General features: G+C 67.5%; 46 protein-coding genes and 1 pseudogene (1 of these 47 cut by a window edge). 27 read left to right on the top strand and 20 right to left on the bottom strand.

Annotated elements, in window-relative coordinates:
- Positions 1-64: 64 nt before the first annotated feature.
- Together U1H99_RS25860 and U1H99_RS25855 are read right to left on the bottom strand one after the other, a co-directional pair.
- Entirely contained in the window at positions 65-649 is a 585-nt protein-coding gene (locus tag U1H99_RS25860) for an O-methyltransferase (RefSeq protein WP_323144549.1), read from the bottom strand.
- Positions 650-835: 186 nt separating this feature from the next.
- Positions 836-2311: a S41 family peptidase gene (locus tag U1H99_RS25855; RefSeq protein WP_323144548.1), complete on the bottom strand. Its 1476-nt coding sequence runs from the start codon at positions 2309-2311 to the stop codon at positions 836-838.
- Between the two features lie 211 nt (positions 2312-2522).
- Here U1H99_RS25855 and U1H99_RS25850 point away from each other — a divergent pair, with 211 nt between their 5' ends.
- Entirely contained in the window at positions 2523-4190 is a 1668-nt protein-coding gene (locus U1H99_RS25850) for an acid phosphatase (protein WP_323144547.1), read from the top strand.
- 224 nt (positions 4191-4414) lie between these two features.
- Positions 4415-5170 (top strand): DUF4142 domain-containing protein, encoded by a 756-nt coding sequence (locus tag U1H99_RS25845; RefSeq protein ID WP_323144546.1) that lies wholly within the window; start codon positions 4415-4417, stop codon positions 5168-5170.
- A gap of 110 nt (positions 5171-5280) precedes the next feature.
- Here U1H99_RS25845 and U1H99_RS25840 read toward each other — a convergent pair whose 3' ends face one another.
- Together U1H99_RS25840 and U1H99_RS25835 are read right to left on the bottom strand one after the other, a co-directional pair.
- On the bottom strand, positions 5281-5658 hold the full coding sequence (locus U1H99_RS25840) for a c-type cytochrome (RefSeq protein WP_323144545.1): 378 nt from the start codon (positions 5656-5658) through the stop codon (positions 5281-5283).
- Positions 5655-6236 (bottom strand): c-type cytochrome, encoded by a 582-nt coding sequence (locus tag U1H99_RS25835; protein ID WP_323144544.1) that lies wholly within the window; start codon positions 6234-6236, stop codon positions 5655-5657. The genes U1H99_RS25840 and U1H99_RS25835 overlap by 4 nt, the downstream gene beginning before the upstream one ends.
- A gap of 85 nt (positions 6237-6321) precedes the next feature.
- On the opposite strand from U1H99_RS25835, the gene U1H99_RS25830 reads away from it, so the two are divergent.
- The 4 genes from U1H99_RS25830 to U1H99_RS25815 are packed head-to-tail and all read left to right on the top strand — an operon-like array spanning position 6322 to position 10551.
- Complete coding sequence (locus U1H99_RS25830) at positions 6322-6726, top strand: c-type cytochrome (protein WP_323144543.1); 405 nt, start codon at positions 6322-6324, stop codon at positions 6724-6726.
- Positions 6723-7688: a cytochrome c oxidase subunit II gene (locus U1H99_RS25825; RefSeq protein WP_323144542.1), complete on the top strand. Its 966-nt coding sequence runs from the start codon at positions 6723-6725 to the stop codon at positions 7686-7688. The genes U1H99_RS25830 and U1H99_RS25825 overlap by 4 nt, the downstream gene beginning before the upstream one ends.
- A complete protein-coding gene (ctaD, locus tag U1H99_RS25820) occupies positions 7685-10198 on the top strand; it encodes a cytochrome c oxidase subunit I (protein WP_323144541.1) in 2514 nt (837 codons plus the stop codon). Before U1H99_RS25825 ends, ctaD begins: the two co-directional genes overlap by 4 nt.
- A gap of 8 nt (positions 10199-10206) precedes the next feature.
- Entirely contained in the window at positions 10207-10551 is a 345-nt protein-coding gene (locus U1H99_RS25815) for a hypothetical protein (protein ID WP_323144540.1), read from the top strand.
- A gap of 13 nt (positions 10552-10564) precedes the next feature.
- Here the strand turns inward: U1H99_RS25815 and U1H99_RS25810 are convergent, their stop codons facing one another.
- Positions 10565-11902, bottom strand: coding sequence for an MFS transporter (locus tag U1H99_RS25810; RefSeq protein WP_323144539.1), 1338 nt, complete (start codon positions 11900-11902; stop codon positions 10565-10567).
- An 8-nt stretch (positions 11903-11910) separates the two neighbouring features.
- On the bottom strand, positions 11911-12924 hold the full coding sequence (locus U1H99_RS25805; RefSeq protein WP_323144538.1) for a LacI family DNA-binding transcriptional regulator: 1014 nt from the start codon (positions 12922-12924) through the stop codon (positions 11911-11913).
- Positions 12925-13237: 313 nt separating this feature from the next.
- Here U1H99_RS25805 and U1H99_RS25800 point away from each other — a divergent pair, with 313 nt between their 5' ends.
- The 10 genes from U1H99_RS25800 to U1H99_RS25755 all read left to right on the top strand — a co-directional run bounded on the left by U1H99_RS25800 (position 13238) and on the right by U1H99_RS25755 (position 28790).
- Positions 13238-16159, top strand: a complete 2922-nt coding sequence (locus U1H99_RS25800; protein WP_323144537.1) for a TonB-dependent receptor — start codon at positions 13238-13240, stop codon at positions 16157-16159.
- The gene (locus tag U1H99_RS25795) at positions 16159-17463 is read left to right on the top strand and encodes a BNR repeat-containing protein (RefSeq protein ID WP_323144536.1); all 1305 of its coding nucleotides are present in this window, start codon (positions 16159-16161) and stop codon (positions 17461-17463) included. Before U1H99_RS25800 ends, U1H99_RS25795 begins: the two co-directional genes overlap by 1 nt.
- A 13-nt stretch (positions 17464-17476) precedes the next feature.
- Complete coding sequence (locus U1H99_RS25790; RefSeq protein WP_323144535.1) at positions 17477-18622, top strand: glycoside hydrolase family 88/105 protein; 1146 nt, start codon at positions 17477-17479, stop codon at positions 18620-18622.
- Between the two features lie 15 nt (positions 18623-18637).
- On the top strand, positions 18638-21010 hold the full coding sequence (locus U1H99_RS25785; protein ID WP_323144534.1) for a beta-galactosidase: 2373 nt from the start codon (positions 18638-18640) through the stop codon (positions 21008-21010).
- Between the two features lie 14 nt (positions 21011-21024).
- Positions 21025-22290 carry a DUF2264 domain-containing protein gene (locus U1H99_RS25780; RefSeq protein WP_323144533.1) on the top strand — a complete coding sequence of 422 codons (1266 nt, stop codon included), beginning with the start codon at positions 21025-21027 and terminating at the stop codon, positions 22288-22290.
- A gap of 241 nt (positions 22291-22531) precedes the next feature.
- Entirely contained in the window at positions 22532-24016 is a 1485-nt protein-coding gene (locus U1H99_RS25775; RefSeq protein WP_323144532.1) for a SulP family inorganic anion transporter, read from the top strand.
- Positions 24017-24049: 33 nt separating this feature from the next.
- Positions 24050-24613 carry a DNA-3-methyladenine glycosylase I gene (locus U1H99_RS25770; RefSeq protein ID WP_323144531.1) on the top strand — a complete coding sequence of 188 codons (564 nt, stop codon included), beginning with the start codon at positions 24050-24052 and terminating at the stop codon, positions 24611-24613.
- Between the two features lie 10 nt (positions 24614-24623).
- Positions 24624-26315: an FAD-dependent 5-carboxymethylaminomethyl-2-thiouridine(34) oxidoreductase MnmC1 gene (mnmC1, locus tag U1H99_RS25765; RefSeq protein ID WP_323144530.1), complete on the top strand. Its 1692-nt coding sequence runs from the start codon at positions 24624-24626 to the stop codon at positions 26313-26315.
- A gap of 70 nt (positions 26316-26385) precedes the next feature.
- Positions 26386-27093 (top strand): sensor histidine kinase, encoded by a 708-nt coding sequence (locus tag U1H99_RS25760; protein WP_323144529.1) that lies wholly within the window; start codon positions 26386-26388, stop codon positions 27091-27093.
- Entirely contained in the window at positions 27090-28790 is a 1701-nt protein-coding gene (locus U1H99_RS25755; protein WP_323144528.1) for a tetratricopeptide repeat protein, read from the top strand. Before U1H99_RS25760 ends, U1H99_RS25755 begins: the two co-directional genes overlap by 4 nt.
- 24 nt (positions 28791-28814) lie before the next feature.
- Here U1H99_RS25755 and U1H99_RS25750 read toward each other — a convergent pair whose 3' ends face one another.
- On the bottom strand, positions 28815-29537 hold the full coding sequence (locus U1H99_RS25750; protein ID WP_323144527.1) for a PhaM family polyhydroxyalkanoate granule multifunctional regulatory protein: 723 nt from the start codon (positions 29535-29537) through the stop codon (positions 28815-28817).
- A 111-nt stretch (positions 29538-29648) separates the two neighbouring features.
- On the opposite strand from U1H99_RS25750, the gene U1H99_RS25745 reads away from it, so the two are divergent.
- Both U1H99_RS25745 and U1H99_RS25740 read left to right on the top strand, forming a co-directional pair.
- The gene (locus tag U1H99_RS25745; RefSeq protein ID WP_323144526.1) at positions 29649-30839 is read left to right on the top strand and encodes a DUF3108 domain-containing protein; all 1191 of its coding nucleotides are present in this window, start codon (positions 29649-29651) and stop codon (positions 30837-30839) included.
- The gene (locus tag U1H99_RS25740; protein WP_323144525.1) at positions 30836-31603 is read left to right on the top strand and encodes a DUF3108 domain-containing protein; all 768 of its coding nucleotides are present in this window, start codon (positions 30836-30838) and stop codon (positions 31601-31603) included. Before U1H99_RS25745 ends, U1H99_RS25740 begins: the two co-directional genes overlap by 4 nt.
- Positions 31604-31662: 59 nt before the next feature.
- Here the strand turns inward: U1H99_RS25740 and U1H99_RS25735 are convergent, their stop codons facing one another.
- The 3 genes from U1H99_RS25735 to U1H99_RS25725 all read right to left on the bottom strand — a co-directional run bounded on the left by U1H99_RS25735 (position 31663) and on the right by U1H99_RS25725 (position 32945).
- A complete protein-coding gene (locus U1H99_RS25735) occupies positions 31663-31845 on the bottom strand; it encodes a hypothetical protein (protein ID WP_323144524.1) in 183 nt (60 codons plus the stop codon).
- Positions 31846-31904: 59 nt separating this feature from the next.
- Positions 31905-32300: a glutaredoxin family protein gene (locus U1H99_RS25730; RefSeq protein ID WP_323144523.1), complete on the bottom strand. Its 396-nt coding sequence runs from the start codon at positions 32298-32300 to the stop codon at positions 31905-31907.
- Positions 32301-32510: 210 nt separating this feature from the next.
- Positions 32511-32945, bottom strand: a complete 435-nt coding sequence (locus tag U1H99_RS25725; RefSeq protein WP_323144522.1) for a hypothetical protein — start codon at positions 32943-32945, stop codon at positions 32511-32513.
- Positions 32946-33231: 286 nt separating this feature from the next.
- Here U1H99_RS25725 and U1H99_RS25720 point away from each other — a divergent pair, with 286 nt between their 5' ends.
- Genes U1H99_RS25720 through U1H99_RS25710 form a run of 3 tightly spaced genes read left to right on the top strand, consistent with a single transcriptional unit; the run spans position 33232 to position 38226 of the window.
- The gene (locus U1H99_RS25720) at positions 33232-34668 is read left to right on the top strand and encodes a hypothetical protein (protein ID WP_323144521.1); all 1437 of its coding nucleotides are present in this window, start codon (positions 33232-33234) and stop codon (positions 34666-34668) included.
- Positions 34661-35389 (top strand): hypothetical protein, encoded by a 729-nt coding sequence (locus U1H99_RS25715; protein ID WP_323144520.1) that lies wholly within the window; start codon positions 34661-34663, stop codon positions 35387-35389. Before U1H99_RS25720 ends, U1H99_RS25715 begins: the two co-directional genes overlap by 8 nt.
- 8 nt (positions 35390-35397) lie before the next feature.
- Positions 35398-38226, top strand: a complete 2829-nt coding sequence (locus U1H99_RS25710; protein ID WP_323144519.1) for an ATP-binding protein — start codon at positions 35398-35400, stop codon at positions 38224-38226.
- A gap of 92 nt (positions 38227-38318) precedes the next feature.
- Here U1H99_RS25710 and U1H99_RS25705 read toward each other — a convergent pair whose 3' ends face one another.
- The 4 genes from U1H99_RS25705 to U1H99_RS25690 form a co-directional block, all read right to left on the bottom strand.
- Complete coding sequence (locus U1H99_RS25705; protein ID WP_323144518.1) at positions 38319-38918, bottom strand: PEP-CTERM sorting domain-containing protein; 600 nt, start codon at positions 38916-38918, stop codon at positions 38319-38321.
- A 37-nt stretch (positions 38919-38955) separates the two neighbouring features.
- Complete coding sequence (locus tag U1H99_RS25700; protein WP_323144517.1) at positions 38956-39558, bottom strand: PEP-CTERM sorting domain-containing protein; 603 nt, start codon at positions 39556-39558, stop codon at positions 38956-38958.
- 149 nt (positions 39559-39707) lie between these two features.
- Positions 39708-40868, bottom strand: a complete 1161-nt coding sequence (locus U1H99_RS25695) for a threonine aldolase family protein (RefSeq protein ID WP_323144516.1) — start codon at positions 40866-40868, stop codon at positions 39708-39710.
- A 40-nt stretch (positions 40869-40908) separates the two neighbouring features.
- Positions 40909-42855, bottom strand: a complete 1947-nt coding sequence (locus U1H99_RS25690) for a sialate O-acetylesterase (RefSeq protein ID WP_323144515.1) — start codon at positions 42853-42855, stop codon at positions 40909-40911.
- Between the two features lie 137 nt (positions 42856-42992).
- Between U1H99_RS25690 and U1H99_RS25685 the strand changes: the two genes are divergently transcribed.
- The 3 genes and pseudogenes from U1H99_RS25685 to U1H99_RS25675 all read left to right on the top strand — a co-directional run bounded on the left by U1H99_RS25685 (position 42993) and on the right by U1H99_RS25675 (position 45155).
- Positions 42993-43394, top strand: coding sequence for a hypothetical protein (locus U1H99_RS25685; protein WP_323144514.1), 402 nt, complete (start codon positions 42993-42995; stop codon positions 43392-43394).
- 12 nt (positions 43395-43406) lie between these two features.
- Positions 43407-43952, top strand: a pseudogene (locus U1H99_RS25680) (glycoside hydrolase family 3 N-terminal domain-containing protein); the annotation flags it as partial.
- Positions 43953-44084: 132 nt separating this feature from the next.
- Positions 44085-45155 carry a glycoside hydrolase family 3 C-terminal domain-containing protein gene (locus U1H99_RS25675; RefSeq protein WP_323144675.1) on the top strand — a complete coding sequence of 357 codons (1071 nt, stop codon included), beginning with the start codon at positions 44085-44087 and terminating at the stop codon, positions 45153-45155.
- Between the two features lie 3 nt (positions 45156-45158).
- Here the strand turns inward: U1H99_RS25675 and U1H99_RS25670 are convergent, their stop codons facing one another.
- On the bottom strand, positions 45159-45671 hold the full coding sequence (locus tag U1H99_RS25670; protein ID WP_323144513.1) for a CcdC protein domain-containing protein: 513 nt from the start codon (positions 45669-45671) through the stop codon (positions 45159-45161).
- Positions 45668-46186: a CcdC protein domain-containing protein gene (locus tag U1H99_RS25665; protein WP_323144512.1), complete on the bottom strand. Its 519-nt coding sequence runs from the start codon at positions 46184-46186 to the stop codon at positions 45668-45670. The genes U1H99_RS25670 and U1H99_RS25665 overlap by 4 nt, the downstream gene beginning before the upstream one ends.
- A 100-nt stretch (positions 46187-46286) precedes the next feature.
- On the opposite strand from U1H99_RS25665, the gene U1H99_RS25660 reads away from it, so the two are divergent.
- Positions 46287-46457, top strand: coding sequence for a hypothetical protein (locus tag U1H99_RS25660; protein WP_323144511.1), 171 nt, complete (start codon positions 46287-46289; stop codon positions 46455-46457).
- 34 nt (positions 46458-46491) lie between these two features.
- Here U1H99_RS25660 and U1H99_RS25655 read toward each other — a convergent pair whose 3' ends face one another.
- Both U1H99_RS25655 and U1H99_RS25650 read right to left on the bottom strand, forming a co-directional pair.
- Positions 46492-46980 carry a P-loop nucleotide/nucleoside kinase family protein gene (locus tag U1H99_RS25655; RefSeq protein WP_323144510.1) on the bottom strand — a complete coding sequence of 163 codons (489 nt, stop codon included), beginning with the start codon at positions 46978-46980 and terminating at the stop codon, positions 46492-46494.
- Complete coding sequence (locus U1H99_RS25650) at positions 46977-47789, bottom strand: helix-turn-helix transcriptional regulator (protein ID WP_323144509.1); 813 nt, start codon at positions 47787-47789, stop codon at positions 46977-46979. The genes U1H99_RS25655 and U1H99_RS25650 overlap by 4 nt, the downstream gene beginning before the upstream one ends.
- A 94-nt stretch (positions 47790-47883) precedes the next feature.
- Between U1H99_RS25650 and U1H99_RS25645 the strand changes: the two genes are divergently transcribed.
- Positions 47884-48774 carry an SDR family oxidoreductase gene (locus U1H99_RS25645; RefSeq protein WP_323144508.1) on the top strand — a complete coding sequence of 297 codons (891 nt, stop codon included), beginning with the start codon at positions 47884-47886 and terminating at the stop codon, positions 48772-48774.
- Between the two features lie 182 nt (positions 48775-48956).
- Here the strand turns inward: U1H99_RS25645 and U1H99_RS25640 are convergent, their stop codons facing one another.
- Together U1H99_RS25640 and U1H99_RS25635 are read right to left on the bottom strand one after the other, a co-directional pair.
- Positions 48957-53471 carry a translocation/assembly module TamB domain-containing protein gene (locus U1H99_RS25640; protein ID WP_323144507.1) on the bottom strand — a complete coding sequence of 1505 codons (4515 nt, stop codon included), beginning with the start codon at positions 53469-53471 and terminating at the stop codon, positions 48957-48959.
- Positions 53471-55324 carry an autotransporter assembly complex protein TamA gene (locus U1H99_RS25635; RefSeq protein WP_323144506.1) on the bottom strand — a complete coding sequence of 618 codons (1854 nt, stop codon included), beginning with the start codon at positions 55322-55324 and terminating at the stop codon, positions 53471-53473. The genes U1H99_RS25640 and U1H99_RS25635 overlap by 1 nt, the downstream gene beginning before the upstream one ends.
- Before the next feature lie 165 nt (positions 55325-55489).
- Between U1H99_RS25635 and queC the strand changes: the two genes are divergently transcribed.
- On the top strand, positions 55490-56155 hold the 5' portion of the coding sequence (gene queC / locus U1H99_RS25630; RefSeq protein WP_323144505.1) for a 7-cyano-7-deazaguanine synthase QueC. 60 nt of this gene lie beyond the right edge of the window; only the first 666 of its 726 coding nucleotides appear in the window; it begins with the start codon at positions 55490-55492; its stop codon lies beyond the right edge, outside the window.

Raw genomic sequence — 56155 nt, 5'->3', positions numbered from 1 at the left:
CGGCCGCGCGGGTGTGCATCCCCCCTCTTGCGGGCCCTCCCTTGGCGGGCCCCCCCACGAGGGGTCAAGCCTTCACCGCCAGAAACTCCCCTTTACCCACCGGCACCAGGCTGGTGCTGAACCCGCCATCGGCCTGTACCGCCGCCGTGAAATCCGCCATCTCGTGCGCATGCGAGGTGGCATTGTCGACCACCAGCAGGCCGCCGGCGCGCAGCACCCGTTTCAGCTGCGGCCACCAGCCGAGATAGGCGCTGCGCTGCGAATCGAGGAACACCAGGTCGAAGCCGGCGTCGTCCAGCGTTGCCAGCAACGCGCCGGCATCGCCTTCGTGCTGGACGATGCGGCCGGCGAGTCCGGCGCGGGCGAAGTTGGCGCGCGCCAGGTCGATCTTCGTGGGCGACATCTCCACCGTGGTCACCGCGCCGCCGGTGGCACCGGCGGCATCGGCCAGCCACAGCGTCGAATAGCCGTTCGAGGTGCCGATTTCGAGGATGCGGCGGGCTTGCGTGGCTTTCACCAGCAGCGCCAGGAAGGCGCCGGTGTCCGGCGTGATGTTGAGCATGCGGGTGGCGCGGTTGGCGCCGTCGGCGTCGTGGGCGTCGCCGAAGGCGGCCAGTTCGTCGAGCAGGGTCTTGAGGCTGGGGTGCAAGATCGTCTCCTGGTTGAGACCACCATCCTGCCACAACACGCCGTGAATATGGTGCCGGTATCTTTTCCTACCGCCGACGCCGGTAGGGCGGCCGTGCCGCCGTGTCCCCTTCAGGAGACGAGGCCATTGTGACGGCCGAATGTGACATCCGTTTGACGCCGCCGTGACGTGTGCGTGACGCCGGCCTCAGGGCATCCCGGCGCCGCCGGCGCCGCCGGGCTTCAGGTCAGCCGCCAGTTTCTGCAGCAGTCCGGCCAGCGACGGTCCGTGCGCCTGCGCCGGCGCAAGCAGGCCGAGTGCCGCCTGGAGGGCCTTGTCGTCGCGCGTGCCGAAAGTGCGCGTGCTCTCCACCGGTTCGCGGGCGCTTGCCACCGCCTGCGCGCCATCCGCCGGCGGCAGGTGGTTGGCCAGGTCGGCTTCGCGCAGCATCGGCTCGTCGTCCGCGCCGGCGGCCGGGGCCACGACGACGTCGGGCGTCACGCCGCGCGCCTGGATCTCGTGGCCCTTGGGCGTGAAGTAGCGCGCCACCGTGAACTTGATGCCGTCGTCCGCGCCCAGCGGGATCACCGACTGGATCGAGCCCTTGCCGAAGGTGCGGCTGCCGACGATGGTGGCGCGGTGGTTGTCCTGCAGCGCGCCGGCGACCAGTTCCGCGGCCGAGGCCGAGGCGCCGTTGACCAGCACCGTCAGCGGCACGGTGCGGGTCCAGGCGGGCAGGCCGTCCAGCACGTCGGCCTCGCCCTGCTCGCGGTAGTAGCGGGGGTCGACGGTCACGGTGGCGTTGGCGCCGGGCGCGTTGCCGCGCGCGCTGAAGACCACGCTGCCCGGCGCCAGGAAGGCGCCGGCGACGCCGACCGCGGCCGGCACCAGCCCGCCCGGGTCGTTGCGCAGGTCGAGCACCAGGCCGCGTGGCGGCGCCTTGCCGTCGAGCTTCTTCAGCGCCGCCGCCAGGTCGGACCCGGTGGCGCCGCCGAATGCCGAGATGCGGATCCAGGCCAGCCCCGGCGCCGCCATGCGCGCGCTCACGGTGGCGTCGTGCAGCGCCGCGCGCGTGATGCGCAGCGTATGCGGCTTGCCTTCGCGGCCGCTGCCCTGCATCAGGCCCACCGTCACCACGCTGCCCGGCGCGCCGCGCATGCGCCGCCCGACCTCGCTGCTGGACAGGCCGGCCAGCGCAGTGCCGTCGATCGAGGCGATGACGTCGCCGGCACGGATGCCGGCGCGGGCGGCGGGGCTGTCGGCGCCGGTGGATACCACGCGCATGCGGTCGCGGTCGAGCTGGACCTCGATGCCGATGCCGACGTATTCGCCCGAATTCTCGCGGTCGAGGTCGCGCATGTCATCGCTGCTCATGTATTGGGAATGGGCGTCGAGCGAGCCCAGCATGCCGGCGATGGCGCCGTCGAACAGTTTTTTGTCGTCGGCCTGGCCGACGTAGTTACGCTTGATCAGGGCGTAGGCGGCCAGCAGCTTTTCCATTTCCGCCTGCGGCAGGGGCAGGGAACTGGTCACGGTCGCAACTGGCGCCGGTGCCGGCGCCGTGGCCGGAGCGGATGCCGGGGCAGGGATCGATTCGGCGGCCCGTGCCGGCAGCGTGCAGGCCAGTACGGTGGCGACAGCCGCGGCAACGGCGGCGGACGTGCGATGCGGGGTGGGTGTCATGCGTGCTCCTTTTTCCATGCAGGCATTCTCGCGCGCCAAGCTGTTAATCGATGTAAGGCGCAGGTAAATGGAAGTAAAGGTCGCATGTAAATACAAGCCCCGCCCGTCATGCTCGATCGGCAACGCCTGCCGCTGCTACTTGTTCCTTACGGCAAAATGCACCGATAATCATTCCTTTGCGGCGACGCACGCCGTCTTCAGGAGCCATTCCGTGCAAGATCACGACCAAGACCCGGCCAGGCAGGCCGACCAGCCGGCCAGCCCGGCACGCCGCCGCATCTTCCAGGCCGCTGCCGCGGTCGGCCTCGGCACCCAGCTGCCGGCCACCCAGGCAGCCGCGCCGGCCGCCAAGGCACGCAAGCCGGCGGCGGGCTCGCTGGACGCCAAGCTCAAGGCGCACGTCAAGAACGTGGTCGTGATCTACCTGGAAAACCGCAGCTTCAACAACCTGTTCGCCGACTTCCCGGGCCTGGCCCAGCCGCTGTCCGCGGTGCCGGCGGCGGCCACGGCGCAGCGCGACCGCGACGGGACGGTCCTGGGCGAACTGCCGAAAATCTGGGGCGGCATGGTGCCGGCACGCCAGAACATCGGCGGCAAGGATTACCTGATCAAGGAAGACGACATCCAGCACCTGCCGAATGCGCCGTTCAAGCTGATGGACGGTGCTGGCAAGCCGCTACCGGAAGGCCTGGTCACGCGCGACCTGGTGCACGCCTTCTATCACAACCAGATGCAGATCAACGGCGGCAAGAACGACGGCTTCGTGGCCTGGGGCGACAGCGGCGCTCTGGTGATGGGCCATTACGGCGAGACGCGCAAGAACCTGGGCCTGTGGCAGATCGCCAGCGAGTACACGCTTTGCGACAACTTCTTCATGGCGGCCTTCGGCGGTTCCTACCTGAACCACCAGTTCCTGATCAGCGGCCGCGTGCCGGAATACTTCAACGCCAAGGACACCCCGGCCAAGCGCAAGATCGCGGTGCTGGAAGACGGTCCGCAGGGCATGCGCCTGGCGCTGGCGCCGGATTCGCCGAAGTCGGCGCTTGGCGGCAAGCCGAAATTCGTCAACAACGGCGCCATCACGCCGGATGGCTACGCGGTCAACACCATGGCGCCGCCTTACCAGCCGAGCTGGGTGCATCCGGCGCCGGGTGGCGATGCCGCCAGCGCCGATCCGCAGGATCCGTCGGTGCTGCCGCCGCAAGGCTACGACACCATCGGCGACCTGCTGTCGCGCCAGGGCGTCAGCTGGGCCTGGTATGGCGGCGGCTTCCAGGCGGCGCTGGACGGCCGCGGCGAAGGCACGCGCCCGAACTTCCAGTTCCACCACCAGCCCTTCAATTACTTCAAGCAGTTCGCACCGGGCACCGCCGCGCGTGCCGAGCACCTGCGCGACGGCGGCCTGGGCGACAGCCCGATCTCGAACAAGTTCATCGCCGACGCCATCGCCGGCAAGCTGCCGGCCGTCACCTTCTACAAGCCGCAGGGCAACCTCAACCTGCACGCCGGCTATTCCGACATCGAGTCGGGCGACGCCCACGTCGCCAACGTGATCGAGCACCTGAAAAAGTCGCCGCAATGGCAGGACATGGTGGTGGTGATCACCTTCGACGAGAACGGCGGCTGGTGGGACCACGTGGCGCCGCCGAAAGGCGACCGCTGGGGTCCGGGCTCGCGCATCCCGGCGATCGTGGTCTCGCCGTTCGCCAGGAAGGGCGCGGTCGACCACAATTTCTACGACACGACTTCGATCATGCGTTTCATTACGCGCCTGCACGGCCTGCCGCTGCTGGACAGCCTGGCGGCGCGCGACGCCGCCTTTGCGGCACGCGGTGCGCGCGGGCCGGGCGACCTGAGCGCCACGCTCAGCTTCCGCTGAGCCCGGTTCTACGGCATCCCGGAGCGGCCCTCGAGGCCGCTTTTTTGCGTCTTGTGCATTTATTGCATATATAAAGTTGCCTACCGGCTAACGTGCGCTGTGTAGAAACACCCCGCACTACACTCTGCCATGGCCGTTGTCACTCGAACACGTGCTTGCGAGTGGCATAGAGACACGTAGTCGCCAAACGCCAACTTTCATATCCATAGAACCAGGAGAGCAAAATGCAAAAGAACAAAACCTTGAAAGGGCTGCTGGCTGTGTCGGCAGTCGCCGCCATGTTCAGCGCCTTCGGCGTCCAGGCGCAGACCGCCACCACCAGCACCAATCCGAACCAGGCCGGCAAGGTCAGCAAGGATGGCGCAATGGACAACACCAACAGCACCGGCATGGAATCGCGCAATACCGCGTCCGGCATGACCCACAGCGCAGGTAGCGTCAACAACGGCGCCATGCAGAGCGGTTCGACGGCTGCTGCCGGCCAGACCGCCGCCGGCGGCAGCACCGCCGCAACCGGCGCCAAGCTGAGCGCGGCCGACCAGAAGGCCGTGAAGGACATGGCGATGGCCGACATGGCCGAGGTCGAAGGCGGCAAGATGGCCGTCAGCAAGGCCCAGAGCGCCGAAGTGAAAGCCTTCGGCCAGCAAATGGTCGACGACCACGGCCAGGCCCTGGCCAAGGTGCAGGCGCTGGCCCAGGCCCGCGGCGTGACCCTGCCAACCGAGCTGGATGCCAAGCACAAGGCCATGGCGGCGAAGCTGGAAAAAATGAGCGGTGCCGACTTCGACAAGGCCTACATGGCCAATGCCGGCGTCAAGGACCACAAGGAAGTCCACGCCAAGCTGATGAGCGACGCCAAGAAGATCAAGGATCCGGACGTGAAAGCGCTGGCCGACCAGCACATGCCGGTGGTCGAGCAGCACCTGAAGGCCGCCCAGCAGATGGCGTCCACCAAGTCGGGTACCACCTCGGGCAAATAAGCCCCGGGCCGGTTCATCAGTTGTAAAGGGAAAGGCAGCACCCGGTGAGCGACCGGGTGCTGCCTGCTGTCGTTTACGTTGCCGTTTTCTAGTGCTGATCCTTGCGCGGATCAGTCCAGCGTCAGCAGATAGGCGCTGATGTCGCGCGCATCCTTTTCGCTCACGCCCAGGTTCGGCATCGCGGTGGTCGGATCGATCGCCTGCGGGTCGCGGATCCAGTGCATCAGGTTGGCCTGGTTGTTGAGCAGGTTGCCGGCAATGAAGGGGCGCTTGCCCAGGCCTTCGAGCGGACGGCCGACGAAGGTGTCGGAACCGACCACGCCGGGGATCTTGTGGCAGGACTGGCAGGCATACTGGGTCAGCGCCAGCTTGCCCAGGCCGGGGTCGCCGACCACGCCCGGCGGCGGCTTGGGATCGCTGCCGCAGCCGGCCAGCAGGCAGGCCGATGCGGCCAGCATGGCCGCCGCCAGGGGGCGCGGCGCCTTCATCGTGCTTCTCCTTTGGCCGGGTCGCGTGCCTGCGCCTGGTCCTGGGCAGGCGCCATCGCTGTCAGGGTCTTGTAATCGGCCACGGTCATCGCCGGCATCCGGTTCATGAAGGCGACCACCGCCCAGGTGTCGGCGTCGCTCAGGCGGAATTCCCAGGCCGGCATGCCGCTCATCTTGACGCCGTGGCGCGTGATCCAGTACAGCTCGCGCGATTGCCAGCGCATCGCGGCATCGACCAGCGGACCGGGCGCCGGCTGCATGCTCAGGCCATGGATATTCGGGGCGACGCCGGGACCGCCATGGCACTGGGCGCAATTGTCGCGATACACGATGGCGCCGCGCGCGACGTCGGCCGCGCCCAGCGCCGGCACCGTCACCTTGCGCGCGTGATGCTGCACCGAGTAGCGCATCGCCTGTTCCAGCCCCTTGTAGACGATGCCGAGGTGGGACGTGGTGGCGCCGATGTTGTACCAGCCGGCGCGCCAGACGACCAGGCCGGCGGCCGCGCTCAGGGCGCCCGCAACCAGCAGGGTCAGCACGGCGGTCTTGACGATCAAACGGGTGGATGCCTCGGCCATCAAAATATTGTCAAAAAGTATCGTGTAAAAAAGATATAAATACGTCCTGTATTATAGAAGTCATTGCAACATTGTGAATTCAACCGTGCCCAGCCATCTAACACCTTCCGTCTCCCGATACCCTGCCGCGCCGGCGCTGGCCGCGCTTGCCTTCGTCGGCATCGGCCTGGCCGGTTGCAGCGGGCAGACCGACACCCGCCACGTGCGCGGCGGCGACGCCGACACCGGCAAGCGCCTGATGACCCAGTACCAGTGCACCACTTGCCATGTCATTCCCCAGGTGCCGGGACCGAATGGCGATGCCGGACCCTCGCTGGAAAAGGTCGGGCGCCTGAGCTATATCGCCGGCGGCATCCCCAACCAGCCGGACCGCATGGTGGCGTGGCTGCTGGACCCGCCCGCGCTGAAACCCGGCACCCGCATGCCGTCGATGGGCCTGACCGAGCAGGAGGCGCGCCACATGGCGGCTTACCTGTACACACTGCGGTGAGGGCGGGGCAGGGCAGTGCGGCGGACGCGCCGCTGCAATCCGTTTTGCACCACGGCGGCAGCGACGCCGCGGTCATCGGCGAACTCACCTGGGGCATGACCATCGCCGGCACGCTGATCTTCGCGGCCGTGATGCTGTTGCTGGCAATGAGCCTGCGCCATCACGCGCGTCCGCTGCGGCCGGCCGTCTGGATCGTCGGCGCCGGCGTCGCCTTCCCGGTGATCGTCCTCAGCCTGCTGCTGGGCTGGAGTACCTGGCGCAGCGCGCAGCTGCGTCCGCAGACCTCGAACGGCGCGCTGGCGATCTCGGTCACCGGCAAGATGTGGTGGTGGGAAGTGCGCTACCGCCATCCGGCCAGCGGGCGCGAGATCGCCGCCGCCAACGAAATCCACATCCCGGTCGGGCAGAACGTCTACCTCGGCCTGAACGCGGCCGACGTCATCCACAGCCTGTGGATCCCGGCGCTGGCCGGCAAGCGCGACATGATTCCCGGCCGCGTCACCGGCCTGACCCTGCGCGCCGACAAGCCGGGCATCTACCGCGGCCAGTGCGCCGAATACTGCGGCATCCAGCATGCGCGCATGGCGCTGCACGTGGTGGCGCATCCGCAGGCCGAATTCGATGCCTGGCTGGCGGCCCAGGCCCGGCCCGCGGTGCAGCCCACCGACGCTTTCCTCCAGCGCGGCCGCGCCGCCTTCTTCGACCAGCGCTGCCAGGCCTGCCACACGATCCGCGGCGTCGCCGAGGACAACAACCTGGGCCCCGACCTGACCCACGTCGGCAGCCGCGCCTACATCGGCGCCGGCACGCTGCCTATCCACACCAATAAGCGCCAGGACACGCTGGCCGGCTGGGTCGCCGATCCGCAGCGTGCCAAGCCGGGCGTGCTGATGCCGGGCTCGCCCGGCATCGACGCGGAATCGCTGCGCGCGCTGGCCGCTTATCTCGAGGCCTTGAAATGAACACCCGCTTGCCCACCCAGTTGCCCAATCCAGTCCCGCGTCCCGAGGGCGAACGCGAACGCCTGGAAGCCGTCTGGCGCACGCCGAGCGGCTGGCGCTTCTTCTCGTCCGTCAACAACACCAACATCGGTCTGCTGTACATCGGCACCACGCTGCTGTTCTTCGTGCTGGCCGGGATCCTGGGCCTGCTGATCCGCACCCAGCTGGCGGTGCCCGAGAATAGCTTCCTCAGCGCCGGCACCTACAACCAGGTGTTCACCATGCACGGCACGGTGATGATGTTCCTGTTCGCGATTCCGGTGGTGGAAGCGCTCGCGGTCTACCTGCTGCCGAACATGCTGGGCGCGCGCGACCTGCCGTTCCCGCGCCTGTCCGCGTATGCCTACTGGGCCTATGCGATCGGCGGGCTGGCCTTCTTCTGCACCCTGTTCGTCGGCCTGGCCCCGGACGGCGGCTGGTTCATGTACCCGCCGCTCACCGGCACCAAGTATTCGCCGGGGCTGAACGCCGATTTCTGGCTGCTGGGGATCGGCTTCATCGAGATCTCGGCGATCGCCGGCGCGATCGAACTGATCATCGGCATCCTGTTTACGCGCGCACCCGGGATGACGCTGGGCCGCATGCCGGTGTACGCCTGGGCCATGCTGGTGGTGGCCGTGATGATCGTGTTCGCCTTCCCGGCGGTGATCGCCGGCACCGCGCTGCTGGAGATGGAGCGCGCCTTCGACTGGCCCTTCTTCATTCCCGAGCGCGGCGGCGACCCGCTGCTGTGGCAGCACCTGTTCTGGTTCTTCGGCCACCCCGAGGTCTACATCATCTTCCTGCCGGCGGCCGGCATGGTGTCGACCATGATCCCGACCATCGCCGGCACCTCGCTGGTCGGCCGGCGCGCCGTGATCGCCGCCCTGGTCGGCGTCGGCGTGTTCAGCTTCGGGCTGTGGGCGCACCACATGTTCACGGCGGGCCTGGGCGTGCTGGAGATGAGTTTCGTCTCGGCCGCCAGCATGGCGGTGGCGGTGCCGACCGCGATCCAGGTGTTTGCCTGGATCTGCACGCTGTGGAAGGGCAAGGTCCAGCGCGGCGCGCCGACGCTGTTCCTGCTCGGCTTCATGTTCATCTTCGTGCTGGGCGGCCTGACCGGCGTGATGGTGGCGGTGATCCCGTTCGACTGGCAGGTGCACGACACCTATTTCATCGTCGCCCACTTCCACTACGTCCTGATCGGCGGCATGGTGTTCCCGGTGTTCGCGGCCATGTATTACTGGATACCGCTGATCAATGGCAACCGCTTGTCCGAAGCATGGGCCAAGTGGGTGTTCTGGCTGATGTTCGGCGGTTTCAATGTCGCCTTCTTCCCGATGCACATCACCGGCCTGCTGGGCATGCCGCGCCGGGTCTATACCTATGCGCCGGACCTCGGCTGGAACGGCTTGAACATGCTGTCGACGGTCGGCGCCTTCGCCTTCGCGGCGGGCGTGGTGCTGTTCGCGTTCGACGTCGTGCGCACCCTGAAGCGCCGCACCCAGCCGGTCGGCAATCCGTGGAACGCGTCGACGCTGGAATGGCTGACGTCCGAGGATTACGGCAACCGCAGCATCCCGCGCGTGGTGTCGGCCAATCCGCTGTGGGACCAGCCGACCCTGTCGCGCGACGTGGACGAGGGTGCTTACTACCTGCCGCAGACCGCCACCGGCCACCGCGAGACCATCGCCACCAGCCCGGTCGGCGCCGAACCGCGCTACCTGCTGGTGCTGCCCGGCGACAGCTGGCTGCCGCTGATTGCCGCGGCCGGCACCGCCGGCTTCTTCCTGCTGCTGACCATGAAGCTGAACCTGCTGGCCACGCTGTGCGGCATCATGGCGGTGGTCGGCACCATCGCCTGGCTGTGGCAATCCGACCGCGGCGTGCCCGAGACGGCCGCGGACGCCGGCGGCGGCATCGTGCTGCCGGTGGGCGCGCGCGGCACCGCCTCGCATTCGTGGTGGGCCACGATCATCATGCTGGTGGTCGACGCCAGCATCTTCGCCTCGTTCGCCTTTGCCTACCTTCACGTGTCGATGCGCCTGCAGGTGTGCCCGCCGCCCGGCAGTTCGCTGCCCCCGGTGGAGCTGGCCTGGCTGTCGGCAGCCCTGCTGGCGGCCGGCTCGCTGCTGGTGTGGCTGGCCACGCGCGCGCTCGGCCGGCGCCGCCTGCCCTGGATGGTGCTGGCGGCGCTGGCCTGCGCACTGGCGGCCTTCGGCGTCGACGTGTACGGCCTGCGCGCGGCCGACCTGGCGCCGAGCGAGAGCGCCTGGGCCGCGGCGGTCGCCGCGCTGGCGTCCTACCAGGGCCTGCACATCGTGCTGCTGGCGATCATGGCGCCCTACCTGGCGCTGCGCGGCTGGCGCGGCCACCTGACGGCGCGCAGCCGCGCCACCCTCGACAACATCGCGCTGGTCTGGCACTACACGACGCTGCAGGGCATTGCCTGGATGTCGGCGGTGCGCGTGGTGCCGCTGCTGATGGAGTGAGCGTGAACATGACCGTACATCGCGCCAACGAACACTTCTTCCGCCGCCTGCTGGGCGCCATCCTGCCGCTGCTGGTGTGGCTGCTGCACTTCGCCTTCTGCTACGGGCTGGCGGCGGCCCAGTGCACGCCGGCCGCCATGCGCGAGGGCGGGCCGGACCGCACCCTCATGGGCATCGCCACCGTCCTTGCGCTTGCGGTGCTGGCATGGCTGGTGTGGCGCGCGCGTGGCGTGCTGGCGCGTCCCGCCAGGGCCGGCCTGTGGCAATGGGCGGCCTTCATGTTCGCGGCGCTGTCGCTGGTGGCGGTGTCCTGGAACAGCGTGCCGATCCTGCTGGTGCCCGGCTGCGCCTGAGCGCTCGGCCGAATCAGGGCAGGGTGCAGGCGGGTTCCGTGGCCGCGACGGGCGCACGCACCAGCAAGCGTCCCAGGCACCCGAGGCATAATAAGGAGAACAGCGCGGCGCTGGCCAGCGTCAGTCGGTAGTCGTGGCCGGACAGGTCGAGCAGCGGCCCGAGGCTGGTGCCGACCAGGATGTTCGCCAGCGCGACCATGATGTCCTTGCTGGCGTTGTAGCGCACGAATTCGGCGCGCGGGAACACGTCCATCGGCATCGCCGCCGCCGCCGTGAAGTAGGCGCCCGACATCACCACGTGGGCCAGATAAAAGCCGCGGAAGGCGGCGCCGTCGCGCACCAGCAGGCAGCCGCCCAGCGCGATCAGGCTGTACAGCGCCATCATCACGGTTGCCACCCGCACCGCGCCGAAACGGTCGGCCAGCCAGCCGATGCCGAAGGCGCTGGCGATCGAGACGGCGTAGCCGGTGGCGGTCAGCGTGCCGAGTTCCGCCTTGGACAGGCCCAGGCCCAGCGCATAGTTCTGCGAGAAGGTGTTGAAGGGGCTGAAAGTGACGGCGGCCAGCATGAAGGCGCCGAAGGCCCACAGGTGGCGGCGCTGGGTGCAGCATTGCAGCAGCTGGGTGTGTGCCGATGCACGGGGCGCCGGTGCCGGCGCCGGAGTCGGCGCAGGATAGGCGCCTTCGTGCACCATCAGGCACATCAGCGGGATCGACAACCCGAACACCAGCGCGATCGTCAACAGCAGTTCGAACAGCCGGGTATCGGCCAGCGCGAACAGCGACATGTTGAAAAAGATCGCCACGCCCAGGCCGGCGATGCGCAGCACCGCATACAGGCGGCCCAGCAGGCCGTGCGGCACGACATCGTTGACCAGGCCGTTGAACAGGGCAACGGTGGTCATGGCGGCCGCTTCGAACACGGTCCAGAACAGGCAGAAGAAGGCGAGGTCGAGCGCGCGCAGGCCGGGCGACCGCGTGCCCAGCAGCGCGTGGCTCCATGCCGCCAGCGTGGGCGCGGCGGCCACGCACAGCATCGCGCCGGCGCCCAGCGGCGCGCTCACCAATAGATACGGACGGCGCCGTCCCCACCGGCTGCGGCAACGGTCCGAGCGCAGCCCGATGGCCGGCACCAGCAGCAGGCTGATGACGGCGGGGACGGTCGACAGCAGCAGCGCGATACTGGTGTCCGAGGCGCCGACGTTGCGCAGCACGACCAGCCCGATCGGCTGGGCCCAGCGTTCGCGCACGGCGATGCCGAGTTCGCCGACCAGCAGCCAGCCCACCAGCGCCAGCAAGCCCCACACCCCGTAGTGGAGCGTGCCGGCGCGGAAGCGCGTGTCGGTCGCCATGAATGGCGTCAGGCTCGCGCCGGTGCGGTCGAATCGCGCACCACCAGCTCGGTGGCGAAGGGGATGCGCGCCGCGGCCGGCACCCCGCCTTCGATCAGGTCGACCACTTCGCGCACGGCGCGCGCGGCCAGCGCCTCGTAGGGCGGCCGCATCGTGGTCAGGCGCGGGAACACGTAGCTCGCGGTCGGGATGTCGTCGAAGCCGACCACGGAGACGTCGCCCGGCACTTTCAGCCCACGGCTGGCGATGGTGTCAATGGCGCCGAAGGCCATCTCGTCGTTGGCGGCGAAGATGGCGCTGGGCGGCTGGGCCAGGTCGAGCAGCTGGCCGGCGGCCGCGAAGCCGCCCGGCTGGTTGAAGCCGCCCTCGCGTACCAGCGCCGGATCGAAGGCGATGCCGGCGGCCGCCAGGGCATCGGCGTAGCCGCGTTCGCGCTCGAGGCTCTGGCCGGTACGCGACGAGCCGGCGATGAAGCCGATGCGGCGGTGGCCGAGGCCGAGCAAGTGCTCGACCGCGGCGCGCGCGCCGGCGCGGTTTTCCAGCACCAGCGTCGGCAGCGCCAGCTGCCCGGCGTCGAAGCAGACCAGGGCGCAGGACAGCTGCTGGCGCGCGGCCAGGTCGAGGAAGCCGTCGCCGGCGGTCGGCATCACCAGCAGCAGGCCATCGCACAGCTTGGCCAGCGTGCCGCAGGTGACCATGCGCTCGGGACTGTCGAAGCGGTCGGCGTTGAACAGCAACAGGTCGTAATCGAGTTTGCGCGCCTGCTCGCCGATGTGGCGCACCAGTTCGTGCAGCACGACCGGACCGTAGTTGTTCAGGAAGACGCCGATCAACTTGCTTTTATCGCCGCGCATGCGGCGCGCCAGCATGTCCGGCGTGTAGTTCAGCTGGGCGGCGGCGGCCATGATGCGCTCGCGCGCCTCGCTCGACACGTAACCGGTGCCGCGGATGGCGCGCGACGCGGTGATCGGCGAGACGCCGGCCAGCCGCGCGACTTCACTCAGTTTGCTGGCTTTGCGCATGGGTCTATATAAACGATCATCTTGTTGAGTATTTGCGGCGGTTCGACCCGATCCGGGCATGACTTTCGGCGTTTCCGAACCGAATTGTGGTTACGATACCACATCCTTTTCAGCAAAAATCGCGCATTTTTCATACAAATCAGGTGCTTACATATCAACACGATAGCTATGGCAACCTTGTTGAGTCAATACACAACAGGTGGTAACGTAACCATACGGTTGCGCACAGTCTGGTACATGGCAGGCCAGCCCGGCTTCACAGGCTTCATTCCCCCATAACAAGCAGGCACATCGATGCCGCAGAGGAGACAAGATGAGAAAGAAGATCCTGGCCACGGTGCTGCCGCTGGCCATGGCCGCCGCGTATGGCAATCCGGCGCTGGCGCAAACTTCCCCAACCCCGGCAGAAGCGCCCACGGTGGCGCCGACGGCGGGTCCCGAGGCCGCGCCGCAGGACGGCGCCGCCAATCCGGTCGCCACCGGCGATACCGCCAGCAGCAGCGCACCCGTGTCGAACACGGTGGTCATCTCGGGCTTTCGCTCCAGCCTACAAAAAGCGCTGAACCTGAAGCAGCAGGCGATCGGCGTGCGCGATTCGATCGTGGCCGAGGACATCGGCAAGTTCCCGGAATCGAACGTGGCCGAATCGCTGCAGCGGGTGCCGGGCGTGATCCTGAACCGCGACGACAGCTCGGGCGAGGGCCAGCGCATCTCGATCCGCGGCCTGCCGACCGAGTATTCCGTGACCACGCTGAACGGCGCGCCGGTCAACACCACGTCCACCAGCACCATCGGCAGCGCCGCGCGCGGCTTCAACTACGACGTGTTCGCGTCCGAATTATTTGGCAGGGTCGACTTCTACAAGTCTCCCCTGGCGGAACTCAGCGAAGGCGGCATGGGCGGCGTGGTCGATTTGCAGACTCCGCGCCCGTTCGACAGCCCGAAGCGCACCTTGCGCTATGCGCTGACCGGCGCCTACAACACCAGCTCGGAAAAAGCCGACCCGGCCGGCTTCGCGCTGTATTCGAACACCTGGGGCTCGTGGGGCTTCCTGGCCGGCGTAGCGCATTCCAAGGCGGTCAACAACCGCTCCGGCTTCGAAGCCACCGGCGGCTACAACAGCTCGCGCAACGGCAGCATGAGTCCGGTGAAGGGCAACTTCGCCTACACCCTCGACTATGACGACCCGCGCGCCAACCTGTCCGGCTATACCCGCGACCAGATCGACAATGCCTTTCTGCCGCGCATCTACCGCTTCTACGGCTCGCAGAACCGGCGCACCCGCGACGGCCTGGTGACCTCGCTGCAGTTCAAGGAAGGCAACCTGAACCTCAGCCTGGACGGCCTGGCCTCGCAGCTGAAGAACAGCCGCGACGAGCTGTACTACGGCATCCTGATCCGCAACAGCAAGACCACCAACCGCAACGCGCCCGCCGGCCAGTCCGGCCACAGCGGCTTCGTGCCGCTCGACGTGCACATCGACCCGGCCTCGAACCTGCTGACCGGTACCTTTGGCAACACCTCGTACAGCAGCGGCGTGACCTATGGCGAAGATAAAACCAAGTTCGGCTACCTGGCGCTGAACGGGCGCTGGGCGGCGCGTCCCGGCATGGTGGTGACCGGCCAGCTGAGCGCCAACAACAGCGACGCCACCAGCTATTCGGACACGCTGTCGGGCCAGATCTTCGGCGTCAATTCCACCATCGACTACGGTGACGACCACGTCTACCCGTCGATGTCCTCGAACATCGACTACACCAATCCGGCCAACTTCAGCGGCTTCGACGTCACCACCGGCTGGACCCGCGAAACGGACAAAGGCCGCCAGGCGCGCCTGGTGCTGGACTACGACTACGACCTGTTCGCCGGCTGGACCGGCCACCTCAAGACAGGCCTGGTCTACGTCGATACCAGCAAGGGCGTCGAAAAGCGCAACGGCAGCGCCGCCATGAAGGCGAAGATGGTGGGGCTGGGCGATGCCAGCGTGCGCGGCAGCATGGTGTCGACGCTGCCGATCTCGAACCTCGACATGGGCGCCGGCTGGCCGCACCAGTTCGGGACCTTTACGCGCGGCTATGCCTTCGGTACCTATGATCCGCTGGCCTACAACACCGGCGCCGCCTTCACCCCGGCGCAGAGCTTCACCGCGGCCGAGAAGGTATCGACCGGCTTCATCCAGTCCGACTTCAAGGGCGAGGTGCTGGCGCGCGAGCTGCGCCTGAATGCCGGCGTACGCTGGTCGCAGACCGAGCTCGATATCGACAACTTCCAGAAGAACGGCGCCGTCTACGAGCCGAACCACGCCAAGGGCAAGTACAAGAACCTGCTGCCGGCGGTGAGCGCGGCCTACGACCTGACCGATACCCTGATCTGGCGCGCTTCCTACGGCAAGACCATCAGCCGCGCCTCGCTGTCGATCATCGCGGCCCAGACAGTCATTCCGAACATGTTCGACAACAGCGCGACCTCGGGCAACCCGAACCTGAAGCCGCAGCAGTCGAAGAACCTGGATTCGAGCCTGGAGTGGTACTTCAAGCCGGGCAGCCTGCTGTCGGCGGCGCTGTTCCGCAAGGAGCTGACCGACGCCACCGTGTCGACCACGACCCAGACCACCTTCGGCGCCCTCGGCTTGCCCGACACCGCGCTCGGCGCGATCTTCCAGGATGCCAACGGCCGCGTCGACCCGAACCTGCCGATGACGCTGCGCACCTACACCAACGCCGGCAAGCAGACCCTGAAGGGCTACGAGCTGTCTTACCAACAGGACTTCACCTTCCTGCCCGATCCCTTCAAGGGCTTCGGCGCGCTGGCCAGCTACACCCACATCGATCCCTTCAACAGCATGAAGTGGATCACCAATGCGGGCAAGGAAATCGAAGTCAACTCGGTGCCGAAGTACGCCTACAGTTTCACCAGCTACTACGAGCGCGGACCGCTGGCGATGCGCCTCTCGTACAACTACAAGGGCAAGTCGCTGCACGGCGACAATCCGAAGAACAACGGCGATGACCTGATCCGCTGGCGCGGTCCGCGCGGCTACCTGGACGGCACGATCAGCTACAAGCTGACCGAGAACCTGGAGCTGCGCCTCGACGCCCTGAACATCACCAACACGCTGGCCTACGATTACTTCGAGGATGCGACCGGCCGCTACGGCGAGGGCAAGCGCACCCGCATGGACTATGCGAAGTACGACGGGCGCACGATCAAGATCGGCATCCGCGGCAAGCTGTGATGCGGGGGGCTTGTATCGCAGTGGCAGCCGCCTGCCTGCTGGGTGGTTGCGCCGCACAGTCGCCGGTCACGTTCAGCGAGGTAGGGCAGGGCTGGGCCGGCAATTCGGTCAACGTGGCGGTGTTCCGCAAGAACGCGTTGGTGAGCGACGGCAAATTCCAGTACATCGCCTGGTACGATGCGGACGGCCACGTCGTGCTGGGCAAGCGCCGGCTCGGCAGCGATGCATGGACCTTGCAGCGCACCGGCTATCGCGGCAGCCTGACGGATGCCCACAATGCGATCAGCATCATGGTGGACGGCGCCGGCGTGCTGCACATGGCCTGGGACCACCACAACAACGGCCTGCACTATGTCCGCGGCGTGGCGCCGGGCAGCCTGGACCTGCGTGAGGCGAAGATGGTCGGGCGCGACGAGCAATCGGTGTCGTACCCGGAATTCTTCCGCCTGCCGGATGGCGGCCTGCTGTTCCTGTACCGCGACGGCGGCTCGGGGCGCGGCAACCTGGTGCTGAACAGGTATGACGGCGCGGGCGGCTGGCGCCGCGTCGCCGACAACCTGATCAGCGGGGAAGGGCGCCGCAACGCCTACTGGCAGGCTTGCGTCGATGCGCAGGGCACGATTCACGTGTCCTGGGTATGGCGCGAGACGCCGGACGTGGCCAGCAACCACGACATGGCCTATGCCCGCTCGCGCGACGGCGGCGCCAGCTGGGAAGACGCCGACGGCAAACCCTACGCCTTGCCGATCACCGCCGCCAGCGCAAACTATGCGGCGCGCATTCCGCAGAACAGCGAATTGATCAACCAGACCTCGATGGCGGCGGACGGTGCCGGCCATCCCTACATCGCCAGCTACTGGCGCGACCCGGATAGCCGGGTGCCGCAGTACCGCGTGCTGCATCACACCGGCACCGCCTGGCGCCGGCTCGACCTGGATTTCCGCCATACGCCGTTTTCCCTGAGCGGCATGGGCACCAAGGCGATCCCGGTCGCGCGGCCGCAGATCCTGGTCGACCAGACCGGCGCCGATCCGGGCGGGCTGCTGGTATTCCGCGATGCCGAGCGCGGCGAACGGGTGTCGGTGGCGCGCGTGGCCAGTTTTACCCATCCGCGCTGGAGCGTCGCCGACCTGGACAGTGCGGCGGTCGGCGCCTGGGAACCGACCTACGACAGCGAATTATGGCGGCGCCAGGGCGTGCTGCACCTGTTCGTCCAGCCGGTGCGGCAGGTCGACGGCGAAGGCGTGGCCAGCGTGCCGCCTTCCACGGTACGCGTGCTGCAGTGGCAGCCGCCTCAACGATAAGGATTTCACGCAAATGACGAGACGACTCACCCTGAAACTCGCCGTGGCCGGCATCGCCCTTGCCGCCAGCGGCGGCGCCCTGGCCTTGTCCACCGCCCCGGTCTCGCGCGCCCAGGTGCTGGCCGCGCTGGCCCGCGCCAACGGCTACTGGCAGCGCAACAACAAACCCGAGCAATGGCCGTTCTGGGACGTGGCCGCCTACCACACCGGCAACATGGCGGCCTACGCGCTGACCCGCAACGAAGCCTACCGCGCCTATTCCACCGCCTGGGCAGAGCACAACCGCTGGCGCGGCGCCGCTTCCGACGACAAGTCGGCCTGGAAATACACCTACGGCGAAACGCCCGAGCACGTGCTGTTCGGCGACTGGCAGGTCTGCTTCCAGAACTATATCGACCTGTACGAATTCGACGGCCGCAAGGACCCGCGCCGCATCGCCCGCGCGCGCGAGGTGATGGAATACGAAATGAGCACGGCCAACAGCGATTACTGGTGGTGGGCCGACGGCCTGTACATGGTGATGCCGGTGATGACCAAGCTGTACAAGGCCACCGGCGACCGCCGCTACCTCGACAAGCTGCGCGAGTACTTCGCGTATGCGGACAAGCTGATGTACGACGCGGAGGCCGGCCTGTACTACCGCGACGCCAAGTACATCTACCCGAAACACAAGGCGGCCAACGGCGGCAGGGACTTCTGGGCGCGCGGCGACGGCTGGGTGTTCGCCGGACTGGCCAAGGTGCTGGCCGACCTGCCTGCCGACGATCCGGCACGGTCGCTGTTCGTCGAGCGTTTCAAGCGCATGGCGGCCGCCTTGAAGCCGCTGCAGCAGGCGGACGGCTACTGGACCCGCAGCCTGCTCGATCCGGCCCAGGCGCCGGGGCCGGAAAGCAGCGGCACCGCCTTCTTCACCTATGCTTATGCCTGGGGTATCAACAACGGCTACCTCGACAAGGCGGACTACATGCCGGTGGCGCTGCGCGGCTGGCGCTTCCTGAGCGAGGTCGCGCTGCAGGCCGACGGCAAGGTCGGCTACGTCCAGCCGATCGGCGAGCGCGCGATTCCCGGCCAGGTGGTCAACCAGGATTCGACCGCCCCCTTCGGTGTCGGCGCCTTCCTGCTGGCCGCGTCCGAGATGGCGCGCCTGGTCCCACAATAAGCGGATATATATTAGATGACGACAGATTTTCCACGCCGCCGCTTGCTGCGGGGTGCCGCAGCCGTAGTTGCTTCAGTAACGGGTTCCGCGCTGCTGCCGATGAGTGCGACCGTGCTGGCCGCAAGTTCTCACCGCTTCACCATCGGCGACAAGGACTTCCTCCTCGACGGCAAGCCGCTGCAGATCCGCTGCGGCGAAATGCACTTCGCCCGCGTGCCGCGCGAGTACTGGCAGCACCGCCTGAAGCTGATCAAGGCGATGGGCCTGAATACCGTGTGCGCCTACCTGTTCTGGAATTACCACGAGTGGCGCGAAGGAAAATACGACTGGACCGGCCAGCGCGACGCCGCCGAATTCTGCCGCCTCGCGCAGCAGGAAGGCCTGTGGGTGATCCTGCGTCCCGGCCCGTATGCCTGCGCCGAATGGGAGATGGGCGGCCTGCCGTGGTGGCTGCTGAAGCAGCCCGGCGATGCCTTCCTGCGCACCCGCAGCGACGCCTTCATGCAGCCGGCACGGCGCTGGCTGGGCGAAGTCGGACGCGTGCTGGGCGCGCAGCAGGTGACGCACGGCGGGGCTATCCTGATGGTGCAGGTCGAGAACGAGTACGGCTTCTTCGGCAACGACCTGGATTACATGCGCGTGCTGCGCCAGGCCACGCTTTCTGCCGGCTTCGACGTGCCGCTGTTCCAGTGCAATCCGACGAATGCGGTGGCCAAGACCCATATCCCGGAACTGTTCTCGGTGGCGAACTTCGGCACCGACCCGGCCAGCGGCTTCAAGGCATTGACGGCGCTGCAGAAAGGGCCGCTGATGTGCGGCGAATACTACTCGGGCTGGTTCGACACCTGGGGCGCGCCGCACCGCCGCGGCGGCGTCGAAGGGGCAGTCGCCGACATCGCCGCCATGCTGAAGGCGAACGGCTCGTTCAGCCTGTACATGGCGCACGGCGGCACCACCTTCGGCCTGTGGGGCGGCTGCGACCGCCCGTTCCGGCCCGACACCACCAGCTACGACTACGATGCCCCGATCGGCGAAGCCGGCTGGATCGGCGACAAGTTCGACGCCTACCGCAAGGCGATGACGCCCTTCCTGGCGCCCGGGGAGACGCTGCCGGCGCCGCCGCCGCGCATGGCGGTGATGACCATTCCACCGTTTGCGCTGGGGGAATCGGTACCGGTGGCGGCCAGCCTGCCGGCGCGCGCCATCAAGGACGTGTCGCCACGCCCGATCGAGCAGTACGACATCAGCCGCGGCCTGGTGGCCTACCGCGTGACCCTGCCGGCGGGGCCGGCGGGCGTGCTGGAAGCGGCCAGGGTGCGCGACCTGGCCTGGGTCGAGGTCGATGGCAAGCCGGCCGGCACCATGGACACGCGATACCGCCGCTTCAAGGTCGACATCCCGGCGCGCAGCAAACCGGCGGTCGTCGACATCCTGCTGTACACGATCGCGCGCGTGAACTTCGGGATCGAGGTGCACGACCGCAAGGGGCTGCACGGGCCGGTGGTGTTCCGTACCGCCGATGGTGCTGCGCAGCAAGTCGAGAACTGGGAGATCCGCGCGATCGACTTCGATGCCGATGGCGTGCTGCCGGCGCTGTCGTTCAAGCGCGGCCGGTCCAGAGGCGCCGCGTTCTGGCGTGGCGCTTTCGAGGTGGCGCGCACGGCCGATACCTTCCTCGACATGTCGGGCTGGGGCCAGGGTATCGTCTGGATCAACGGCCGCTGCCTCGGCCGCTACTGGAGCATCGGTCCGACCCAGACCATGTACCTGCCGGGGCCGTGGCTGCGGCGCGGCCGCAACGAGGTCGTGGTGCTGGACCTGACCGGCCCGCGCGAGGCGCGCATTGCCGGCCTCGCCGAGCCGATCCTCGACCAGCTGCACCGCGAGCGCGACCTGCCGCGTCCGCCCAGCACGGCGGCGCTGCAGCTGGACGGGGTGAAGCCGGTCATTGACGCCGAATTCGCACCCGGTTCCGGCACCCAGGATGTGCGCTTCGCAGCGCCGGTACGCGGCCGCCAGTTCTGCCTGGAGTCGCTGGACGCCTTCGACGGTAAACAATATGCGGCGGTGGCCGAGCTGGCGCTGCTGGGCACCGACGGCAAGACCATCGAGCAATCCGGCTGGACCATCGCCTACGTGAGCAGCGAGGAAGCGAACAAGGAAGACGGCGGCGCGCTGAATGCGATCAACGGCCAGAACAGCGATTACTGGCACACGGCCTACAGCACGGGAAGTGCGAAACACCCGCACCGCATCGTGATCGACCTCGGCAAGAGCGTCGAGGTGGCCGGCCTGCGCTACACGCCGCGCCAGGGCAAGGACGACGTGACCGGCCGCATCCGGCATTACCGCGCCTACGTGGGCGAGCGGCTGGTGACGGGCAACTAATAACAGGAGACTGGATGAAACGACGACACTTCATGGGATCGCTGATGGCCGGCAGCCTGGCCACGGCCGGTGCCGCCATCGTGGATGCTGCTGCAGCCACCCCGGCCGCATCCGCACCCGGCAACGACCGCGCCTACCTGGTCGGCCTGCTGCAAAAGATGGCCGACCCGGTGCTGACCAACATGGCACGCGGCGAACTGCACAAGAACTTCGCGCTCGAACTCAGTCCGACCTGGGACGGCCGCGACCCGAAAGTCGCCTACCTCGAATGCTTCGGGCGCCTGATCGCCGGCCTCGCGCCCTGGCTGGCGCTGCCCGACGACGCCACGCCCGAAGGCCGCACCCGCGCGCGCCTGCGCCAGGCCGCGCTGCAGAGCTACGTGCACTCGGTCGACCCGGCCAGCCCCGACTACCTGGCCTGGCGCGGCCACGGCCAGGCGCTGGTCGATTCGGCCTACTTCACCAACGCCCTGATGCGCGCCCCGAAAGCCTTGTGGGAGCCGCTCGACGCCACCACCAAGGCGCGTATCGTCGCCGAAATAAAGGGACTGCGCCGCATCGAGCCGCCCTACATCAACTGGATGCTGTTCGCGGCGATGAACGAAGCCTTCCTGCTGTCGATCGGCGAAGAGGCCGACCCGATGCGCACCAACGTCGCCATCCGCAAGATCAACGAGTGGTACGTCGGCGACGGCTGGATCAAGGATGGCGAAGCCTTCCACTTCGATTACTACAGCGCCTTCGTGATGCAGCCGATGCTGCTCGAGATCCTGGAAGTGCTGGAGCAGCACAAGGCGCCGTTCTGGAACGGCAAGCCGGCCGAACTGCGCGCGCAGGCGCTGAAGCGGATGCAGCGCTATGCCGAGCACCTGGAGCGCTTCATCTCGCCGACCGGTTCCTACCCGCCGATCGGCCGCTCGCTGACCTACCGCACCGCCGCCTTCCAGCCGCTGGCGCTGCTTGCCTGGCGCAAGCAGCTGCCGGCCAGCCTGCCGGAAGGGCAGGTGCGGGCGGCGCTGCAGGCCGTGCACCGGGCGGTGTGGAGCGATCCGAGCAATTTTACGAAGGATGGGTACCTGACCATCGGCTTTGTCGGGCACCAGCCGACTTTGGGGGACTGGTATTCGAATAACGGCAGCATGTACATCGCATCCGATAGCTTTTTGGCGCTGGGGCTGCCGGCTACGGATTCGTACTGGACCAGCGCGGCACAGGACTGGACGCAGAAGAAGGCGTTTGCCGGGCAACCCTTCAAGAAGGATTATCCGGTCGATTATTGACGGCGGCCACCCTTGATCCGACAGGCCTGGCCTCGTCTTGTATAATGCTGGCTGCATCAGGGACTCGATCGGGTCCCTGGATTTCTACCCATCTTTCCCATACCCATGTAGCGACAAGCGAACCTCCCAACCGTTCAACACGGCTTCCAATGCGGAGGTTCCCAGGCATGGGCGCGCGCATCGCTTCGGCTTGCGTGCGCATTCAATATTCACCGCACGTACCGATTCCGGATTGTCATCGATGATTAGTAACGCCTTTCGAGAAGAGTGGTTCTCGAACCCACAAAAAAATATCCTTGCCGGCCTCACCACCGCGTTCGCGCTGGTCCCCGAATGCATCGCCTTCGCCCTGGTCGCCCAGCTCAATCCGCTGATGGGGCTGTATGGCGCCTTCATCATCTGCGCGCTGACCGCCATCTTCGGCGGCCGGCCCGGCATGATTTCCGGGGCGGCCGGCTCGATGGCGGTGGTGATCGTCGCCCTGGTCGTCCAGCACGGCGTGCAGTACCTGCTGGCGACGGTGGTCCTGGGCGGTGTCCTGATGGCGGCGTTCGGCCTGCTCCGGCTCGGCAAGTTGATCCGCATGGTGCCGCATCCGGTCATGCTCGGCTTCGTCAACGGCCTGGCGATCATCATCGCGATGGCGCAGCTGGAGCACTTCCGCGAGGCCACGCCGCAGGGCCACCAGTGGCTGCAGGGCACGCCGCTGTGGATCATGTGCGGCCTGGTCGCGCTCACCATGGCCATCGTCTACCTGCTGCCGCGCCTTACCAGGGCGGTGCCGCCGGCGCTGGTTGCCATCCTCGGCGTCGGCCTGCTCGGCTACGGCCTGCACTTGCCGACCCGGACCCTGGGCGACCTGGCGCAGATGGCCGGCGGCCTGCCGGCCCTGCACATCCCGACCGTACCGCTGACGATGGAAACGCTGCGCATCATCCTGCCGTACGCCTCGCTGATGGCAATGGTCGGCCTGCTCGAGACGCTGCTGACCTTCAACCTGACCGACGACATCACCAACACCCGCGGCCAGCCCAACCGCGAATGCATCGCCCTCGGCGCCGCGAACATCGCCGCCGGCCTGTTCGGCGGCATGGGCGGCTGCGCCATGATCGGCCAGACCATGATCAACCTGAGCTCGGGCGGCCGTTCGCGCCTGTCCGGCCTGGTGGCCGGCGTGATGATCCTGCTGTTCGTGCTGTTCCTGTCGCCGCTGATCGCGCATATCCCGCTGGCGGCGCTGGTCGGCGTGATGTTCGTGGTGGCCCAGGAAACCTTTGCCTGGGGTTCGCTGCGCGTGCTCGGCAAGGTGCCGAAGCAGGATGCGATCGTCATCGTCGCCGTGACCGTCATCACCGTGTTCACCGACCTGGCAACCGCCGTCCTGTGCGGCATCGTGATCGCCGCGCTCAGCTTCGCCTGGCAGCATGCGCTGGAGATGCGTACCGAGGTCGACGACAACGAAGCCGGCGTGCGCACCTACCGCCCGCACGGCACCCTGTTCTTCGCGTCGGCGGCGCACTTCCAGGAACTGTTCGCGCCGGCGAGCGACCCGGCGCGGGTCGTCCTCGACTGCCGCCACCTGCACATGGCGGACCATTCGGCCATCGCCGCCATGGAAAGCTTGTACGAGCGTTACGAAAAGGCGGGCAAGCACTTGCAGGTGACGCACCTGTCGCCACGCAGCCAGGCGCTGCTGCGGCGTGCCGGGGTCGACGTCGCCGCCTGACGCAGGATGGCAGCCGAGGTTTATACTTGCACAATGAACCCGACCCGCTGCACCTGGGCCAACATGGCCAATCCACGCTACCTCGCCTACCACGACAATGAGTGGGGCGTGCCCTGCCACGACGAGACCACGCTGTTCGAGATGCTGAACCTCGAAGGCGCGCAGGCGGGGCTGTCGTGGGAGACCATCCTCAACAAGCGCGACAACTACCGCGCCGCCTTCGACGGCTGGGATGCGGCAAAAATCGCCGGCTACGATGACGCCAAGGTGGCCGAACTGCTGGCCAACCCCGGCATCGTGCGCAACCGCCTGAAGGTGGCGGCCGCGATCAACAATGCGCGCGCCTACCTGCGCCTGCGCGAGGAAGGCCTGAGCCTCGACCGTTACCTGTGGTCCTGGGTCGGCCACGCGCCGGTCGTGAACGACTGGCCGGACGGCGATCGTCCGGCCAGGACCGAGCTGTCCGACCGCCTGTCGAAGGACCTGGCGAAACGCGGGTTCAAGTTCGTCGGCTCGACCATCGTGTATGCCTACATGCAGGGGATCGGGATGGTCGACGACCATGATCGCGCCTGCTTCTGCCGCCAGCGGCGTTGACGAGGTGAGCATGGATTACCGCAGCGTATGGCATGGCCGCGAGCGCTGTACCGTCCTCGATGCGGCCCACGACGAAGAGCGCCTGAAGGTCCTGATCGACGTGTGGCGCACCGATCCGCAGCGCTCGCCGCACCTGCACGTGATCGCCTTGTGCGGGCACCTGATGCCCGGTATGCACCGCATGCCGCAGGCCGAGCCGGGTTTGACGGTCGACCTGCTGAGTGTGCCAATGCGTGCGCCCATCGACACGGCGCTGGCCCAGCTCGCGGCGCGCGTCGACCTGTTCCGCCTGCGCGGCCTGGAAGACGCCGGCGAAGGCTTCGCGCGTTCGGTGGCGCGGCTGGCGACGGGCGATGCGCGCCTGGTCGCACAAGGACTCACCGCAGCGCAGATCGCCGCGCTGGAAGGGCAGGGCTTCGTGTTCGACGCCGTCGACGCCAAGACCGGCCCCGATGTGCGCTGCGCGCGCTTCGCCAGCCGCAAGCCGCGGCCGCCCGCGCCGCCGGTGCCGGAGCGGCGCGCGATCGTGCTCGGGGCCGGCATTGCCGGTAGCGCCGCCTGCGAGCGCCTGTGCGCGCGTGGCTGGCAGGTGACCTTGGTCGAGCGCCATGCGCGGCCGGCGATGGAAGCGTCCGGCAACCGCGCCGGCATCTTCATGCCGCTGCTGTCGCGCGACGACAATATCCCGACGCGCCTGACCCGCGCCGCCTACCTGTTCGCGCTGCGTCACTGGGCCAAGCTCGGCGGCGTCGGCACGGCGATCGAGGGCCAGGCCTGCGGCGTGCTGCAGCTGGCGCGCGATGCCGAGCATGCCGCGGTCCAGCGCGCCATCGCGGCCGAGGCAGCTTATCCTGCCGAATTCGCCGAGTGGCTGGAGCAGCCCCAGGCCGAGGCGCTGCTCGGGCTGCCGGCGCCGGATGGCGGCTGGCTGTTCCGCCAGGGCGGCTGGGCGCGGCCCGGCAGCGTCTGCGATGCGCTGCTGGCCGCATGCGGACGGCGCGTCGAGCAGCGTTTCGGCGTCGGCAGCGTCACGGTCGAGCGGGTCGGCGGCCAGTGGGAAGTCAGGGACGCCAGGGGCGAGCTGGTCGCCCACGCGCCGAACCTGATCCTGGCGAATGGCGCCGGTGCAGCGCGCATCCCGCAGGCGGCACGCCTGCCCCTGAGCGCGCTACGCGGCCAGGTCAGCCACGTGCCGGCCGGGATGCTGCCGGCGCTGCCGGTGGTACTGTGCCGCGAAGCCTACCTGACACCCGCGGCGGATGGCATCTGCAGCGCCGGCGCCACCTACGACCTCGATCCGGACCCGGCGCTGTCGCCCGCCAGCCACCAGGAAAACCTGGAACGCCTGCGCGGCTTGCTGTCCGACCCGCATGCGGCCGAGGGTGCGCCGCTGCAGGGGCGCGTCGGGTTCCGCTGCATCGCGCCGGACCGCCTGCCGCTGGTCGGCCGCCTGCCCGATTTCGATGCCGCCGGCAGCACCGAGCGCCTGCGCGACGTGCCGCGCCATCCCGGCCTGTACGCGCTGCTCGGCTATGCCTCGCGCGGCCTGATCTGGGCCGGCCTGGGCGCCGAATTGCTGGCGGCCCAGATCGAGGGCGAGCCGCTGCCGCTGGAGACGACCCTGGTCGATGCGCTCGATCCGGCGCGCTTCGTGTTGCGCGCACGCCGCAATCCACGCGGACCGCAAGCAAACGACGTTTGATTTCCACCGAGAAATCTTGCCAGCCAAAGGTATAATTGGCGTAGAGCAATATTTTACGAATGGGGTGGACATGGACGACACGCCGAACGCGCACGAGCTGTTCCTGTTCCTGGCATCGACCGCGCACGACATGAAGAATTCGATCAGCGTGCTGTCCGGCACGCTGGAGCGCCTGCTCGTGGATGCATCCCCGCGCACCGAATCGGCCTACCCGCAGATGGCGCACATGCTGTACCAGACCAAGCGCCTGAACGACAACCTGATGCAGCTGTTGGCCCTGTACAAGCAGGTCGGCACGCCGGCTTATCCGTTCGACGTGCAGCCGCTCGCGCTGGGGCACCTGGTCGACCAGGTGGTGTCGATCGAACGGGTGCTGCTGCAGTCGCGCGGCATCCAGCTGGAACTCGATTGCGACCCGCAGCTGATCTGGCACCTCGACGAGGACCTGGTGGTCGGCGTGCTGTCGCATGCGGTCAACAACGCGGTCCACTACACCTGCGACCGCGTGCGCCTGGCGATCCGCGAGCAGGACGGCTGGCTCGAACTGCGGGTCGAGGACAATGGCCCGGGCTACCCGCCAGCGCTGCTGAAGGCGGGCGAGATCGCCACCCGCGAGATCGCCGGCGGCGTCAACTTCCTCACCAACAGTGCCGGCCTGGGCCTGTACTTTTCCAGCGAAGTCGCCAAGATGCACCGCCATCGCGGACGCCACGGCACGCTGCGCCTGGAAAACGGCGGCCGGTACGGCGGCGGCTGTTTCATCCTGCGCCTGCCATGAATGCCACGCATCCTGTCGCGACGCCCTTGCTGTCGGTGACGCCGGCCAGCATCGACCAAGTCGACTGGGCCGACAAGCACTACCTGGTGGTCGACGATTTCGTCGGCGTGCGCCAGTTGCTGCGCGAGAGCCTGCGCAGCCTGGGCGCCAAGAACATCGACCAGGCCTCGTCCGGCGGCGAGGCGATGGGGCTGCTGGCGCGGGTCCGCTACGACGTCGTGCTGTGCGACTACAACCTGGGCGACGGCAAGAACGGCCAGCAGGTGCTGGAAGAGGCGCGCGTGCGCAACCTCGTCAATCCGAGCACGGTGTGGCTGATGGTGTCGGCCGAGAAGAGCGTGGAATCGGTGATGGGCGCGGCCGAGCACCAGCCCGACGCCTACCTGATCAAGCCGATCACCGAAGGCGTGCTGTTGAGCCGTCTGAACCGGGTGTGGCACAGGAAGCAGGTATTCCGCCTGATCGACCAGGCCTGCGCCGAGAAGGACTACCTGCGTGCCGCCCGGCTGTGCGACGACCAGATCGCGGTCGACAAGGTGCACGAACTCGACCTGCTGCGCATGAAGGCCAGGCTGATGGAAAGAAGCGGCCAGCCCACGCGCGCGCGCGAAGTCTACGAGCACGTGCTCGAGCAGCGCGAGTACCAGTGGGCGCGCGCCGGCCTGGCCAAGATCCGCCTGGCCAACGGCGAGTTCGAGCAGGCGCGCCAGGCCTTTCAAAGCGTGATCGCGGAGAACCGCTATTACATCGACGCCTACGACCAGCTGGCGTTGTCCTACCAGAACATGGGCAAGCTGGAAGAAGCCTGCGCGATCCTGGAACGGGCGGCCAAACTGTCGCCGAATTCCGTCACGCGCCAGCGCAACCTGGGCCATCTCGCGCTCAAGCTGGGCAACATGCAGATGGCCGAGAAGGCGTTCAGGAAGTGCATCGCCATCGGCGAATACTCGATCATGAAGACGCCGGACGCCTATCTCGGCTTGGCGCGCGTGTGCGGCCAGAAGAACGATCCGAAGGAAGCGCTGCAGTTGCTGCTGCTGGCGCAGCGCGAATTCGTCCACGAGCACGCCGACATCCAGCTGCGCGCCAAGATCACCGAAGGCCTGGTCTACCACGAGAGCGGCGACTACCGGCGTGCGCGCAAGGCCGGCGACGACCTCGACGCCATGCTGAAGGCATCGCCGGCGCGGCCCGACATTCCGACCTGCCTGGAACTAGCGACCCTGCTGTTCGCGGTCGGTGTGAAGGAAGCGCCGGTCGAGCTGCTGCGCTACGTGATCCGCAACAACCACGATAACCCGCTGCTGCTGGACGAAGTCCAGAAAATCTTCGACAAGGCGCGCATGGGCGAGGAGGGCCTGGCCATGATCCGCGCGTCGAAGAAGGAAGCGGCGGACCTGATGAACCAGGGCGTGCTGCTGTGGAAGACCGGCAAGCTGGGCGAAGCGGTGGCCTGGATGCGCGACGCGAGGAAGGCGGTACCGAACAACCAGCGCATCCTGTTCAATGCGGCCCAGGTGATGGTGTCCTGCCTGCAGCAGCAGGGCTACGACGCGGCGCTGGCCGCCGAGGCCTACGAGATCCTGCACCACGTCGACCATTTGCTGCCGGGGCAGCAGCGCTTTGCGCAGTTGATGGAGCAGCTGGCGCAGCTGCAGCCGGCGGTGGAGAAGGGCGGTGTGGCGGCGGTGTCCTAAACCACCGGCGCCGGTGCCGGTGCGTCAGCCCTTGTCCGCCTTCGGTTTGCCGCCGCGCCCCTTGCCATTGCCGGCTTCCGGCGTCGCGTCCGGTGGCGCGGACTGGGCTTGGGGTTGGGACGACGTGGCCGGTTTGCCGGCTTCCTTGCCATCGGACGCGGTGGCCGCGGGCGGCGGCGTCATCGCCGTGGCAACTGCCTGCGTGAACTGATCCTGCAACATGTTCCACCACGCCATTGCGGCTGGCATACCCGTGGCCGCGCCGGCGTCCGCCCCGGATGCGCTCCCCGCCGCTGCGCCAGCGGCGGAAGCCGTGCCCGGCTGGGCCGAGGCGCCGCCTGCACCCGCCGGTTTGGCTGAGCCGGTTGCAGCGCTCGACCCTGTGGGCTGCCCGAAGAAGGACGCGAACGGCGTGTTCGCCATTTTTTCGGCGCTAACGCCCGACTGGCGCATCGCTTCCGCCATCGACGCCCCCATCGATTTCAGGGTAACCAGGGTGCTGCGCTGCACTTCCATTGCCTGGATGGTTCCGTGCAGCATGGTCAGATTCAGGTTCAGCCACGATTCGACCGCCTTCATGTCGGCGATGCGCTTGTCGAGATCCTCGACCGACATGGCCGGGCTGGCCATGCCCCCCATGCCGGACATGCCGGCGCCGGGGATGTTCATCGATCCCCACAGGTTCTTGACGAAGTCCAGCGTGTCCGTGACGCCGGGGATGGTGCCGGATGGCGGTGGTTTCAGCATGGTCTTCTCCTTGGTAGATCGGCCTAGCCTAACAGATAACCAACACCACTCATAGATGCACGTATAGTGCGTTGCAGCAGTGCCGACGGGCTGTCCATCTACACTTGGCGCATGACTTCCGCTAACGTCCTGGCTCGCCACCCGCGCCGTCCGCTCGTCTTCGGCGCGCTGGTGGTGCTGCTGCACCTGCTCGTGTTCGACTGGCTGAGCGGCCAGCTCGGACGGCGGCGCGAGGCACCCGTGCCTGCCCCGCCCGCACCGATGCTGGCGCAATTGATCCAGATAGGGGCGCCGGTGCCGGTGCCGGTGCCAATGCTCGACCTGTCGCCGAAGCTAGCGCCGCCGCCGCTGCCAAGCTTGCCACCCGAACCGGTCGAGATAGCCGATGCGGGCGCCGACCCGGCAGCCGACGCCGCACCCGGTGACGCCCCCGGCAACGGTACTGCCGCGGCAGCGGACAGCAGCGACGCCACCGCGGCTACAGGCGAACTGGAGCGCGCCATACCCACCCCTGCCGACGTACAATCGCAGCCAGTGCCAGTGCCAGTGCCAGCCGATGCCGCCAGGCTGGTCCAAGCACCGCCGGCATCGGCCGCACCCACGCCGGTGCCGGAGCAACGACGCTACCAGGTCGAACTGCCGCCGCCGGCCGACATCACGCTCGACGTCGCCCGCGTCGATGCCGACGGCACCCGCTGGAACGGCGAGGCCCGGCTGTCGTGGCACCGTACCGGGGCCGCCTACCGGATCGACGTCGAGGCCGGCATCCGGATCGTGTTCGCGCGCGTGAACCTGCTGACGCTGGCGAGCGAAGGCACGGTTGGAGACGAGGGATTCGTCCCCATATCGATGACTGAGAAGCGGCGCGGACGGGCGATGACGGCCACGCACTTCAACCGCAAGGAGGGCGTGCTGACGTTTTCGGCTTCGCAAGCCAGGGTGGCGCTGGTACCGGGCACCCAGGATAAGGCGAGCCTGCCGCTGCAGCTGGCGGCGATCGGGCGTGGCGATCCCCGGCAAATGTCGGGCAATATCGATATCCTTGTCGGCGAAGACCGCGACGCAAACGTTTTCAGTTTTACGGTGGCAGGGCAGGAACAGATCGATACCCGTCTCGGACGGCTCCTCACCTGGCACCTGGTGCGGCCGCCCAAGCCCGGGTCCTACCATTCGCGCCTGGAGGTGTGGCTGGCGCCGGGGTACGGCTGGCTGCCGGTCCAGATGCGCAACGTCGAGGCGAGCGGGGCGGTGACTACGCAGACGGCAAGCAATATCGTAATGAAAGAACCAGGAAGTCAATGATCAAAAACACTCTGAAACTGGCCGCAAGCGGCCTGATGCTGGCGGCACTGGCGAACGTACATGCATTCGCGGCGCCCGACGACGATCACCCGGCGGTCAAGCGCGCCGTCGATTTTCCACCCTCGGCCGACCTGACGTATTCGATCTCGGCGCGCCAGCGCGGCTTCAACCTGAATGGCGACGCCACCCTGACCTGGCGCGTCGGCGGCGGCAAGTACAGCATCGGCGCCGAGTCGCGCGTGGCGCTGGTCGGCAAGCTGACCGAGAACCACAGCCAGGGCACGGTCGACAGCTATGGCCTGGCCCCGACCGAGTTCACCGAAAAACGCTTCCGCAAGTCCCAGGAAAGCGCCAGCTTCGAGCGCGACAGCAAGACCATCACCTTCAGCGACGGCAAGCACACCTACCCGATCAAGGGCGGCGAGCAGGACCGCGTCTCGATCTCGTGGCAGTTGTCGGCCGTGGCGCGCGCGGCCAAGGACAAGTTCAAGCCGGGTTCGGAATGGCAGTTCTTCGTGGTCGGCCCGCGCGATGCCGATCCCTGGACCTTCCGCGTGGTCGGTCGCGAAAAAGTCCAGGTCGGCGCCGCCATCGGCACCGTCGATGCCGTCCACGTGCTGCGCGAGCCGCCGCCGGGCTCCAAGGCGCAGACCCTGGACTTGTGGCTGGCGCCCTCGCAGGAATGGTATCCGGTCAAGCTGCGCTTCACCGACAATGACCGCGACTACATCGAGCAGGTGCTGGAGCGGGTCGTCAAGAAGTGATTGCCCAATAAAAAAGGCCCGCGCCAGTGCATTCACTGGCGCGGGCCTTCATTCCTTTGTCAGCCGTAGCACTCTTCCATGCAGGCCGAGAAGGTGGCCATACAGGCGTCCCTGTCGGCAGTGTTGTTGAGACACCAGTTCTTGGCGTTCTGGCAGTGGGCCGCGCACGAATCGGCCAGCACTGGTGCCGAGGCGGCGCCCAGGCCGATTACAAACATCAACAACGCGATCTTGCGGTTCATGCTTTTCTCCTTGAGGTGGGGGGACAACGAACTACTCCTGGTGCGTCACGGCGTGCGGATTACATTGCCGGCGATTTGATTTTGTCCAAGGCGGCATCGATTGCCGCTTGGTTGAATCCGACCAACTGGCGGTCGCCGATCAGGATGACCGGCACGGCCTTGCCGCCCAGCTTGGCGAAATCTTGTTTGCCCTTTTCGGACTTGGCGACGTCGAAGTCGCCGAACGCCACCTGGCGTTCCTTCAGGTAGGCACGCGCCTTGGCGCAGTAGGGACAGGTCTCGGTGCCGTAGACCACGACGCGGGTTTTCGCGTCAGGGTAGTAGGCGGCAAAGTCTCCTTGCTGATACTTAGGCATCACCATTTGTGCCAGCTGAGGCAGGTAACGACCGACGGCCAGCCCGCCCACGAGGATCAGACCGTAGATCACGACGTTCTTCGCCGTTTTCGCAAACATGAGCTCTCCCTTTGTCGATATTGCTATTGATATGCTGTAGATACATATCAATACGTAACATCTGTTATTGAGATAGCTAAGTCAATGCGAGGGGGGTATTAGTTGAAAAAAATCATGATTCAATGCGTAAAAGTCGCAAAGCATGGCAACGGCGGGAGGGAGCACGACGTATAGACAGAGGCCCGCTTCATGGCGAAGCGGGCGATGGATTTACTCCTGCAAGCCCGGATCGTCCGGCTTGTCGTTCTCCCAATGCAGCGTCATCTCCTTTGGCGCCGCGCCGATCCTGACGCTGCGCTTGAACACTTTACCTTCTGCCGCGGCGCTGATGCGATAGGTGCCGGCCGGCAGCTTGGCATAGAACATCGGACCGCTGTTCGCCGCGCTCAGCAGGGTGTTCCCTTTGGTATCCATGATGTCGAGCTGGACGTCTGAGCGGTAGGCGCCGCTCTGCTTGGTGGCAAAGGTCAGCAGCAGGTTGTAGTCGGCGCGCTGGGCGCGCATGGCCGACTGTTCTTCCTCGCCGACGCCGCCGTTGACGTAGCTGATGCCGTTCTGCTGCTTGGGCGTGGGGTCGGCGAAGGCGGCGTGGGAAGCGAAACAGGCGGCCAAAACCAGGGTCGCGCGGGCGAGTGCTCGTTGCATGGCAATCTCCTTATCAATGAATACGAATTCACAGATTCCAACTTCGTAATGTCAAGATCACAACGTTCATTATCCCTCGACAGCGCCAGAGGGAGCGCGCGGCTGCCTGGCCGGATTCCTTGCAAAAACCACAAGGCAAAGGGGACGGATAATCCGTTGCATATTCGCCAGTCATGAAATCCCGGCGGCCATTCCTTATAAGTTGCCTAGTCTTAACTGTTATACTGACGCCCCCGCGCCGTCCACCTGGCCGCGCGCGCAAGATGCAATATTGCTAAGCCTCACGATGATCGACAACCTGGCAGGCGCTGTCCCCGCCGATTCCCCATCCTCCGCGCTGGACGAGATCGATCCGCTGCAAGCCCACTTCCACGAGGGCATTGCGCCGGACGAGATCGAACAGGTTTATCTGCTCAAGCGCGCGCAGCCGATGCTGCAGGCGTTCACGGCGCTGTTCCACGGCGGCCAGGACGGCGTCATCGTGCGCCTGCTGGTGCTGCGCGAACTCGCGGCCGACGCCAACGACTCGGCATTCTCGCGCGCCGACATCAACCAGAAGTTCGCCTACCTGATCCCGGAAAGCCTGGAAACGGTGCTGGGCCGCCTGCGCGGCCATGGCCTGCTGGCCTGGGACAACCCGGCCGCCGTGTACCGCATCACGCCGCTGGCGCGCAACGTGCTGGCCGCGCTCGACACGCTGCTGGCGCTGGCGCGTCCGGAAGAAGACGAGGCCGAGATGGGATTCCTGCTGTCGCAGGTGGCCGGTGCCCAGGCGGTCGGCGGCGTCACCGTCGAGCAGTTGAAGCACCTGCTGGGCCGCCTGGTCGAGCTGACCGAGGAATTCCGCGACGCCATCGCTTCCGGTTCCGAGTTCCGCCTGCGCGCTTCCCAGGCCAAGTGGCACATGGCGTGCGACTGGGTCGAGAAGGGATCCGTGATCCTGCGCGCCATCACCTCCGACGAGCGCGCCGATTCGGCCACCCACCGCGCGGCGCAGGCGATCGGCCGCGCCCAGTCGCAATTGCTGAACATGCAGGGCATGTTCTCGCGCGCGCTGAACCAGATCGAGCGCCAGCGCGTGCACCTGGGCCAGTCCGGCCTGTCGACCACCGACATCAAGCGCTGGCTGCTGGCCCACGACGACCTGGCCAGCCTGGCCGAGGAGGCGATCGAACGCCCGGTGCTGCCGCTGTTCATCACGCCGGCCGAGATGATCGACGTCGCCGAGACCGAGCTGCTGCTGGAACGCGCCGCCAACATCGCGCCGGGCGGCCTGCCGAGCGGCGAAGATGCGCCGCTGACCATCAACGACAACCCGGCGATGCAGGCCGAGCTGGACGACTGGCTCAAGCGCCTGTCCGATTTCGCCAACCTGGACAACTTCCCGGTGGTCGCCGAAGGCGCGCCGCGCAGCGTGCCGATCCAGGATTCGCTGCTGCCGGCCAGCTTCGCGGTGGCGTCCTACCGCGCCTCGATGCTGCCGCTGCTGGGCGACGCCGCCGAGGCCAGCCTGCAGGGCGCGACCGCCGAACTGGCGCGCCTGCCGGTGCGCTTCGATTCGGAAGACGAACTGGTGGAGCTGGACGACCCGCACGTGGCGGCGATGTCGCGCGCGACGCTGTCGATCGCGCCGCCCGTGGCGCCGCCCGGCCCCCTGATCCCACCCGCCTTCGACCTGAACCTGGAAAGCCTAGCCCAACCGGAAAGCAAGACCGATGAATGACGACGCCCAAATCCTGATCGCGCGCCTGCTCACGCACCAGACCCTGCGCCGCGACGACAAGATGGTCAAGCGCGCGCTGTCCGACGACCTGTTCCGCGCCGAAGTCGACAAGCGCCTGCTGGAATCCGGCCTGAAGCTGATCGACAACGTGTATGCCGACCACGTCACGCTGGCGCTGCACCGCAACGTCGAACCGAAGATCTTCGGCGCCAAGGACATCTGGCAGAACAACAACTTCGGCCTGACGCGCGACGGCGTGGCGCTGCTGGTGGTGCTGTGGGCGCAGATCATCCTGCCCAAGCGCCAGAGGCAGGAAACCCACCAGGCGATCGACGTCGACCAGTCCGACATGTTCGACAAGGACGCGCCGATCCCGCGCGCCGAGGACACCTCGATCGGCATCTCCTACACCGCGCTGCTGGCCGACTTCGGCGACAAGCTCGGCAAGAAGACACGCATGGACATGAACCTCGGCCTGCTGTCGAAGCTCGGCTTCATCGAGCGCCGCGGCGACGTGGTGCTGGAAGGCCCGCTGCTCGACCTCCTGATGGACACCGACCTGCTCAAGGAACGCATCATCAACGGCGCGCTGGCCGAGGTGTTCAAGCGCGCGCCGCTGGCGGTGGCGCGCCGCCGGCCGGTCAACGAAGCCGCGAACGATGCAGAACCGGTCGTGGCCGATGTGCCGGCCGATACCGCCGCACCCGATACTCAAGCGTAAAGACCCGCATGTTCCACATTAAATCTCTCGAGCTGGTCCACTGGGACTACTGGCAGCGGATCAAGAACATCCCGCTCGACGCCAAGATCATCACCATCGCCGGCCAGAACGGCTCCGGCAAGACCACGCTGCTGGATGCGATGCGCACCCTGTTCGGCCTCGATTGCTCGATGGGGCGCACTTATAAACACTACGCGCGCCACTCGGGCCAGCAGAGTGCCTGGCTGCGCGCCGTGGTCGACAACAAGCCGAGCGGACGCCAGCTGTCGAACCGCCCGTTCCGCCATTCCGGCTTCTTCAGCGACGACGAAGTGACGCTGTTCTGCCAGGTGCAGAAGAACGGCGGCGACTGGAAGCGCCAGTACCTGATGCGCCCCGGGAATATCGAGATCGAGGAAGTCACCGAAGCCACCGACTGGCTCGGCGTCGAGAACTACCGGAAGCGCTTAGCTTCAGCTGGCTTGTCGCCGGCGATGTCGAAGGTGCTGGCGCTGGAGCAGGGCGAGACCGATAAATTATGCGAGTATTCGCCGCGCCAGCTGCTGGACCTGGTGTTCCAGGTGTTCGGCGACAAGGAAGTGCTGGACGCCTACGACGAAGCCAAGCGCCACCAGCGCGACACCGAAAGCGAACTGAAACGCTTCGAGGCCGAGCTGGAAGCGTCGCGCACCAACCTCGAAGGCTTGCGCCTGCGCGTCGCCAACTACCACCAGTGGGAAGGCCTGAACAAGGAGCGCAAGACCCTGGTCGAGGAAGTGCTGCCCAGCCTGGAATACCACGAAGCGCGCGAAAAGGCGGGCAACGTCAGCCGCCAGCTGCGCGAAGCACGCAAACCATTGGCCCAGGCCGATTCGCAGCTGGCCGAAAAGCGCAACCAGCTGGCGGCCCAGCAGCGTGCGCTGACCGAGGCCCAGCAGCAGGAAGTCACGCTGGAAAAGGAAGCCGGCGAACTGGCCGGCCGCCTGACCGGGCTGAACGGCAAACTGAAGCCGCTGGAAAGCCTGCTCGAACAGAAGGAGCGCCTGCAAAAGCTGGCGGCCGATTCCGGCGCCGACATCGCCGAGGTGGCGACCCAGCTGCAGGCCAAGGAAGCCGAGCTGCAGAAAAAACGCCAGGAACGCGAGGCGCTGTCGACCCGCATCGCCGGCGAGATGTCGACCATCTCGGCGCTGCAGGGCAAGACCACGATGCCGGAGCCGGAAGCCCAGCGCCAGATGCGCCGTGCCTTGCGCGACGCCGGCATCCCGCACGCCATGCTGTCGGACATCGTCGAAGTGACGGATCCGAAGTGGCAGGGCGCGGTCGAGGGTGTGCTGGGCGGCTATGCGTCGGTGGTACTGCTGGAACGCGCCAAGGATGCGCCGGCCGCCTACAAACTGGCCGAAAAAGAAAGGTACCGCCACTTCATCGTGCCGGATTGCGTCGACGCGCCGGTGGTCAAGGACGACACCCTGCTGTCGGTGGTGCGCTTTTCCAGCGCGGCGCCGGGCTGGCTGATCGACCAGCTCGAGCGCATCGAGCGCGTCGAGTCGGTCGATGCCGGCTTCAAGAGCGACTCGGACGAGTGGATCACGCCGGACGCGTATCACCGCGAACGGCGCGGCGGCCGCTCGCTGTTCGTCGAGCCCTCGCGCTACCGCTTCGGCGCCGCCGGTAAAACCCAGCGCCTGGAAGCGATCCAGAAGCTGCTGCCGAGCCTGGAAGCGCAGGAAGACACGCTGACCCTCGCCATCAGCAAGCTGGCGGCGGAAGTCTCAAGCCTGCGCGTGCGCATCGCCGGCGTCGACGCCGCCAAGGAACTGGCGGCGCGCCAGGCCGAGTTCGAGGAAGCCGTGCGCGCGCTGGAGCCTTTGCGGGCCGAGCGCCTGCAGGTCGGCGCGCGCCTGGGCGAGCTGCAGGTCCTGATCAAGAACGCCACCGTGACCCGCACCCGCGCCGACACCGTGTGGCAGAACGCGCGCATGGCGCTGTCGGAAGCGGAAGCGGGCATGCGCCTGAACCACCGCCGCCAGATCGACCAGCGCAGCGAACACGCGCGCGACCTGCTGGCGATGCGCCGCGACTGGCGCCACGTGCCCAAGAGCTGGCGCAATCCGCAGCAAAGGGCAGCACTCGTGGCGAGCCACCACAACGCGCACCAGGTCAAGCTGCGCGTCGGCTCGCTGGATCACTCGCTGGCGCGCGCCGACTGGGAAATCGACCCCACCGTGATCGACCAGTACGCGCGCCTGAACGACCAGCTGTCCGGCCGCCAGCTCGAGACCGAAGAGCGCCGCTACCAGAACAACCGCGCGATCGAGGCCACGGACAATGCGCGCGGCGCCTACATCGAGCGCCTGCGCTATACGATCAAGACCTACTCCAAGAACATCAAGGAGCTGGGAGAACTGGCCAACATCGAGGTCAACGTCGACCCGGTGCGCCTGGAAAACGACGACATCCAGCTGGCCCAGGCCGGCCTGCACGTGCGCTTCAAGTTCGACGGCAAGGGCCAGATCGGCATGAACGACGGCGAGGCGTCCGGCGGCCAGCAGGTGATGAAGTCGCTGGTGCTCCTGATCGGCCTGTTGAAATCGGAAGAGGGCTCGGGCGGCTTCGTGTTCATCGACGAACCCTTCGCCCACCTGGACATCCGCAACATCCAGCTGGTCGGCGAGTTCCTCAAGAACACCGACGCCCAGTACCTGATGACGACGCCGCTGACGCACAATACCGACGTCTACGATCCGTCGGACCTGACCCTGATCACCAGCAAGAAGAAGAAGGACAGCCAGTGGGCGCAGCCGATCTTCGTGCTGCAGAGAAGGGCGGAGAAGAAGGTGGCGCAGGCGGCATAAGCTTCAGCCTGAAGACGATGCATGAAAAACGGCCGGTGTTCGCAGGAACACCGGCCGTTTGTTTTGGCGCTCAGGGAGCACTGGGGTCGCGGTCAGCCGCGGCGGCGGCGTGCCAGCGTCATGCCTGCCAGCGCCAGCGGCAGCAGGGCCAGCGTGGCCGGTTCCGGTACCTGGCCCGGGGTGCCGGGGGTGGCGAGCGCGCCGAGGAAGACCTGGCCGCCGCCCGACACCGTGTCGAAGCGGCCGGTGTAGGCACCGTAGTCGTTGTTATTGTAAGCACTGAAGGCGAGGTAATACTGGGTGTTGGCTTGCAGTGTGCTGGTGAGCAGGGACAGCGCGCCCACACCGCTGTCGTCGTCGACCTGCACCAGGTTGCTCAACGGCGTGGCCGGATTGAATGCGCCCCGGTACAGCGAGAAGAAGGTATCCGCACCGAGACCCGCCGTGCCGCCGAACGACAGTGCTTCGATCGAGTAGACGCCGGTGGTGTTGACGTAGAAGCTGTAGAGGTCGTAGGAAACGCGGGTGCCGACCGCGCTCAGCGAGGTCACCGTGAGCGGACGGTTGAAGGTCGGATCCGAGGCGGTCAGCGCGCCGGAAATATCGACCGGCGCCGCAAACGCGGCATGCGAAACGAAGGCGGCGGCGGCAACTGCGAGCTTGAGGAAGCTGGAAGACTGGAAGCGAAACATGGAACATCCCTTTCTGGTTGTGGTTATGTGTTGATGCTCAGGCGCGCTTGCGGCGGCGTGCCAGGGTCATGCCCGCCAGCGCCAGCGGCAGCAGGGCCAGCGTGGCTGGTTCCGGTACCTGGCCCGGCGTGCCGGGCACGTCGAGGGCACCGAGGAAGACCTGGCCGCCGCCGGACACCGTGTTGAAGCGGCCCGTGTAGGCGCCGTAGTCGTTGTTGGCGTAGCTCGTGAAGGCGAGGTAATACTGGGTGTTGGCTTGCAGCGTGCTGGTGAGCAGCGACAGCGCGCCGGCACCGCTGTCGTCGTCGACCTGCACCAGGTTGCTCAAGGGGGCGGCCGGATTGAATGCGCCGCGGTACAGGGCGAAGAAGGTGTCCGAACCTGCACCTGCGGTGCCGCCGAACGACAGTGCTTCGATCGAATAGATACCGGCGGCGTTGACGTAGAAGCCGTAGAGGTCGTAGGAAGTGCGGGTGCCGACGCCGCTCAGCGAGGTCAGCGTGAACGGGCGGTTGAAGGTCGGGTCCGATGCGGTCAGCGCGCCGGAAATGTCGACCGGCGCTGCAAACGCGGCATGCGAAACGAAGGCGGCGGCGGCAACTGCGAGCTTCAGGAACCTGGAAGATTGAAACCGGAACATGGAACACCCCTTTGTCGTTTGTGGTTTCCCACAAGTAGCAATTGCTATGCCACAAAGAAATTGTTCTTTATTAACAGTGGCTTAACCTCAGGTATGCACCGTGTATTTACCGAGTGTAAATATTTCCGACTGACAGGTTCCTTACATCATCATCCAGCCAGGGCTTTCAGCAGGTAAGCGGTATCCCGGCGCAGGATCGATTCGTTGAAGCCCAGCTGCACCTTGCCCTCGTTTACCTTTCCGATCCGCACATTGGCCTGCTGCAGCCTGGCTTCGAGCCCCGCCAGGCGTGCCGGCGCAATCTCCAGCATGACGAGGTTGCTGCCGTTGTCGACCCGCTGCACCTTGAAGCCGGCCGTGCGCTCCAAGCCCGCCAGCAGCCGGTCGCCGGCCGCGCGCACGGCGGCGAAGCGCGCCTCCACGTCGTCCAGCGCATCGAGCGCCGGTAGTGCCGCCTGCCAGCCGTGGTAGATCGTCCCGCCGAAGATATGGCGCAGCTCGCGCGCCTTTGCCATCAGGGGCTTGGGGCCGGACAGCACGCCGCCGAACGGCGCCCCCAGGTATTTATACAGCGAGACGTAGACCGTATCGAAGTGCGCGCAGTACGGCTTCACGCCGAAGCCCGGCATGCCGCTCATGAGCAGCAGGCGGGCGCCGTCCAGGTGCAGCCGGATGTTCTTCGCGCGCGCGAGGCGCGCGATGTCGGCCACCAGCGCGGGGGACAGCGTCGCCCCCTGCGCCCGCCGCACCGGGCTTTCCAGCGCGATGGCGCCGACCTTGATCGGGTACGGGCCGACCTCGGCGCGCTCGATCGCGGCGCCGACTTCCTCCAGCGTGGGTGCGGCCCGTCCCTGTGCCAGCGGCACCAGGTTGATGCCGCTGAGGGTCGTCACCGTGTTCGATTCGTCGCGGTAGACGTGGCTTTCCTGCTGCACCAGCGCATGCTTCGATTCGCCGCACAGCAGGCGCAGGGCGAGGTGGTTGGCCAGGGTCCCGGTCGGCATGAACACCGTGTCTTCCTTGCCGAGCAGGGCGGAAAACTTCGCTTCCAGTTCGGCCACCGCGCCCCCAAGCAGGTAGCCGTCCACCGGTTTCGCATGCTTGTCCAGCAGCGCCTGCAGGCGCGCCGGCTCCGCCATCGGATTGCGCGGCAGGGCGTCGCCGGACAGCTGCACCAGCGTGTCGTAGTCGCTGACGGGCGCCGCTGCCGGCGCGGGCGCGGCTGCGTATTGCGCTTGCGCGCGGCCCGACGCCAGTGCCAGCGAAGCGATCGGTACGGCGCCCAGGAAGCCGCGGCGGTTCAGTGTCATGTTCTCTCCCCGATGGTGATGGTATGCGGGGAGTATAGGCTTACTTCACGTCCATGCGGAACGGCGCCGCCGGCACATCGTCGGCACCGAACAGGTTGACGAAAGGCGCGTCGGCCCAGGCATAGCGCACCTGCGTCACACCCGCCGCGTTGGCCCCTTTCAGCACGACCCGGTCGCCGGCGACGACGGCATCGGCATAGGTGCAGACCGCGCCGGCGCAGGTCTCGAAGCCGATCGCGCGATTCGACGCATAGGTGAGCAGGCCGCCATTGGTCTGGCGGAAGGTGACCACGATGTCGCCGCCTTCGCGCGTCGCCGCCACCGCTTCCGGCCCGCCCGGCGCGATGTCCTTGTCGCCATAGGCCACGACACGCGCGGCACGTGCCAGGCGCTCGCCGACGATGGTCTTCTGGGTCGGGTGGATGTCGAAGCGGTCGCCGAGGTCGAGCGTGAGCGCCAGGCCGGCATGCGCATCGTTCTTGACGCTCAGGGCCTCGGCCTCGCGCAGTTCGGCCCAGCCCGACTTGCCGGGCGACTTCGGCGCGGCGCCGTAGCCGGGCAGCTGCACGATGAGGAAGGGCAGGTCGGCCTGGCCGAACCCGCGGCGCCAGTCGCGCATCAGGAGCGGCAGCAGCGTACGGTATTCCTCGCCGGCCCCGGCATTCGATTCGCCCTGGTACCAGGCGGCCAGCTTGAACTTGTAGCCGACCAGCGGCGCAAGCATGCCGTTGTACAGCGTGGTGAAGCTGGTCGGCACGTCCCACGGCGACGGCGCCACCGACTGGCCCTTGAGCGGGGTGCCGAGGCGGTACTTCCATCCCGGCGACAGCGCGACGAACTGGCCATCCACCGTGCGCACGCCGCGCGTGGCCGGCTGGCCGGTCAGGCCGCCTGCGCTCCCACCATTCAGCACGCGCAGCGCGATCACGTTGCGTCCGGCCTTGAACACGCCCGGCTGGACCGCATAGTCGCGCCACGCCCAGCCGGTGCTGCCGCCGCCCACGCGCACGCCGTTGACCCAGGCGGTGTCGTAGGTCTCGACCGGGCCGAGCTGGAGGGCGTTGGCGCTCCTGGCCTGGGCTTCCGTCAGGTCGACCGTGGTGCGGAACCAGGCGACGCCGTCGAAATCTTTAAATGCGGGGATGCCGCTGTCCTTCCATGAGCCGGCCGGCGTCAGCTGCGGCCAGGCGCTGTCGTCGAAGCCGGGCGCCTTGAAGGCGCGCTCGCGCGCGGCGGCCGGGTCGTGCGCATCCCACCAGGCTTCGACGCGCTTGTCCTCGCGCCCCATGGCGCGCGCCGGCTGGGTGGCGAGTTCCTGCACCAGGTCGGCGCCCGCGGTGTAGGCCGGCAGGGTGCGCAGCGAGTCGCGCCCGATCCAGCCCTGGATCGTGGTGCCGCCCCAGCTGGCGTTGATGAAGCCGATCGGCACCGCGTAGCGCTGCTGCAGCGAGCGCGCCATGAAGTAGCACACGGCGGAAGCGTCGCCGATGGTGTCGGGTCCCGCCACCTTCCAGGCAGCCGGCTGCTTGAGTTCATCCTGCGGGGTAAGGGCGCTCGACTTTTCGACGTTCAGGAAGCGCAGGCGCGGGTTGGCCGAATTGTTGGTGGTGGCCCAGGCATTGGTCGCGTTGCGCACCGCGAATTCCATGTTCGACTGGCCGGAGCACAGGTAGACGTCGCCGACCATGATGTCCTTGAGGCTGGCCGCCGACCCTGCCGCGGCCAGGTCCAGGGTATAGGGACCGCCGGCGGGCATGGCCGGCAGCTGCAGGCGCCATTTGCCGTTCTTGTCGGCCTTGCCGCTGACGCTGCGGCCGTTCAGCGTCAGCGTCAGCGCCTGTCCGGCATCGGCCGTGCCCCAGACGGTGATCGGCTGGTCGCGCTGCAGCACCGCGTGGTCGCTGAAGACGCGCGCGAAACCGGGATCGGCGGCGTGCGCGGATGCGCATGCCGCCAGCAGGGGCAGGACGAAGAATCGGGTGTTCATGGGGTCTCCTTTATTTTGGGCGGCAAGTATGTTTGCGCTAACCGTTTTTGTGTATAAATGATGTTATACCAAAAATTGACATACATAAAAGAGGAGACAGGATTATGCAAGGCAAAAACAGGATCAGGATCCGCACCTTGGCCTTACTGGTCACGGCACTGTGGGCCGGCCAGGCCGGCGCGGCCGGCTACCCCTTCCAGGACACCGCGCTGGCGCCGGACGCGCGCATCGCCAACATGCTGTCCCTGATGACGGTCGACGAAAAGATCGATGCGCTGTCGACCGATTCCGGCGTGGCGCGCCTGGGCATTCCCAGCTTCGGCAGCACCGAGGGCATCCACGGCATCGTGCGGCGCGGCGACCAGGACCATCAAAAGTCGCGCATCACCACCACCCAGTTTCCGCAGCCGCCCGGCATGGGCGCCAGCTGGGACCCGGCACTGGTGCGCCGGGCCGGCGCGGTACAGTCGACCGAGGCACGCTACATCACCCAGAGCGCGGCCTATCAGAAGCCAGCCCCGCAGCCGATGCTGATGTAATGGGGTCCGCAAGCCGACCTGGCGCGCGATCCGCGCTGGGGCCGCGGCGAAGAGGTGTACGGCGAGGACCCGTTCCTGGCCGGGACCATGGCGGTGGCCTTCACCCGCGGCATCCAGGGCGACGACCCAAAATACTGGCGCGGCGCCGCGCTGCTCAAGCACTTCCTCGCCAACAGCAACGAGAACGGGCGCGGCAACTCGTCGTCCGACTTCGACGAGCGCCTGTTCCGGGAATATTATGCGGTGCCTTTCCGCATGGGCTTCGAAGAGGGCGGCGCGCGCGGCGTGATGGCGGCCTACAACGCCTGGAACGGCACGCCGATGGGCGTGCACCCGCTCCTGAACAGCCTCGTGATCCAGCAGTGGGGCGTGGACGTGGTCTCCAGCGACGGCGGCGCGATCGGCAACCTGGTCAAACTGTATAAACGCTATCCGAGCCAGAAAGAAGCCGCGGTGGCGGGCCTGAAGGCCGGCATCAACCAGTACCTCGACACCTACAAGGACGAGCTGCGCGCGGCGTTCAAGGAAGGGACGATCACCGAGGCCGAGCTCGATGCGGCGCTGGCGCGCAAGTTCCGCGTCACCCTCAAGCTGGGCCTGCTCGATCCGGCCCAGGGCAACCCCTACGCCGCGATCAAGGATGGCGCGGCGCCCTGGGACAGCGCGGCGCACAAGGCGGTGTCGCTGCAGATGGCGCTGGAATCGATCGTGCTGATGAAGAACGAGAAGCGCATGCTGCCGCTGTCGAAGACCGGCATCAAGCGCATCGCCGTGATCGGCCCGCACGCCGACAGCGTGCACTGGGACTGGTATGGCGGCATCCCGCCGTACAAGGTGACGGCGTTGGACGGCATCCGCGCCGCCCTGGGGTCCGGCGTGCAGGTCGACTACGTCCCCGGCAATGGCGGCGGCGCGGCCGAGCGTGCGGCGCGCGCGGCCGACGTGGCGGTGGTCCTGGTCGGCAACGACCCGACCTGCGGCCCCAACATGGGCAAGGAATGGACCGACGCCGGCACCAAGCCCTGCGCCGACCCCGGCGACGGCCGCGAGGGCCGCGACCGCGAAACCTTGCAACTGGCCCAGGAAGCCCTGGTCAAGCAGGTGCTGGCGGCGAACCCGAAGACGGTGATGGTGCTGATGTCGAGCTTCCCGTACACGATCAACTGGTCGAAACAGCACGTGCCGGCGATCGTGCAGATGGCGCATGCGTCGCAGGACCAAGGCAGCGCGCTGGCGCAGGTGCTGTTCGGCGACTATAACCCCGGCGGCAAGCTGGTCGCCACCTGGCCGGCGTCGATGGCGCAACTGCCGCCGATGATGGACTACGACATCCGCCATGGCCGCACCTACATGTACGCCAAGGGGGCACCGCTGTTCCCGTTCGGGCATGGCCTCAGCTACACCAGCTTCCGCTACGCCAGGCTGCGCACCGATGCCGCGGCGCTGCCCGGGGACGGCGCGCTGAACGTCGAGGTCGAAGTGGCCAACACCGGCAAGGTAGCGGGCGACAGCGTGGTGCAGCTGTATGCGGCCTGGCCGAAGTCCGCCGTGAGCCGGCCGCAGAAGATGCTGGTCGGCTTCCAGCGCGTGAGCCTGAAGCCGGGCGAGACGCGCACCGTGCGCATCCCGCTGGAGGCGCGCCGGCTGGCCTGGTGGAACGCCGCGCGCGGCGCCTACGAAGTGGAGCGGGTGCCGGTGCGGCTGATGCTGGGCGAGTCCTCGGCCGATATCCGGCTGACGCGGACGGTCGAGGTGCGCTAGCGGTCAGGGGCTGTCGATTTCCTTGCGCTTCTGCTTGCGCCAGCGCATCAGGCTGAACGAGAAGCTGGCGAAGTAGGCAGCCGTGATGCCCAGGCAGACCATGGTCACCGGGCTGTCGGTGAAGCGCGGGTTCGGCTGGCTGCTGCCCTGGTTCATGTAGATCTCGATGCCGAGGTAGACCACGCGCGCCACCAGCAGCATCGCCACCAGGATGCTCATGCGCTGCGGCACCGAGAAGAAGTAGCCTTCCGGCGTGGCTTCGAAGCGGGTGCGGCGCAGGCCGTAGCTGCCCAGCGCGATGCCGCCGATGGCGCCGGCGGCCAGCGCGGCCAGCTCAAGCGGACGGTCGGCCAGTTCGGAGGCAGGCACCAGCAGCATCGCGCTGAACACGAACAGGCCGGTGTAGTGGCGCGACAGGATGGAACGCTGGCGCCCCATCTGGGTTTTCAGGCGCTGGTAGATGCGCCAGATCAGGAGCGGAACGAGGGCGATCAGTGCGAGGGTAGTCAGGCTCATTGCGGATTCAGGAGAGGTGCGGAGAGTGCGGCCTTGCGGCGCCAGGCCAGCAGGCCGAAGGCGTAGGTCATGTAATAGCCGGCCAGCAGGCCGAAGATGAACAGGGTCAGCGGGCTGGTCGCGAATTCGTGGTGCTGCAGCGCGCCCAGGGCATAGTATTCATAGGCGCGGTAAGCCATGCGGCCCATGAACAGCAGGGCGATCAGCATGCCGATCGGCGCGTGCGGCGTGAAATAATAAGTGTTGCCGACCTGTTCGAAGCGGGTCTTGCCGATCGCGATGCGGCCTAGCACCACGCCCAGCGGCAGGCCGGCCGCCAGCGCGATCAACGGCAGCGCGCCGGTCAGGACGGCGCCGGCGGCGAGCGCCAGCACCAGCAGCGGGAAAAACACCAGGGTCGTGCGGTGGCGCCAGGTCTTCGACTGCTGGCGGCTCGTCAGGCGCTTGATACGGCTGTACACGCGCCACAGCACGAGCGGGGCGACCACGGCGGCAACGATGGGAGTCGGCAGCATGACGGTTCCTTTCAGTCGAATCCGCCATTGTAATGCAGGTGAGCGTCACCTAAGTAAAGGCCGTGGTAGTCTTTTGACCATGTTTTCAGGAGATTAACAGATGATTGCAGCCACTATCCACGCGCACCGCGCACCCGATCCGGTTCCTTCCGAGGAACCGCCGCCCGATCCCTTCGACGGCAGCGATCCGCACCAGCCGCCGATCCGCACGCCGCTCAACGACGAGCCGCCGATCGATCCGAAACCGAGCATCGCCCGCACGCTGCACTGATCGGCATCCTGCCCTGCCGCGCGCTCGCGCGCGCTCAGCGATACGTCCTGACCGTAAAACCCTCCTCGGGCGCGGGCGGCACGAACAGCGCGCTGATCGCCTCGAACTGCTCGACCGACATGGCCATCGACCCCGGCGGCTTGTCGCGGTTGCGCTGGTGCAGCTGTTCGATGCAGCGCGCACGCGGCGTGTCGACGAAGTGCAGCACGTGGCCGAAGCCGGCGTCGGCGTCATTGAGCAGGCTGCGGAACCAGGCGCGCTGGGCCGGCACGTTGGCCGGAAAATCCAGCACCACCGACACGCCTGCGCGCAGCAGTTGCAGCACGTGCGGCGCGACCACGGCCTTCAGGCGGCGCGCGTAGGCGAGGTAATCGTCGAAGCCGCGGATCTCGGTGGGGTACAGCTGCTGCAGCCAGATGTCCTCGCATATCAGCACCGCACCATGCTGTGCGGCCAGTTGGCGCGACAGGGTGCTTTTACCGGCGGCCATCTTGCCGCACATGAAGTGGAGGGTCGGCGTCATGCCGGTGCTCCCATGAGCGTACGCACCTTGTCCGCATCGGCCGGCGTGGCCGGATTGTAGATCACCATGCCCAGGTCGGGCCGGCCTTCCACGGCGAACGAGGAATATTCCAGGGACAGCAGGCCGACCACCGGGTGGCGCAGCTGCTTGGTGCCTTCGCCGTAGGCACGCACATCCTGCGCCTGCCACATCGCATCGAATTCCGGACTGTGCATGCACAGGTCGCGCACCAGCGCTTCGGCCTGCGTACGCGCCCCGGCGCCCGCGCGCGCGAGGTCGGCGCGCAGGGCCGCCACCACGAAGCGGGCCACGCTGTCCCAGTCGAGCTGCATGCTTTTGTTGTGCGGATCGAGGAAGATGCGGCGCAGGATGTTGCGCTGCTCGTCCGGCCTGCCGTTGTAGCCGAACACGGCGGCGGCGGGGCGGTTCCAGGCGACCAGGTCCCAGGTCAGGGTTTTGACCAGCGCCGGGCTGACCGGAAACGCGTCGAGCACGCGCTGCAGGCGCGGCGACAGGCGGGCTTCCGCCTGGTAGCGCGGCTCGGGCGGACGGCCCAGGCCGAGCAGGAACAGGTGCTCGCGCTCGGCCCCGGTCAGCATCAGCGCGCCGGCAATCCGCTCCAGCACCTCATCCGACGGGGCGCCGCCGCGGCCCTGTTCCAGCCAGGTGTACCAGGTGGCGCTGATGTTGGCGCGCTGCGCCACCTCCTCGCGCCGCAGGCCGGGCGTACGCCGGCGTGCGGCCGGATAGCCGAGCGAGGCCGCATCGATGCGCGCGCGCCGGTCCTTCAGGTAGTCGCCCAGTTCCATGCTGTTAGTCCTTATACCGGTATGTCGTCACTACTTTACCCGCATGCGCCGAGCCGGGATAGTAGGCGCATTCGCAACCCATCAGGAGAACATCATGCGTGTATTCGTTACCGGTGCCACCGGTTTCGTCGGCGCGGCCGTCGTCAGGGAACTGCTCGGCGCCGGCCATGCCGTCGTCGGCCTGGCCCGTTCGGAAGCCGGGGCGGCGGCCTTGCGCGCGGCCGGTGCCGCGGTCCACCACGGCACGCTCGAGGACCTGGACAGCCTGCGCCGCGGCGCGGCGGACAGCGACGGCGTCATCCACACCGCCTTCAACCACGACTTTTCGAAGTTCGCCGCCAACTGCGAGCAGGACCGGGTCGCGATCGGGGCGCTGGGCGAGGCACTGCGCGGCTCGGCCCGGCCGCTGCTGGTGACCACCGGCCTGCTCGGCCTGGCGCCGGGGCGGGTGGCGCTCGAGAGTGACGCCGCGCACGTGGTGAGCGCGCAGGTCCCGCGCGCCTCCGAACAGGCGGCGCTGGCGCTGGCGGACCAGGGCGTGCGGGCGTCGGTGGTGCGCCTGCCGCCGTCGGTGCACGGCGCGGGCGACCATGGCTTCGTGCCGATGCTGATCGACCTGGCGCGCGACAAGGGCCGGTCGGCCTGGATCGGCGACGGCGCCAACCGCTGGCCGGCGGTGCACCGCTTCGATGCGGCGCGGGTGTACCGGCTGGCGCTGGAGCGCGGCGCGCGCGGTGAGCGCTACCACGCGGTGGCGGAGGAGGGCGTGGCGTTTCGCGAGATTGCCGAGGTCATCGGGCGGCGTTTGCAGGTGCCGGTGGCGGGCGTGCCGGTGCAGGCCGCGGCGGCGCATTTCGCGTGGTTCACGATGTTTGCCGGGCTGGATGCGCCGGCCTCGAGCGTGTGGACGCGCGAGGTGCTGGGGTGGGTGCCGGGGGAGGGGAGGCTGCTCGCGGATGTGGATAGCGAGCGTTACTTCGCGTGACTGCACATGCGCGTCGTCCCCGCGAAGGCGGGGATCCAAGTTGCACGAGGTGCTGCATGCGTTCGCAATAATCAGCGAACTTGGGGCTCGCCTGCGCGAGGAGTCGTTTCCGGCAGTGCCGGGAACGACGTTTACAAGCTGAGGATCGCTAATACGTTAGCGATCCTCAACCTCCGACCGTATCAATCGAAGGCCCACGAATAAAGCACGTCCAGCGCCGTATTCGTCCCCGTCTGCAGCTGCAGCGTGATGCGCGGATTGATCTTGTAGCGCAGCCGCACCAGGCTGCTCGCGGTGCCCGCGCCCTGCTCGAAGCCGAGGTACAGGCGCGACGAGATGCGCTTGCCCACCGTGACCACGGTGTTTTCCAGGCCGGTCGCCTGGCCCTGGCCCTGGCGCACGCCGAGTTCGTCGAGGCCGAGCGAGTTGGCGATCTTGCTCTGGATGCCGCCGGTGCCGCCCTTGCCGCCGAGCAGGGCGCCGGCGGCGGCGCTGAGGACGTCGGCTTCGTTACCGGTGGTGCCTTCCATGCCGTGGCCGAGCACCAGCCAGGACAGTTTTTCGCTGTCCTGCACGTTCGGCGTCGAGACCAGCTTCGCGACCGGCGCCAGCGCCGTGCCGCGCACCTGCACGCCTGCTTCGACGTTGGTCTCGCTCAGCTGATCGCCATCGGGGCGCTTGCGCACCGCCAGGATGTCGATCGACGGGTTGTCGTAGGCGCCGTTGAAACTCACCACGCCGCGCTCGATGCTCAGGCGCTGGCCGTAGGCAGCGTAGGTGCCGCTGACGGTGCGCACGCTGCCGGTGATGCGCGGCGGCTTGTCGCCCACCATGCGCACCTGCACCGCGCCGGCCAGGTAGGCGTCGGCACCCATGCCGCGCAGGTGGAAGTCGTCGCCCAGGTCGGCCGCCAGGTCGATCGTCAGCGGCACTTCCTTCGCTTTCGGCGCCGGCTTGGCGTTGGCTTCATTGCCGCGGCCGAGCACGATCACGTCGTCCGAGATGGTGGGGCGGTCCACCGGCGCCAGTTCGATCAGCGCGCGGTCGGCCTTGAACTTGCCTTCGACCGCGAAGCGGTTGGCGTCGCGCACCACGCTGGCCTGGCCGCTCAGGATCAGGGTGCGGTCCGGGCGCGACAGCGCCGCCAGCTTGTCGGCCACCAGGCGCAGGTTCATGGTCGCTTCACCGTTGGCAAAGCGGATGTTGCCGTCGGCGGTGGCGCGGCCGCTGGCGCCTTCCAGTGTCAGGCGCTGCAGCTGCAGCTGGTCGCCGGCCAGCACGGCGCGCAGTTGACCTCGCTGCAGGCGGATGCCCTGGTCCGGCCAGCGCGCCGACAGGTTGTCGCCGTTGACGGTGCCGTTCAGGGTAGGCGCGCCGACCGTGCCGGCACCGTTGACCGCCAGGTTCAGCGCGCCGTCCAGTTCCAGCCCCGGCTGGCCGATCAGCGGCGAGACCCAGGCCAGCGAACCGAGGCTGGCGTTGGCGGTAAGGCGCAGCGGGCTGTCGTTGTCGATGCGGCCGCGGATCATCTGCGCGGTGGCGTCCACGCGCGCGCTGCCGACGCGGCTGCCGTCCAGCGCCAGCTGGGCCCGCAGCGCGCCGCCGGCGACGTCGGCGCGCAGGTCGAGCTGGCGCAGGCCGAGCACCACCGGCGCGGTCTCGCCGGCGATCAGGTCGCCCTTTTCGCGGAACACGTGCAGGTTGCCGTTCAGCGCCGGCACGGCGTTGGCAGCGGCGGGCATCTGCATGTCGAGCGCCCACTGCGCGCCGAGCGTCATGTCGCCGCGCAGGTTCTGGCGCACCGCATCCGAGGCTTGCGCCAGGTAGCTGACCGGCACCCCGGTGGCGCTGCCGCGCGAACTCCAGCGCGGGCCCACCTTGGACAGCGATTCGACCGTGATGGCGCCGGCCGGCAGCCGCACCACGGCGCCGTTGAAGGCGATCTGCTCGGGCTTGGCCAGGCCGGCGATGCCGGCACCCGGCGCCGCCGCGATGCGGATCGGCGTCGGCGCCGCCAGCGTCAAGGCGTAGCGGCCGCGGTTCTGCAGGGTCTGCAGGGTGCCAGCCCAGACGCTGTTGTTGCGCTTGTCGGTGGACAGGCCGCCGCGCACTTCGACGGCGGCGTCGAAGGCATCGCTGCGCGCCGACGCCGTGATGGTGTGGGCGCCGCGCGTGCCGGTCGATTGCAGGCGCGCCGCGGCGATGCGGGTGTCGCCGCTCGAATAGTCGGTGACCTGCACGTCCAGCGCCAGCGGGTCGGCGGCGCCGCGTCCGGCGCCGAGGTTGGCCGTGGCACGCAGGCTGCGCAGGTTCTGGGTGCCCATCAGGCGGATGTTCTGGCCTTCCAGCGCCGCGCTCAGCGACGGCATGTCCATGGTGCCGGACAGCGCGCCCGACCCACGCAGGCTGCCGCCGAAATCGGGGCCGACTGCCGCCAGCTGGGGCGCGTCGATGCGCCAGTTGAGCGTGTCCTTGCCGGAGCCGAACGCGCCTTTCGCGGCGATTACGTTGGCGCCCAGGTGCAGGTCGACGTCGGCGTTCGACACGTGGCGTTTATCCGCCGTGAGCTTGGCGTAGCCCCACAGCGGCGAATTCGAGAGCGTCGATTCGCGCAGGATGTCGAGGTTGACCGAGCCGCCCATGTTAGCGCCCGTGCGGCCGTTCGCATCGAAATTGCCGCTGATGCTGCCGGCCAGCGGCGCGCCGAAGGCGGCCGGATTCAGGCGCTGCATGCCGCCCTTGGCTTTCACCTCGACCACGCGCGCATTCTCTGGGCCGGCCAGCCATGCTTCGCCGGTGGCGCGCAGGCTGCCGTTGTTGTTCTTGCGCTGCGCCGGCACCCAACCCAGGCCACGCGCGTCGACGTCGAAGGTGGTGCGCGGCGCCGCCATGGTGCCGCTGACGACGCCGCTGGCCAGCAGGGAACCGTACAGGTCGGCGCGCACGGCGTTCAGCTGCTTGCCGTCGAGGCGCCAGGACAGCGTTTCGCCCGGGCGGCCGAAGGCGCCGCGCAGGTCGACCGCGTTCTGGCCCAGCGCCAGCGTGGCATTCACGTCGTGCACGTGCAGGCCGGCCGCTGCGCTGCTGCCCTGTGCGCCGGTGCCGGTGCCTGTGCCTGTGCCTGCATCCGCCGCCAGCTTGCCGCGTCCGCTCAGCGCCTGGTCGAACAGGCGGCTCGGACGCAGCGCGAAGTCGGCCGCGACCTGCCACTGCGGCGCCAGCGCGCCGGCGGCATTGATGTCGGCATTGATGTCGGCCTTGGGGAAGTCGCCAAAGGCGGCCGGATCGAGGTGGCTGGCCACCGCGTTGACCTTGAACGGCTTCTTGTCCAGCAGGCTGGCGTTGCCGGTCAGGGCCACGCTGCCCTTGCCGGCCGACAGGCGTGCCTGGCGCACGGTCAGCTCGTTGTTGGCCAGCGCGGCTTCGGCCACCAGGCGCAGGCCGGCGTCGCTCAGGTTGACGTTGAGCGTCTGCGTGTCCTGTTCGTTGGCGATCTTGAGGTCGCCGGCGATCGCCGTCGGCTTCATGCTCGAATGGATCTGCTTGAGGTCGATCTTGTCGGTATGCAGCGTGAATTGCGCGGTGCCGATGCCTTTTTCTTCGGGTCCGCGCTGCACGCTGCCGCTGCCCGTGAAGCGTCCGGCGCCGCCCAGGTCGAGCAGCACGTCGCCGAGCTGCATCGCCGACAAATTACCGCCCAGCTTGCCGCGCATCGCGCGCAGCGGCAGCCGCTGCTGGTCGATGGTGCCCTGCGGGCCGTCGTTGGTGAGATCGACGCTGCCGCTGACGTTGCGGTTCGGGTCGAGCTTGGCCGACACGGCCAGGTTCAGGTCCGCGGTCGGCAGCGACGGGTTGAAGAAGCCCGGATCGATGTTGCGCGCATTCAGCGTGAGGGCCTGCAGCGGGATCTCGGCGAACGGCGACAGCACCAGGTTGGCGGTGCCCTGGGCGCGCGCCGCCTGGCCGCTGGCGTCCAGCACGGTGCGCTGCAGGTCGCCGCCGGCGTGCAGCTTCAGCTGGGCGCCAATGGAGCCGGGCTGCGACTTGTCCTGGCTGAGGGTGGCGTCGGCCGCCAGTTTATAGGGCTTGGCGTTGTTGATGGTGCCGTTGGCCGCCACCTGGCCCCAGGGGGTGCTGGCGGACGCGTAATCGAGCTTCCACTGCTGCTTGTCGCCGTGCAGGCCGGCGCGGATGTTCTCGATCGGCGTCTCGACACCCTTGTTGACCATCACCAGTTTGGCCAGGCGCGCGTCTTCGACCGCGATCTTGAAAGGCGGCGCCAAGCGCTCGGGCATGGTGGCCGGCTCGTCGGTTTCCTTGAGCATCTCCATGCGCAGCGACTGCGCGTACAGCTTGTTGATCTCGACGCCGCGCGACAGGTATTGCCAGGGCTTCCAGTCGATGTCGATGTTGTCGGCGGTGATGACCGAGGTCTCGGTGCGGAACACGACGTGCTGGACGTGCATGTGGCCATACAGCGAGCCGCTCACGCCGCTCAGCGTGAGCTTGCCGCCGCTGGCGTTGGCGACGCGCTGGGCAATCATCTGCAGCGTGGTCTCGCGGCCCAGGTACCAGACGGCGCCGCCGAGAACGACGCCGGTGACGACCACGCCGATCGCGACCCGGCGCGGCCAGCGGCGCGGGTGCGCCGCCGCGGCGGGCGTGTCGGGATCGGGGGTTTGGTTTTCGGCGTTCATCAGAAAGTAAATCCAAGTGAGAAGTGCAGGCGGACTTTTTTCACCGCCTGGCCACGGGCGATGTCGACCGCCAGCGGGCCGACCGGGCTGCGCCAGCGCGCGCCGATGCCGTAGCCGACCTTCGGTTTCAGGTCGCTGAAGTTGTCGGCCGCGTTACCCGCGTCGTAGAAGATGGCGGCGCCGTAGGGCGGCTTGAACCACCAGTCGTATTCGGCGCTGGCGGTGAACAGGTAGCGGCCGCCGGTGATGGCGCTGCCGACCGGGACACCGAGTTCCTGGTAGGCGTAGCCGCGCACCGACTGGTCGCCGCCGGCGCGGAACAGGAAGGTGGACGGCACGCCGTTCTTGTCGGCGGAGCCGACGGCGCCGAATTCGCCGCGCACGATCAGGGTGCCCGACGGTCCCACCGGCTTGTAGGCGACGCCGTGCAGGTACAGGCGCACGAATTTCTCGTCGGTCAGGATCGGCAGCAGGGCGCCGCCGATCTGGGCGTTGGCGACGTAGCCGCGGGTCGGCAGCACCAGGCTGTCCAGCGCGCGCTTGGTGATCGAGAAGGTCAGCGGCACGCTTTTCACGCGCGAGGTCGGCTCGGTGTCGCCTTCGATGGTGACCTGTTCGGTCAGCGCCGCCAGCGTCAGGGTGCGCTCGAGCAGCGGCGAGCCCCAGGAACGCTTGGCCGTGATGTCGGTGGTGCGGGTGATCTGGCCTTCCAGGTCTTCGCGCTTGTAGCCGCCGCCCAGGCTGTTGCTGTAGCCGTTGGACGTGGTCGGCCAATAAAAATCGGTACGCGCGCTCTGGCGCTTCTGTTCGTACAGGACGCTCGACTTCATGCGCTTGCCGAACACGAACAGGTCGTCGTAGTTGGCCTGCAGGCGAGCGCCGGTGTTGGTCGAAAAACCGACGCCGAGCGACAGGTTCTTGCGCTTGTTTTCGCTCACGCGCACCAGCACCGGCAGCGTGGTCGGGCCGGTGGCGGCGGACTGCTGCGGTCCCTGGCCCTGGTTCAGGTCGCCGATCTGCTCGCTCAGCACCGACGACATGTCGGCGCTGACTTCCACCGTGCTGAAGTAGCCGGTGTCCTGCAGCCGGCCCTGCAGCGCCTGCAGCGTCGCTTCGCTGTATTCGTCGCCCGGGTGGATCTGGTTCAGGTTCTCGATGATGCTGGCCGGGTAGCGTTTCAGACCTTCGATTTTCAGTTCGCCCAGGCGCACCTCGGGGCCGCTGTCGAGCACCACCTTGAGCACGGCGCTGTGCTTGTCCGGATCGACGGTGGCGCTGGAATCGAGCAGCTGGGCGCGCGGGAAGCGCGTCTGCGTCACCCGGCGCAGCAGGCTGCGCTTGGCGCCTTCCCAGTCGGCGGTACGGAATCGTTCGCCCACCGGCAGCGTCCAGGTGGTGCGCAGGGCGGCCGCATCCAGCGGCGCCGTCGTGGAAGAACCGCTGCCCTTGTCGGCGGCCGCGAAGCCGCGCAGTTCGATGTCGACGTCGGTCACGTTGACCGGCTGGCCCGGCTCGACGATCACGCGCGCGACCGGCTTCGACCCCGAGGTGTCGAGACCGGCGGAGACTTGCGGGGTGTAGTAGCCTTCGGTGGCGATCAGGGTTTTCACCTGCTCCGGCGCCACCCGGACCAGGCGCTGCAGCTGTTCCAGGTCCATGCGCGCATTGCCGCGCCAGCGCATCAGGTCGAGATTGTTTTCCAGCAGTTCGCGCAGGTTGCGCGGAGCGTCGATCCGCACGGTGTAGTCGAGGCCGGTTTTCGCTTCGGCCTGGGCCGGATCGCGCGCCGGGTCCTGGGACTTGTCCTGGGCCAGTGCCCCGGCGGCAAAGCACAGTGCGTTCACGCCCAGCACGATTTGTGCCAAAATTCGTGGTCGCGCCGGCGCCATCGCAGCCAATCGTTTGGGTCGTGCGGAAAACATGTCACTCCAGTCGTCAATATGCCAGGCACATCTTAACGGAATGTCAAAATTAACGGCGGACGGTTTGTTTCGCAAAATAATTTCGGAAATATCAATATGCTTCAAGCAGACACCGCTCTCGTATTGTTCAGTGGCGGACAAGACTCCACCACCTGCCTGGCCTGGGCGCTGCAGCGCTACGCCCGCGTCGAGACCATCGGCTTCGATTATGGCCAGCGCCATGCGATCGAACTTGCCGTGCGCCCGACCGTCCTCGCGAAGATGCGCGCGCTGTCACCCGAATGGGATGCGCGCCTGGGCGAAGACCACCTGATCGACCTGTCGCTGATCGGCAAGATCTCGGATACCGCGCTGACCAGCGACGTCGAGATCAAGATGCAGGAAAACGGCTTGCCGAACACCTTCGTCCCGGGCCGTAACCTGATGTTCATGACGGTGGCCGCCACCGTCGCCTACCGCCGCGGCTTGAACGTGCTGGTGGGCGGCATGTGCGAGACCGATTTCTCCGGCTATCCGGACTGCCGCGACGACACCATGAAGGCGCTGCAGGTCGCGCTCAACCTCGGCATGGCCACACGCCTGAAGGTCGAGACCCCGCTGATGTGGATCGACAAGAAGCAGACCTGGGAACTGGCGGAGCAATGCGGCGGCCAGGCGCTGGTCGACCTGATCCGCTTCGACACCCACACCTGCTACCTGGGCGAGCGCGGCGCCGCCCACGACTGGGGTTACGGCTGCGGCGTGTGCCCGGCCTGCGCGCTG

Origin of the sequence: Massilia phyllosphaerae (assembly GCF_034659755.1) — a bacterium.
In the GTDB taxonomy this organism is placed as follows: Bacteria; Pseudomonadota; Gammaproteobacteria; order Burkholderiales; family Burkholderiaceae_D; genus Telluria; species Telluria phyllosphaerae.
The sequence above is the reverse complement of the archived record's forward strand: the minus strand, read 5'-3'. Positions and strand labels throughout refer to the sequence as shown.

What these genes read in the sequence shown, in the direction of transcription:
- U1H99_RS25675 (WP_323144675.1), top strand. Translation starts at nt 44,085, where the DNA reads ATGGCGCTGGAATCGATCGTGCTGATGAAGAACGAGAAGCGCATGCTG.
- U1H99_RS25775 (WP_323144532.1), top strand. Translation starts at nt 22,532, where the DNA reads ATGATTAGTAACGCCTTTCGAGAAGAGTGGTTCTCGAACCCACAAAAA.
- U1H99_RS25710 (WP_323144519.1), top strand. Translation starts at nt 35,398, where the DNA reads ATGTTCCACATTAAATCTCTCGAGCTGGTCCACTGGGACTACTGGCAG.
- ctaD (WP_323144541.1), top strand. Translation starts at nt 7,685, where the DNA reads ATGAACACCCGCTTGCCCACCCAGTTGCCCAATCCAGTCCCGCGTCCC.
- U1H99_RS25645 (WP_323144508.1), top strand. Translation starts at nt 47,884, where the DNA reads ATGCGTGTATTCGTTACCGGTGCCACCGGTTTCGTCGGCGCGGCCGTC.
- U1H99_RS25835 (WP_323144544.1), bottom strand. Translation starts at nt 6,236, where the DNA reads ATGGCCGAGGCATCCACCCGTTTGATCGTCAAGACCGCCGTGCTGACC.
- U1H99_RS25655 (WP_323144510.1), bottom strand. Translation starts at nt 46,980, where the DNA reads ATGACGCCGACCCTCCACTTCATGTGCGGCAAGATGGCCGCCGGTAAA.
- U1H99_RS25700 (WP_323144517.1), bottom strand. Translation starts at nt 39,558, where the DNA reads ATGTTCCGGTTTCAATCTTCCAGGTTCCTGAAGCTCGCAGTTGCCGCC.
- U1H99_RS25805 (WP_323144538.1), bottom strand. Translation starts at nt 12,924, where the DNA reads ATGCGCAAAGCCAGCAAACTGAGTGAAGTCGCGCGGCTGGCCGGCGTC.
- U1H99_RS25665 (WP_323144512.1), bottom strand. Translation starts at nt 46,186, where the DNA reads ATGCTGCCGACTCCCATCGTTGCCGCCGTGGTCGCCCCGCTCGTGCTG.
- U1H99_RS25770 (WP_323144531.1), top strand. Translation starts at nt 24,050, where the DNA reads ATGAACCCGACCCGCTGCACCTGGGCCAACATGGCCAATCCACGCTAC.
- U1H99_RS25755 (WP_323144528.1), top strand. Translation starts at nt 27,090, where the DNA reads ATGAATGCCACGCATCCTGTCGCGACGCCCTTGCTGTCGGTGACGCCG.
- U1H99_RS25800 (WP_323144537.1), top strand. Translation starts at nt 13,238, where the DNA reads ATGAGAAAGAAGATCCTGGCCACGGTGCTGCCGCTGGCCATGGCCGCC.
- U1H99_RS25785 (WP_323144534.1), top strand. Translation starts at nt 18,638, where the DNA reads ATGACGACAGATTTTCCACGCCGCCGCTTGCTGCGGGGTGCCGCAGCC.
- U1H99_RS25845 (WP_323144546.1), top strand. Translation starts at nt 4,415, where the DNA reads ATGCAAAAGAACAAAACCTTGAAAGGGCTGCTGGCTGTGTCGGCAGTC.
- U1H99_RS25715 (WP_323144520.1), top strand. Translation starts at nt 34,661, where the DNA reads ATGAATGACGACGCCCAAATCCTGATCGCGCGCCTGCTCACGCACCAG.
- U1H99_RS25650 (WP_323144509.1), bottom strand. Translation starts at nt 47,789, where the DNA reads ATGGAACTGGGCGACTACCTGAAGGACCGGCGCGCGCGCATCGATGCG.
- U1H99_RS25660 (WP_323144511.1), top strand. Translation starts at nt 46,287, where the DNA reads ATGATTGCAGCCACTATCCACGCGCACCGCGCACCCGATCCGGTTCCT.
- U1H99_RS25780 (WP_323144533.1), top strand. Translation starts at nt 21,025, where the DNA reads ATGAAACGACGACACTTCATGGGATCGCTGATGGCCGGCAGCCTGGCC.
- U1H99_RS25690 (WP_323144515.1), bottom strand. Translation starts at nt 42,855, where the DNA reads ATGAACACCCGATTCTTCGTCCTGCCCCTGCTGGCGGCATGCGCATCC.
- U1H99_RS25810 (WP_323144539.1), bottom strand. Translation starts at nt 11,902, where the DNA reads ATGGCGACCGACACGCGCTTCCGCGCCGGCACGCTCCACTACGGGGTG.
- U1H99_RS25840 (WP_323144545.1), bottom strand. Translation starts at nt 5,658, where the DNA reads ATGAAGGCGCCGCGCCCCCTGGCGGCGGCCATGCTGGCCGCATCGGCC.
- U1H99_RS25705 (WP_323144518.1), bottom strand. Translation starts at nt 38,918, where the DNA reads ATGTTTCGCTTCCAGTCTTCCAGCTTCCTCAAGCTCGCAGTTGCCGCC.
- U1H99_RS25670 (WP_323144513.1), bottom strand. Translation starts at nt 45,671, where the DNA reads ATGAGCCTGACTACCCTCGCACTGATCGCCCTCGTTCCGCTCCTGATC.
- U1H99_RS25740 (WP_323144525.1), top strand. Translation starts at nt 30,836, where the DNA reads ATGATCAAAAACACTCTGAAACTGGCCGCAAGCGGCCTGATGCTGGCG.
- U1H99_RS25720 (WP_323144521.1), top strand. Translation starts at nt 33,232, where the DNA reads ATGATCGACAACCTGGCAGGCGCTGTCCCCGCCGATTCCCCATCCTCC.
- U1H99_RS25760 (WP_323144529.1), top strand. Translation starts at nt 26,386, where the DNA reads ATGGACGACACGCCGAACGCGCACGAGCTGTTCCTGTTCCTGGCATCG.
- mnmC1 (WP_323144530.1), top strand. Translation starts at nt 24,624, where the DNA reads ATGGATTACCGCAGCGTATGGCATGGCCGCGAGCGCTGTACCGTCCTC.
- U1H99_RS25790 (WP_323144535.1), top strand. Translation starts at nt 17,477, where the DNA reads ATGACGAGACGACTCACCCTGAAACTCGCCGTGGCCGGCATCGCCCTT.
- U1H99_RS25730 (WP_323144523.1), bottom strand. Translation starts at nt 32,300, where the DNA reads ATGTTTGCGAAAACGGCGAAGAACGTCGTGATCTACGGTCTGATCCTC.
- U1H99_RS25725 (WP_323144522.1), bottom strand. Translation starts at nt 32,945, where the DNA reads ATGCAACGAGCACTCGCCCGCGCGACCCTGGTTTTGGCCGCCTGTTTC.
- U1H99_RS25815 (WP_323144540.1), top strand. Translation starts at nt 10,207, where the DNA reads ATGACCGTACATCGCGCCAACGAACACTTCTTCCGCCGCCTGCTGGGC.
- U1H99_RS25855 (WP_323144548.1), bottom strand. Translation starts at nt 2,311, where the DNA reads ATGACACCCACCCCGCATCGCACGTCCGCCGCCGTTGCCGCGGCTGTC.
- U1H99_RS25745 (WP_323144526.1), top strand. Translation starts at nt 29,649, where the DNA reads ATGACTTCCGCTAACGTCCTGGCTCGCCACCCGCGCCGTCCGCTCGTC.
- U1H99_RS25750 (WP_323144527.1), bottom strand. Translation starts at nt 29,537, where the DNA reads ATGCTGAAACCACCGCCATCCGGCACCATCCCCGGCGTCACGGACACG.
- U1H99_RS25695 (WP_323144516.1), bottom strand. Translation starts at nt 40,868, where the DNA reads ATGACACTGAACCGCCGCGGCTTCCTGGGCGCCGTACCGATCGCTTCG.
- U1H99_RS25735 (WP_323144524.1), bottom strand. Translation starts at nt 31,845, where the DNA reads ATGAACCGCAAGATCGCGTTGTTGATGTTTGTAATCGGCCTGGGCGCC.
- U1H99_RS25795 (WP_323144536.1), top strand. Translation starts at nt 16,159, where the DNA reads ATGCGGGGGGCTTGTATCGCAGTGGCAGCCGCCTGCCTGCTGGGTGGT.
- U1H99_RS25640 (WP_323144507.1), bottom strand. Translation starts at nt 53,471, where the DNA reads ATGAACGCCGAAAACCAAACCCCCGATCCCGACACGCCCGCCGCGGCG.